Below are 56,002 nucleotides of genomic sequence, written 5' to 3'. Positions count from 1 at the left end.
ATCGCAGCGCTGCGGAAAGAGCGCGCTGCGCTCGACGCACAGGGCCGGCCGCGCTGCGGGAGGACTGCAGAAGTCAGCCTTCGGAAGCGAGCAACAGAAACACCAGCGCCGATACTCCCGGCGCGGGCCGCGGCTACATCAACGCGGCGGAGATCTCCGCCGTTGCCGCACACAGGGCCTGCAAGGCCGCGTGCGGGCCGATCAGCTCGGGGCGGCGCGCGATGAAGGGTACGGCGAGCGTATAGGTCGCACTGCCGCGTTGCAGGATCGGTGCGGTCAGGTCGACCACGCCTACCACTGCCTCGCTGGGTTGCATGGCGTAGCCATCGTTGCGCGCCTGCGCGGCGGCAGCGAGGAACTGCGCACGCTCGAACGGCACCTCGCTGGCGTCGAGCATGTCCAGCCAGCGCGCCTGCACCTCCGGCTGCTGGAACGCGAACAGCACCAGCCCGGAGCTGGAATGGGTCAGCGGGCGGCGGTGGCCCGGGCGCACCACCAGGCCCAGGTCGCTGGGCACGTCCATCTGCGCGATCACCACGATCTGGTCGCCGGACGGGGCCACCAGATGGCACGGCTGGTAGATCGCATCGGACAGGCGCCGCATCACTGGCAACGCGGCCTCGCTGATGCTCTGCACCTGCGGCTGTTGCATGCCGAGCATGAACAGGCGGTTGGTCAGCACGTAGTCGCCTTCGCCATCGCGGGTGAGGTAGCCGCGTTCCTCCAACACCTGCAGCATGCGGAAGATTTCCCCACGCGAGCGGCCGATGCCCTGCGAGAGCGCACCCATGCTCATCGGCTGCGCCTGGCGGGCGAGCAGCTCCAGGATGTCCAGCCCCTTGTCCAGGGCCGGCGCGCGGTACTTGGCGGGTTCGGTGCTCATCCGTTTGCGGGTTCCAGGCAAGGTGCGGCGCGCCAGGGTACAGGCAACGCGGGCAGGGGTAGCGGGAGACTGTGCGTCCAAATATAAACAAAGATTTTATATTTGCATGGCATGGACGCGCGCAGTACGCTCGCTCGATTGCAACGCAAGCGCCACAGCCTTGGGAGGGGAACGGTCGCATGCATCACAGTGACATTGCCGCGTCACCGCGCGGCAACCTGGCGCGTACCGCCATGGTTCCCCTGGTGTTGATCGTGAGTCTGTTCTTTCTATGGGGCATGGCCAACAACCTCAACGACATCCTGATCAAGCAATTCAAGAAGGCCTTCGAGCTGACCGACCTGCAGGCCGGGTTGGTGCAGAGCGCGTTTTATATGGGCTATTTCGTATTCGCGATGCCCGCGGCGATGTTCATGCGCCGCTACAGCTACAAGGCGGCCGTGGTGCTCGGCTTGCTGCTGTATGCGTGCGGCGCGTTCCTGTTCTATCCGGCTGCGCAGGTGCATACCTACTGGCTGTTTCTGCTGGCCTTGTTCGTCATCGCCAGCGGCCTGGCCTTCCTGGAAACCACCGCCAATCCGCTGGTGACCGTGCTCGGCCCCGCCGATGGCGCGGCGCGACGCTTGAACCTGGCCCAGGCCTTCAACCCGCTGGGCTCGATCACCGGCGTGCTGGTGGGCCAGCACTTCATCTTTTCCGGGGTGGAACACACGCCGGCCGAACTGGCGGCAATGGCGCCGGCCGCGCGCGAGGCGTTTTTTGCCGCCGAATCCTCAGCCGTGCAGGCGCCCTATCTGATCATCGGCGCAGTGGTGGTGCTGTGGGCGATCCTGATCGCGCTGGTGCGCTTTCCCACCGGCGCGCCGGAGAGCGAGAGCGGCGTGGCGCCCAGACGTGCACGCTTCGGCGAACTGCTGCGCAATCGGCGCTTCATGTTTTCGGTGGTGGCGCAGTTTTTCTACGTGGGCGCGCAGGTCGGCATCTGGAGCTATCTGATCCGTTACCTGCAGGACGCGGTGCCGGGCACGCCGGAAAAAACCGCCGCCACCTACCTGACCATCTCGCTGGTGCTGTTCATGGCCGGCCGCTTCATCGGTACCGCGCTGTTGCGTTACCTGGCGCCGGCCAGGTTGCTGGCGAGTTTTGCCACGATCAATCTGGTGTTGTGCGCCGTTGCTATCGCGTTGCCGGGTTGGACCGGCTTGTACGCGCTGGTGGCTGCAAGCGTGTTCATGTCGGTGATGTTCCCGACCATTTTCGCGCTGGGCCTGGATGGCATGCATGACGATGCGCGCAAGCTGGGCTCGTCGTTGCTGGTGATGTCGATCATCGGCGGGGCGCTGCTCACCGCGCTGATGGGCGCGGTGTCTGATATGGCCGGTATCCACTGGGCCATGGTGGTCCCGGGCGCGTGCTTTGCAGTGATCCTGGTGTTCGCCCTGCGCGCGCGTCACGCGGCGCCCGCCGTGGCAGGAGCCTGAGCATGCCGCGTCTTTGCTATGTGCTGGACCTGCACGACGATGCGGACCTGATCGCCGAGTACGAGCGTTGGCATCGGCCCAGCGAGGTCTGGTCGGAAGTGGTGGCCTCGCTGCAGCAGGCCGGCATCCAGGAACTGGAGATCTTTCGCAGCGGCGATCGGTTGGTGATGCTGATGGACGTCAGCGAACACTACGATCCTGCCGCCAAGGCCGCGCGCGATGCGGCCGATCCGCGCATCCAGGCATGGGAGCGGTTGATGTGGCGGTTCCAGAAGCCGCTGCCCGACAGTGGCCCAGACGAGAAGTGGCGGCAGGCCGGACGGATCTTTGCGCTGACTGAGGCGCTCGAGGCGCAGCGCTAGGTCGCGCCCTCATCCGCCCTGCGGGCACCTTCTCCCGCAGGCGGGAGAAGGGCGTGATCCGGTTTGGATCGGGCATGCTGGGGACGGCTGCGCCACGGACCACCGCCGGGCATCTGCAGTGCGCTGCGGTCAGCTGTTGGCATTCCGCGACGTCGGAGACCTGTGGCCCCGCCGTACCGGACGAACGACGACGCCTTCCTTCTCCCGCGCGCGGGAGAAGGTGCCCGAAGGGCGGATGAGGGAACGCGGGCTCAGGTCTTCGCGCTGGCCGCCAGATCCTCAACCCAGAACCGTCCGCCCGGATAGCTGAATTCCGCAATCGAGGCGGCATGTATTTCTGAGGAGAAACCAGCGGCTTCCGGGGCGAGATAGCGGCCGTGGCGGATACGCACCGGATCCAGGAAATGCTGGTGCAGGTGGTCGACGAATTCGATGGCGCGGTCTTCCATCTGGCCGGTGATGGCGACGAAGTCGGCCATGGCCAGGTGCTGCACCAGTTCGCACAGGCCCACGCCGCCGGCATGCGGGAACACGCGGACGTTGAACTTGGCGGCCAGCAGCAGGATGGCGAGGTTCTCGTTGACCCCGCCCACGCGCGCGGCATCGATCTGGATCAGGTCCACCGCGCCGGCCTGCAACAATTGCTTGAACACCACGCGGTTCTGGGTGTGCTCGCCAGTGGAGACCGGCACCGGGGTAATGCCCTGGCGGATGGCGGCGTGGCCGAGCACGTCGTCCGGGCTGGTGGGTTCCTCGATCCAGGCGATGTCGAATTCGGCCAGCTGACGCATCCAGTCGATCGCCGGGCCCACGTCCCAGCGCTGGTTGGCGTCCACCGCCATCGCGATGTCCGGGCCGATGGCGTCGCGCGCCAGCCGGCAGCGACGGATATCGTCCTGCACATTGGCGCCCACCTTGAGCTTGATGGTGCGGAAGCCATCGGCCACCGCTTCCTTGGCCAGGCGCACCAGCTTCTCGTCCGAGTAACCGAGCCAGCCGGGTGAGGTGGTGTAGGCCGGGTAGCCTTGCTCGATCAACTGCGCGATGCGTTGCGCACGCTGCGGCTGCGCATTGCGCAGGATCTCCAGCGCTTGGTCGCGGGTGAGCGCGTCGGTGAGGTAGCGGAAGTCGATGGTATCGACCAACTGCTCGGGCGTGAGCTCGGCGATATAGCGCCACAGCGGCTTGTTCGCCGCACGTGCGGCCAGGTCCCAGGCGGCGTTGATCACCGCGCCGATGGCCATGTGCATCACGCCCTTTTCCGGGCCCAGCCAGCGCAGCTGCGAGTCGTTGGTGAGCCGGCGCGCGAACGCACCGAGATCGGCGACGACCTCGTCCACCGACAGGCCGATCACATGCTCGGCCAGGGCAGCCAGCGCGGCGGTCTGCACGTCGTTGCCACGGCCGATGGTAAACACCAGGCCGTAACCGGCCAGGTCATCGGGTGCATCGGTGCGCAGCACCACATAGGCGGCCGAGTAATCCGGATCCGGGTTCATCGCGTCCGACCCATCGAGCTCGCGCGAGGTGGGGAAGCGGACGTCGTGGGTTTCGAGGGCGATGATGGTGCGCATGAAAATCCTGGGCGGTGAAGGGTGGAATAAGAACGGACCGACAAGAACGAAAACAGGGAATTGCTTTAGCCCCTCTCCCGACGGGAGAGGGGCTTAGGTTGCGTCGAACGAACGACTGCCGCTTGCCTTCACCGTACCTCGCTCTCGTGGCGAGCCGGGCCCCTGGGACGATGAGAGACTCAACCAGCATCGCGCCGATGCGCTACCACCGGCTGACGCTGACGACCCAGGCCTTCGATCTCCAGTTCCATCACATCGCCCGGCTTCAGATACACCGGCGGCTTCTGGCCCAGCCCCACGCCCGGCGGGGTACCGGTGCTGATCACATCGCCCGGCATCAGCGTCATGTAGCGGCTGATGTGGCTGACCAGTTCGGCCACGCCGAACACCATCGTGCGGGTGCTGCCGTTCTGGTAACGGTGGCCGTTGACCTCCAGCCACATCGACAGGTTCTGCGGGTCGGCGATGTCATCGCGGGTGACCAGCCAGGGGCCGATCGGGCCGAAGGTGTCGGCGCTCTTGCCCTTGACCCACTGGCCGCCGTGTTCGAGCTGGAACTCGCGCTCGGACAGGTCGTTGATCACCGCGTAGCCGGCCACATGGTTCAGCGCTTCGTCCACCGACACATCGCGCGCCACATCGCCGATCACCACGCCCAGTTCCACTTCCCAATCGCTCTTGACCGAGCCGCGCGGGATGATGACGGTGTCGTTGGGGCCGCACACGGCGGTGGTTGCCTTCATGAAAAGAATCGGCATCTTCGGCACTTCCATGCCCGATTCGGCGGCGTGGTCGGCGTAGTTGAGCCCAACGCAGATGAACTTGCCGACGCGGCCCACGGCGGCGCCGTAACGCTGCTCGCCTTCGATCACCGGCAGTGCGGAGACATCCAGCGCGCGCAGCTTGTCCAATCCGGCGTTGGTGAGATGCTCACCGGCGACATCGTCGATCACACCGCCAAGGTCGCGGATGCGGCCTTGGCTATCGATCAGACCAGGGCGTTCGTGGCCTTCGGCGCCAACACGTACGAGTTTCATGCAGTCTTCCTTTGCAGGGGAGGAGTGGAGCGGCCAATCACACGTCGCAGACCGGTGCGGAAGGTGCGCTCGGAACAGGAATGTGGATGATGCATGCTGCAAACAGCGGTGACGCCAAGTGGGAGAGATCGTTTGTTGTCAGCGCGCATCGAGCGTTAAAACCAGCAGTGTTCAGTTCGACCAGCCGCCATCGATGATGTGGGTCTGGCCGGTGGTGAACGCGGATTCGTCCGAGGCCAGGTACACCACCAGCTGCGCGATCTCGTGCGCCTCGCCCAGGCGGCCCATCGGCTGGCGATCAGTGAAGCTCTTCCACACCGCCTGTTCGTCGCCGCCCAGCGCCTTAACGCGCTGGCCCAGCGACGGCGTCTTGATGGTGCCGGGGCAGATCGCATTGCAGCGCACGCCCTGCGCCACGTAATCGGCGGCGATCGCCTTGCTCAGGCCGATCACCGCGGCCTTGGTCACGCCGTAGACGAAACGGTTCGGCACGCCCTTGATGCTGGAAGCTACCGAGGACATGTTGATGATGCTGCCGCGGCCGCGTTCGAGCATGCCCGGCAACACCGCCTTGCAGGTGTAGTACATCGCATCGACGTTGATCGAGAACGAGCGGCGCCAGGCTGGCTCGTCGCAATCGAGAATACTGCCCTGATGCACGAAGCCGGCGCAGTTGAACAGCACGTCGAACGGGCCGTGCTCGGCGACCAGTGCGGCAATTGCCGAGGCGTCGGTGACATCCAGCAGCCGGGTGGTGATCGCGTCGGAGTCGGCAGCCAGCGCCTGCAGCGCAGCGGCATCGATATCGGTGGCGACAACCTGTGCGCCGGCGCGCGCGCAGGCCAGCGCGCTTTCACGGCCGATGCCGGCGCCGGCGGCGGTGATCAGGCAGCGCTTGCCGCGCAGGCGCTCGTTGGGGGTCGAAGGGATCGAGACAGTCATACCGTTGAGGTTCCGTAGGTGGGGGCCGCCGGCCGTGGCAGACGATAGAACGTGCGTGCGTTGTCGCCGAACACCGCATCGGTGTGCCCGGGCGCATGGTGGGTGACCAGTTGCTGTGCGAGATCGAGCCACTGCGCGTAATCGGCGCGCAGCGTCAGTACCGGCCAGTCGCTGCCCCAGAGCAGGCGCTGCGCGCCGAAGCGTGCGAACAGATGCGCCACATACGGCGCCAGCGCATCGCGTCCGGCGCCAGCTGCCGCTTCGGTGAGCAGGCCGGAGAGTTTGCAATGCACGTTGGGGTGCTGCGCCAGCGTATCGACGCCGCTCGCCCAGGCGATGAATTCGCCGGCGGCGATGGCCGGTTTGCCTCCATGATCGACGACCACCCGCAGCGATGGATGGCGTTGCAGCCGTGCCTGCAACGCCGGCACGTGCACGGCGCGGATCAGCGCATCGAAGGCCAGGTCGTGCACCAGCATGGCGTCGAAGGCGGCATCGAGCGTGGGGCTTGCCAGCCACCGCACATCGGCGATGTCCTGCACCATCGGGCGCAGGCCCTTGAGCAGGCCGCCGCCGGCACGCGCCAGGGCGCCGATGCGTGCTGCGGCGTCGGGTGCGTCGAAATCCACCCAGCCCACCACGCCGGCAATGCGCGGCTCATCGCGTGCCAGTTCGAACAGGTAACAGGTTTCCGCCTCGGTGGCGGCTGCCTGCACGACGACCACGCTGCCAACGCCGGCGGCATCCAGGGCCTGGCTCACATCGTGCGGAGCGAAATCGCGGTACAGCGGCGCCAGCGCAGGCGTCAGCCAGTCGTAGTCGCCACGGGCCAACTGCCAGAAATGCAGATGCGCATCGAGGCGGCTCATGGCGTGGGCAGATCCGCATCGAGCAGGCCACCATCGCGCAGGCGCTGCCACAGCGCGGCCGGAATGGGCGCCTGCAGGCGGGTGGCAGCCGAGTGCACCTCGGCCACGCTGCGCATGCCGGCCACCACCGTGGTCACCGCCGGATGCGCCAGCGGGAACTGCAACGCCACCGCGCCGATGTCCACCTCGAACGCCGCGCACGCCGCATACAGGCGCTGGGCGTGCTGCAGGGTGGGGGTATCTACCGGAGCGTAGTTATAGGTGGCGCCGGGCCCACGCGCGTCGCTGAGCAGGCCGGAGCTATACGGCCCGGCCGACAGGATCGACACGCCGTGGTGCTGCGCCTGGTCGAGCAGCGCACGCGCGCCGTGCTGTTCCAACAGCGTGTAGCGGCCGGCCAGCATCACGCAGTCGAGCGGAAAGCGTGGCACCACCTCCAGTGCCACGTCCTGCTCGTTGACGCCCAGCCCGATCGCCCCGCACGCACCGGAGGCCTTCAACTCCGTCATGGCCGGCAAGGCCTCCTCCAAGGCCTGTCGCAGCACGTGGGCGTGGTTGTCGCCGTGGGTCAGCGCACCGATGTCGTGCAGCAGCAGTACGTCGATGTAGTCGGTGCCCAGGCGCTCCAGGCTGGAGGCGAACGCGCGGCGCACGCCATCGGCGCTGTAGTCGAACTCGGCGCGACGCCCGGCCACGGCAAAGCCGTCACGGCCGGCGACGGCGTGCGCATCGTCGTAGACGCAGCGGCCCACCTTGGTGGACAGCGTGTAGGCATCGCGCGGCACGCCGGCCAGGCCACGGCCCAGGCGCGCCTCGCTCAGGCCATAGCCGTAGTAGGGCGCGGTGTCGAAATGACGGATGCCGGCATCGATGGCCGCTGCCACCGCTGCCAGCGCATCGTCCTCGGCCACTTCGGCATACAGGTTGCCAATGGGCGCGGCGCCAAAGCCCAGCGACGACAGCTGCACGCGGGTGCTGCCGATCTGCTGCCGCAGCACACTCACGCGCAGCGCTCCCGAGATGCCGCCAGAGCGACGTGGGGCGGAGCAGGAAGCGGGGAGCAGCAGCTGGGCATCGCAACGTCCACCAGCCGGCGGGCGCCCGGCTGTTCGCATATGAATATGGCAATCATGAGTGAACAGATCACGCTGCAGTGCAGCATGTCGGGGGACGGGTGTTGGCGTGCGGCACTGCCGGTTGCAGCAAGGACGGGTACGACACGGGCAGTGCGTTCGCCGTGCATGGTGTTGCTGAGATCACCATGGTTGAGCCTTTGGCAAATGCTGGCCGCATCTTGCGTGCTTGACGCAGAGTTCCGGCCCTGCAAGCGGCCATCTGGAAGCGACTGTCGGCGGCGGCGATGCGCCTGCGACTCCTGCCGCGGTCCGCGCCGCACGGTCCCCGCGTTGGGACACCCTGCCGGAACCGCTGCGCGCGCGGCCTTCGCGCCTGCCGGCCCGACGCCGGTGGCGACCGGCCTTGCCTTGTCGGACGATTTTTCTGCCGACCGCCTCGGCACGCAATGGAGCTGCATGCGGCCAAGCCGGGCGAGCAGGCGCGGATGCGGCGCTCGAACAACGCGCTGACGCTGGCCTGCGCTGGCGTCGCCGATCAACAGCGCACCGCTGACCTGCGGCGTGCCCGATCGTGCCTATGCGGCCGAAGCCACCCTGGAGCTGGTCGGCAATGCCGAAGGCGGCATCCCGCTGTTTTATAACCGTAAGGCCTTTGTCGGCATCGGCTTCACCGCCGACACCACGAAGACCTAAGAGTACTCCGAAGAACTGGTGTGGGCGCGTGCGCCCAATACGCACCGGCGCATCCGCGTGCGGCTGACCAACGACCACCATGTCGTGAGCTTCGGATACTCCTTCGACGACGGCCGGCAATGGACGCGTCACCCCACCCGCATGGAAGTGTCCGGATTCCATCACAACGTGTTCGGCGGCTTCTTGAGCCTGCAGCTAGGCGTGCATGCCGCCCAGCAAGGCGAGGTGGTGTTGCGCGATTTCCGCTATCGCGCGCTGGGCCGAGTGGCGCGTTACGCCACGCACTGGCACCTTCAGACGCCGAGGCCCGGGGGGACCTCGCCGTCAGGCGGAACAGCGGCGATCAAGACGGTGCGTACAGTGTCAGCAGGAGGCGGGCGGTGCGCAGAAGCGGAAGATGCACGTGCAACACGCCGCTTCCGTCCACCGGCCGCTTCCGTTCGGCAGCGGTGCAGTCGCTTTGTCGCCGGCTGTTAACCGCAGCAGTAGCAGACGTTGCCCTGACCCAGGTCGCCGCCGAACTCCGGACACTCGGCTTTGCAGGCCAATGCACTACACGATTCCACTTTCGGCTGTGCGTTATCGACCGCCATCACCTGGAACGCACCGAAGCCGGTGCTGGCCAGAAACGTCGCTGCCATCAACGCACTGCGTAAGCTTACCCAAGACTTTTTCATGCATTACTCCCTCAACGTTGCAAAAGCCGCTGGCGCGTCCGTGCGGCGCAAGGCGGCGACCAGATCCTGCACCCGCTCCGTGGTGTCGAAAACGCCAAGATGGGAATGGCGCACACGCCCCTGCCCATCGATGGCCAATAGCAGTGGCACGTTGCGCGCGCGGAACAGCATCAGCGCGCGACGATCGGTCAAGGTCACCACCGGAAAATCGAAACCATGCACATGCGCGTAGCGCGCCGCCTGCACCGCATCGCAATGGCACACGCCGAGCAGCTGCGGCCGCCCCGGCAGATTGGCCTGCAGTTGCCGCGCCGCGCGCACCACCGTCGGTGCCGAACGCTGGCAATACGGACAGGTGGTGGTGAAGAAGAACAGCACCTGCGCCTGCCCTTGCGGCGCGCCCAGCAGATGCCGCCGGCCATCGGCATCGGTCGTCTCGATCTGCGGCACGTACATGCCTTCGTATGCCGTGCTGACGCGCGTCTGCAGCCACTGCTGCTGCACACGCAGCTGCCGGTTCTGCCACCCCAGCACCACGATCAGTCCGCAAGCCACCAGCAGGCCCATCCAGAGCCAGGGAAAACGTCGCGCCATGCCAGCTCCGAAAGCGTCCTTGATGCCCGAGCCTTGCCCAGGCATCAGCTCATGGTCAACGGTGATATCGACAACTGCGATGACGCGCGGTGCAGTGCTGTGGAGGCGATCACGTGGCAGCGCTTGGGCTTGCCAGTCTGGCCGCGTGCCGCAGGCGCTCGTTGCGCAGCGACGCGGGCCTGGCGCGCACAGTGCAATGGCCGCGCTCGTCTGCGCCAGTGCGCACGCCAACGACAGCAGTTTCGGCGACGACAACGGCACCATCGGCTTGCTTGCTGCACCAGCCCGACATCAGCATGGACAAGGAAGCCTTGTTCCTGAGCCAGGAGCGGGTGCACGTGGACTATGTGTTCACCAATGGGGGCGACCGCGACCTGGTCCGCGTAGCGGCCGCGTCCGCCTGACCGCTGTGCAGTAGTTGGGTTAGCCGCTCCAAGTGCGGCGTAGGAGCGCACCCGGGCGCGAGGAGGCGATACTGGTAATGCCTATCGCAGCGACACGCGCATGGCTGCGTCAATCTTCTTCTATGCGGCAAGGGCAGTGGATCGAGAATGCCCGTCGCGCGCAGGCACGCTCCTACAATCGCGCTCCTGCCATCACGCCCCTAACAGCACGGCGCGCGCGCGGCATAGCGAGTTGGTCGATTGCCAACCAACGACGACGGCAGAGGCCGCAGTATCGCCGGCGGGACGCACGCGGGCGCGACGACGCTTCCCTCGCAAACTCCAGCCCACGCAGACCGACGCCTGCGCGCGTCAGTCCTCTTCTGGCGGTGGCAGCACGATGCCGTCGGCGTCGATGGCGAGCTTGCCGGCCATCAGCACCGCCTGGGTGCGGTTGGTGACGCCGAGCTTGCGCAGGATTGCGGTGACATGCGCCTTGATGGTGGCCTCGGATACACCCAGGTCGTAGGCGATCTGCTTGTTGAGCCGTCCCGCACCCAGCATCTGCAGCACGCGGAACTGCTGCGGCGTGAGATCGCGCAGGCGCTGGCCCACTTCGCGTTCTTCGCTGTCGGTGGGGGGCAGTTTCTGCGCGTCGGCCGGGATCCAGCGCTCGCCATCGAGTACGGTGGCCAGGGCACGGCCGATGGTGTCCGAGTCGGCGGATTTGGGAATGAAGCCGAACGCGCCGTGATCGATCGCACGGCGCATCACCGTGGGCTCCTCGCGCGCGGACACCACCACCACCGGCAGCTGCGGATGCAGCGAGCGCATATGCACCAGCGCGCTGAAGCCCTGCGCGCCGGGCATGTTGAGATCCATCAGCAACAGGTCCGCATCCGGTTGTGCATCGGCCAGCGTGTACAGCGCATCCACGTTGTCGGCTTCGAACAGTTGCACCCCCGGCATCACGCGCTGCACCGCCCCGCGCAAGGCTTCACGGAACAGGGGATGGTCATCGGCAATCAGCAGGGTGGTCATTGAGGGGCCGGGATTGGGGATTGGAGATTGGGGATTCGTAAAAGCACAGGATTCGGGAGTCGGACGTTGGGATTCGTAAGAGCAGGGATTTCGAAAGCGAATCGCGATTCGCAATAGCCGATGCAAGAGACGGTGTCTCTCTGCATCGCAATTCAACGCTGCATGGTCGAGGAGAGGGATGACGAGGCAATGGGAATCCGCCTTTGCGAATCCCCAATCCCACATCGCTAATCCCCGCTCCTCAGCCAATCCCCAATCCCGAATGCCCAATCCCGGCCTTTCAGCGCGCTAGCCGCTCATTGACCAGCGAATCCACCACCGAGGGATCGGCCAGCGTGGAGGTGTCGCCCAGTTGGTCCGGCGCGTTCTCGGCGATCTTGCGCAGGATGCGGCGCATGATCTTGCCCGAGCGGGTCTTGGGCAGGCCGGGAGCCCACTGCAGGTGGTCGGGCGAGGCGATCGGCCCGATCTCCTTGCGCACCCAGCTCACCAGTTCCTTGTGCAGCTCGTCGCTGGGGGTCTCGCCGGCGATCAGGGTGACGTAGGCATAGATGCCCTGGCCCTTGACGTCGTGCGGGAAGCCGACGACGGCCGCTTCGGCCACCTTCGGGTGCGAGACCAGCGCGCTTTCCACTTCGGCGGTGCCGATGCGGTGGCCGGAGACGTTGATCACATCGTCCACGCGGCCGGTGATCCAGTAATAACCATCGGCATCGCGGCGGCAGCCATCGCCGGTGAAGTAGCTACCCGGATAGGTGCGGAAGTAAGTGTCGATGAAGCGCTGGTGGTCGCCGTAGACGCTGCGCATCTGACCCGGCCAGGAATCCAGCAGCACCAGGTTGCCTTCGGTGGCGCCTTCCAGGATCTTGCCTTCGGCATCCACCAGCGCCGGTTGCACACCAAAGAACGGTAGCGTGGCCGAGCCCGGCTTGAGGTCCACCGCGCCAGCCAGCGGCGAAATCAGGATGCCGCCGGTTTCGGTCTGCCACCAGGTATCCACGATCGGGCAGCGGCTGTCGCCGACCACATCAAAGTACCAGCGCCAGGCTTCCGGATTGATCGGCTCGCCGACGCTGCCGAGCAGGCGCAGACTCTTGCGCGAGGTCTTCTTGACCGGCGCCTCGCCGTCGCGCATCAGCGCGCGGATGGCGGTGGGCGCGGTGTAGAAGATGCTGACCTTGTGCTTGTCGATCACTTCCCAGAAGCGCGACACGCTGGGGTAATTGGGCACGCCCTCGAACATCAGCGCGGTGGCGCCGTTGGCGAGCGGGCCATACACGATGTAGCTGTGGCCGGTGACCCAGCCCACATCCGCAGTGCACCAATAGATGTCGTCCTCGCGCAGGTCGAACACCACTTCATGGGTGTAGCTGGCGAACAGCAGGTAGCCGGCGGTGGTGTGCAGCACGCCCTTGGGCTTGCCGGTGGAGCCGGAGGTGTAGAGGATGAACAGCGGGTCTTCCGCGTTCATGCGCTCGGGCGTGCACTCGGCCGGCTGGCCGTCGACCACGTCGTGGAACCAACGGTCGCGCGGGGCCTGCATCTCCACCGCACCGCCGGTATGGCGCACCACCAGCACGGTTTCCACCGTGGTGGTGCCGGGGATCTTCAGCGCCGCATCCACGTTGGCCTTGAGCGGAATCTTCTTGCCGCCGCGCAGGCCTTCGTCGGCGGTGATGATCAGCTTGCTCTGGCAATCGATCACGCGGTCGGCGATCGAGTTGGCGGCAAAGCCGCCGAACACCACCGAATGCACCGCACCGATGCGCGCGCAGGCGAGCATGGCCACCGCGGCATCGACGATCATCGGCAGATAGATGGTGACCCGGTCGCCCTTCTTGACGCCCAGGTTGCGCAGCGCATTGCCGAGCTTGCACACGCGCTCATAGAGCTCGCGATAGGTCACCGGGTAGGCGGCGGCATCCGGGCTGTCGGGCTCGAACAGCAGCGCGGTCTTGTCGCCGCGGGTAGCCAGCTGGCGGTCCAGGCAGTTGACGCTGGCGTTGAGCTCGCCATCGCCGAACCAGCGGATATGGAAGTCGTCCAGCGCGTAGCTGATGTCCTTGACCTGGGTGGGCTGCTTGAACCATTCCAGCCGCTGCGCGGCCTTGCCCCAGAACTGCTCGGGGTGCTCGATCGATTCGCGGTACAGCGCTGCGTATTGCTCGCGGGTCACGCGCGCATCGGCGGCGAATGCAGGATCGACGGGATAAACATCAGCCATGGCAGCCTCACTTGCGAAGAACGTGTCGGGAGAGGGCGCGGCAGCTGCCCTCGGTAGGCAATCAGTGTGCCGTATCCAATCTGTCCCGGCGGTCAACGCCGCCTTAGACCATGGTCGTAACCTGGTCAGTGCGGTAGCGCACATCCATTGCGGGGTATGGTGCGACCATCGGTCATCTGGCGGAATGCTGCGTTGCAGCTACGACCAAAGGCGAATAGGCTGCAAACCGCGGACTGCCTCACGCTCCGCACAGCATCGCCATCAAGCGCGAGGCCTTCATTGGGGAGAGGGTTCCATGAAACACCGTACTGCACCGTTGGTGCGCCATCCGTTGGCGGCTGCCTTGTTGGTGGCCACCCTCCTGCCGGGGGTTGCGTTCGCGCAGACGCCCAAGGAAAAGGCACTGGAAGCGCGCATCGCCGAGCTCGAGCGTCAGGTCCAGCTGCTGGTCACCGCTCAGCAACAACAGCAGGGCCAGATCGCCCAGACCCAGACGCAGGTGACCGAAGTGCGCACCCTGCAGGCGCAGACGCCGGCAGCCGCGCCCGCACCCGCGATCCCGGCCGGCAAGCGGCCGATCCAGGTCACCAGCATCACGCCGAACGCAGCGGCGGGGACAACGTTCCGCTACGGTGGTTTCATCAAGGCCGACTTCATGACCACGCGTACCAGCGATGGCGCGCTGCCCGAGGGTGCAGTGGGCCGTTACCTGTACATTCCGACCCAGACGCCTGTCGGGGGGCAGGCATCGAGCACCGATACCGACTTCCACGCCAAGTTCTCGCGCTTCAACCTGGGCGTGGATACGGTCACCGAGAACGGCGACAAGCTCACTGGCTTCATCGAACTGGACTTCTTCGGCAACGCGCTGGCCAACCAGGTCAACAATCTGTACGGCGGCACCCTGCGGCATGCCTACATGAGCTGGAACAACTGGCTGGCCGGCCAGACCTGGTCCAACTTCATCGATGCCACCATCCTGCCGGAGGCGGCCGACATCGTCGGGCCGACCGACGGTGCGCTGTTCAGCCGTCAGACCCAGATCCGCTATACCCGCGGGGCCTTCAGCGTGTCGGCCGAAAACACCGAAACCCTGACCACGCCCTACCAGGGCGGCAACACCATCCTGGCCTCGGACCATGGCGCGATGCCGGACCTGACCGCGCGCTACAACTGGAAGGGCACCTGGGGCACCTTCGGCCTGTCGGCAGTCGCGCGCCAGTACCGCACCCGCAGTGCGCTGACCAACGACACCGACTTCGGCGGCGCCATCGCCGGCGGCGGGCGCTGGATCATCAATTCCAACAACGATCTGCGCTACCAGCTGGCCTACGGTGAAGGCCTCGGCCGCTATCTGGGCCTGGGCAACGGCTCGGATGTGGAGATCGACATCGATGGCAACATCCAGACCGTCAGCACCGTGGCGGGCTGGGTGGCGTGGCGGCATGACTACAACGCCAAGTTGCGCAGCACCATCATGTATTCGCGGGTGAACTACGACCACGACATCGCCAATACCGGCGGGTTGGCCAGCAAGTCCCAGCAGAGCATCCGCGCCAACGTCTTTTATTCGCCGCTGCCCAAGGTCGATGTGGGTGCAGAGCTGATGTACGGCCGCCGCGAAGCCGAAAACGGCGACTCCGGCGACATCTCGCGCCTGCAGTTCACCACCAAGTACAGCTTCTAAGGTTCATCCCGCCGGCCGCCCGCCACGCATGTTGGCGGGCCGTGCCGCCCGCACTCCAGGAGACAGACCATGACCGTCTCGAATGACGCACTGATCGCCAAGATCGATGCCAATCCGACGTACCACACGCTCAAACGCCAACGCAATCGATTGGGTTGGACACTGACTGTGCTGATGTTGCTGGCCTATTATGGCTACATCGGCCTGATCGCATTCGACAAGGCGTTCCTGGCCACGCCGATCGGCGACGGCGTGACCACGATCGGCATTCCGATCGCGATCGGGGTGATGGTGTTCACCATCGTCATCACCGCCATCTACGTGCGCCGCGCCAACAACACCTACGACCAGCTGACCGCGCAGATCCTGGAGGACGCCCGCAAATGAGCAAGTACTCGCGTCTACTGCTGATTCTGGCCGGCCTGCTGCCCGCAGGCATGGCGCTGGCCGCCGGTGACATCGGCCAGGCCGACAAGCAGCCCACCAACTGGGTGGCGATCGGAATGTTCGGCTTCTTCGTGCTGGGCACCTTGTGGATCACCAAGTGGGCGGCCAAGAAAACCCGCTCGGCCTCGGACTTCTATACCGCCGGCGGTGGCATCACCGGATTCCAGAACGGCCTGGCCATTGCCGGCGACTACATGTCGGCGGCCTCGTTCCTGGGCATCACCGCGGCGGTGATGGCCAATGGCTACGACGGCCTGATCTATGCGATCGGCTTCCTGGTCGGTTGGCCCATCCTGACCTTCCTGATGGCCGAACGGCTGCGCAACCTGGGCAAGTACACCTTCGCCGACGTGGCCGGCTACCGCTTCGCGCCGACGGCCATTCGCAGCTTCGCCGCGTCCGGCACGCTGGTAGTGGTGCTGTTCTACCTGATCGCGCAGATGGTCGGTGCCGGTGCGCTGATCAAACTGCTGTTCGGCCTGGACTACTGGGTGGCCGTGACCCTGGTTGGCCTGCTGATGATGGTCTACGTGCTGTTCGGCGGCATGACCGCCACCACCTGGGTGCAGATCATCAAGGCGGTGTTGCTGCTGACCGGCGTGACCTTCATGGCCGTGGCCATCATGTGGCACTTCAACTTCAGCTTCGAGGCGCTGTTCGCCGAGGGCGTGCGGGTGAAGACGGCCGTCGCCGAAAATGGCGGTGCGTCGCCGACCGACGCAGCCAAGGCCGGCCTGTCGATCATGGGGCCGGGCGGCTTCGTCAAGGATCCGATCTCGGCGATTTCGTTCGGCATGGCGCTGATGTTCGGTACCGCCGGCCTGCCGCACATCCTGATGCGCTTCTTCACCGTTCCCGATGCCAAGCAGGCACGCAAGTCGGTGTTGTGGGCCACCACCTGGATCGGCTACTTCTACATCCTGATCTTCATCATCGGCTTCGGTGCGATCGCGCTGGTGCTGACCAACCCGCAGTTCGCCGATGTCGCCACCGGCACCATCCACGGCGGCAAGGGCGCGGCCAACATGGCAGCGGTGCTGGTCGGCAATGCGGTGGGCGGCAACGTGTTCATGGGCTTCATCTCGGCGGTGGCCTTCGCCATCATCCTGGCGGTGGTCGCGGGCCTGACCCTGTCCGGCGCCTCGGCGGTGTCGCATGACCTGTACGCCACGGTGATCAAGAAGGGCAACCCGGCGCCGGGCTCGGAGCTGAAGGTCTCGCGGGCCACCACCCTGGTGCTGGGCGCAGTCGCGGTGCTGCTGGGCATCGTGTTCGAGAAGCAGAACGTGGCCTTCATGGTGTCGCTGGCGTTCGCCATTGCCGCCTCGGCGAACTTCCCGGTGCTGATCCTGTCGTTGCTGTGGAAGGACTGCACCACCCGCGGCGCGGTGATCGGCGGTTTCCTGGGCCTGATCTCCTCGCTGGTGCTCACGGTGCTGTCGCCGTCGGTGTGGGTGGATACGCTGGGCAATGCGGCCGGCTCGGCGCCGTTCCCGTACACCTCGCCGGCGCTGTTCTCGGTGACGATTGGTTTTGTCGGCATCTGGCTGTTCTCGATCCTGGATCGCAGCCCGCAGGCGGCCAACGAACGCAGTGCGTTCAAGGCCCAGCAGATCCGCGCCGAAACCGGCCTGGGTGCCAGTGGTGCCTCCGGTCACTGATCGACCAGATCATCGTTGTTGTGATCGCAGACGCCGGCCTTGTGCCGGCGTTTTGCGTCAAGGCGCTACACGTGGTGGCTGCGGCCGTGGGACCCGGGACATGCGCGGTACCATTGGTGGTTTGAACCACGGTCCGCGCCATGAAGATTGCCTCCTGGAACGTCAACTCGCTCAACGTGCGCCTGCCGCACCTGCAACAGTGGCTCACCGACTTCGCGCCGGACGTGGTGGGGATCCAGGAAACCAAGCTGGAAGACCACAAGTTCCCGGACGCGGCACTGGCCGCGCTCGGCTATCGCAGCGTGTTCTGCGGGCAGAAGACCTACAACGGTGTGGCGATCCTGTCGCGCTCGCCGGCGCTGGAGGTGCAGATGGGCATTCCCGGCTTCGACGATGCGCAGCAGCGCGTCATCGCCGCCACCGTGGATGGCGTGCGCATCATCAATCTGTACGTGGTCAACGGCCAGGACGTGGGCACCGAGAAATATGCCTACAAGCTGCGCTGGCTGCAGGCCGCGCGGGAGTGGATCGCGCAGGAGCTGCGGCGGCATCCGCAGCTGGTGGTGCTGGGCGACTTCAACATCGCCCCGGATGCACGCGACGTGCACGACCCGGCGGTGTGGAACGAACACCACATCCTGACCTCGGCCGCTGAGCGCGCTGCCCTGGCCCAGCTGTTGGGGCTGGGGTTGCACGACGCATTCCGGCTGCACCACGAAGACGCCGGGCAGTTCACCTGGTGGGATTACCGCCAGGCCGGCTTCCGCCGCAACCTGGGGCTGCGCATCGACCTGACCCTGGTGTCGGAGGCGCTGCGCGCACGCGCAACGGAATCGGGCATCGACCGCGAACCGCGTATCTGGGAACGTCCCAGCGACCACGCACCGGCGTGGGTGCGGCTGGCGGAGGCTGGCGCATGAGCGAACGGCATCTGCGGCGCAGCACCCACAAGATCGGCGAGGTCACGCTGGAGCCGGTGCATCGGCTGAGTTGCCATTGCGGTGCGGTACAGATCGACCTGGACCTGCCTTACGGCCTGCTGGATCCACGCCGCTGCGATTGCTCGATGTGCCGCCGGCGCGGCGCGGTGGTCGCCTCGGTCACGCTGGATGGTCTGCACGTGCGCCAGGGCGAGGAGGTGTTGCGCCTGTATCAGTTCAACACGCAGACCGCCGCGCATTATTTCTGCGGCGTGTGCGGGATCTATACCCATCATCGGCGCCGCTCCGGTCCCAACGAATTCGGCTACAACGTTGGCTGCCTGGACGGGGTCAACCCGTACGCGTTGACCATTGCGGTGCCGGTGGAAGATGGCGTCAACCATCCGGTCGATCGTGCAGCGGCGCACGATTGAAGGGCCAGGCTGAAACGGCAACGCCCGGGCAGGCCCGGGCGTTGCACATAACAGGGGGGATGCGGTTAGCTCAGCGCACCCGGCCGCGGGTAAACAGGTTGACGATGGCCAGCAGGATCACCGCACCCACCAGCGACCAGACGAAGGTCCACAGCGTGATGGTCTGGTTGATGCCGCCGCCAAACAACCAGCCGGCAATCATCGCGCCGACGATGCCGACCACGACATTGAGAATGATGCCCTGTTGCGCATCGCGTCGCATGATGAGGCTGGCCAACCAGCCCACGATGCCGCCGATGATCAACCAGATGATGATGCCCATGGTGCCGCTCTCCTCCTTCAGTCGCACCGGACGCGGTGCATGGGCGCAATTGGACGCAGCCGGCCGTGAAGCAGCCGTCGAGCGCGCTGCATCCCATGGCCGTCCGTTCGGTTTGGTGTGCGCCAGGTGACGATGCAGCCAACCTGGCAGTATGGCCCGGTGCAGCTGTGGCTGCGGCCGCACCAACCCGGCGAACGGGGCGAGCCGCAGGCGCGGCAGTTGCTCGGTCACGCGCTGGGGCTGGATCCGGCGCAGGTGCCCGTGCTGCGCGATGCGCGCGGGCGCCCGACGCTGCAGCCGGCCCTGCCCGCCTGGGATACCGGGTGGAGCCATAGCGGCGAGCATCTGTTGGTGGGCCTGGGCCAGGGCGTGCGGCTGGGCGTGGACCTGGAACGCATCCGCGCGCGCGCGCGCCTGCCGGAGATCGCGCAGCGCTTCTTCCATCCCGATGAACTTGCGTTGCTGGGCCGCCTGGCGCCGGATGCGCAGCAGGCGCTGTTCTTTCGCCTGTGGTGCGCCAAGGAAGCCTTGCTCAAGGCGCACGGGCATGGCCTGTCGTTCGGACTGCATCGGCTGGCGTACACGCTGGCGCCGGATGGCGCCCTGCGCCTGCACTGGTGCGATCCTGCACTCGGCGAGGCGGTGCGCTGGCAACTGCACGAATGGTGGGCCGCACCGGACTGCCGCGCGGCACTGGCGTGCTATCCGCTGACGGGCGCGTAACCTGGCCGCTGCATGAGGCTACGCCGCACCGTGCGGCAGAATCGGCTGACGGAACTGCGCCACGCCGTCCAGGTCGCGCAGGGTCACCGTGAGCACGCCGCTGCGACCATCGATCTCCACTTCGCCGAAGAACTGGTAACCGGCCAACGGTGAGGAGTTGGGGCGCAGGTGGCGCCTTCTGGAACACCACCGTGGGGCCGAAGGTGGCATCCAGCGCATTCGGCCCGAAGCTGCCGGCGTTGAGCGGGCCGCCGACGAAATCCCAGAACGGCTCGAATTGCTGAAACGCGGCGCGGTCCGGATGGTAGTCTGGATATCGCGCACCTGGTAGCGCGCATCCAGCTGCTTGCCCGGCGACCAGGTGTTGGTGGTTTCGTGGTCGTCCCACTGCCACAGCCGCGGCACCTGCGTATTGAAGCGGCGCACATTGTCGTCGAGCAGGTTGTAGCGGTAGTTGCCGCGGAATTCGTCCAGCGTTTCGGCCACCTTCGCCCTTGGCCGCGGTGGTGAGGTTGCGCCAGCGCTTGCCATATTCGACGGTGAGCTCGGCCGGGACGGGGCCGTCGGCATAGATGGTTCGTTGATGGTTGGTCGCCCCGACGGCGCGGCTAGGCTGCGCGCAGACCAACCGGCAGTGGCCGGCAGCAACACACCGGCAGCCAAGCCTCGCAGGATGCGGCGACGGGCATGGCAATCTCGAACGCTTGGCAGCGACCCCTAGATATAGCGCCGCTGTCTTACCGGCGCGTGTCGATGGCCCTGCCCGAACACGGCAACGATGGCCGGCACAATGTTCGCAATCGCGCGCCGCCGGCAGGCCCGCGCGTAGCGACATTTGCCGATGCACAAGCGTTGCCGCTGCGGGAGCGGCTCAGGCCTCCACTGCGCCGGGTCTGCCGTCCACCACCACGAAGCGCTTGGTCGTCGACACCGTGGCATTGCGGTCGCGCCGATCGGAGATGCCCTGCAAGCGCGTTTCCATCTGGCCCGGCGTCACCGTTACCGAAACATAGCCACGCGTTTCGCCATCCACGTAATGTACGTGCGGGTTGAGAGCCATGGTCTGCTGCAGTTCGACGTTGCTCTGGCCGTTGGAGGTGACCGAGGTGCCGACGAATTCGGTGGCCAGTGTCGGTGAGGCGTCGTCGGCCGGATCGGCCTTCAGATCGGTGACCCAGTACGAGTGGATGTCGCCGCCCCAGAACACCGGGTTGCGCAGCCGGGTCTTGGTAATTGCATCGAGCATGCGGGTGCGCGTGGCCGGGTAGCCGTCCCAGCCGTCGGTCCAGTGCCCCAGCACGCCGTCGCGGCCGTGCTGCTGCATCGGCGCCACCAGCAGATCCTGCGCAATCACGTTCCAGCGCGCGGCCGAGTGTGCGAAGGCGCCATGCAGCCAGCGCTCCTGTTCCCAGCCGAGCATGCTGCGGCGTGGGTCGGTGCGTTCGTGGCAACTGTCGTCCACCACATGCCCGCCGCGCCAGCCGTTGGCCTGCGGGCAGGGTTGTTCGCTGCGGTACTGGCGCCCATCGAGCACGTAGAAGCGCGCCAGCTGGCCGTAGTCCAGCAAGCGGTAGATGCGCATATCGGCGCCATGCGGGCGACTGCGTGCGCGCAGCGGGAAGTGTTCGTAGAAGGCACGGTAGGCGGCCGCGCGCCGGGCCAGGAAGGTGTCGACCGCAATCGACGGGTCCTGCGACCAGCGGTTGGCGTAGTCGTTCTGCACCTCGTGGTCGTCCCAGGTCGCCACGCAGGCGCTGCCGGCATGCAGCGCCTGCAGGTCCGGGTCGGTGCGATACAGCGCATAGCGGTTGCGGTAGCCGGCCAGATCCAGGCATTCGCCGTTGCCATGCGGGCGCACGATCTTGTTCGCTGCCTCGCCGTGGTTGCTGTATTCGTAGATGTAATCGCCGAGGAAGAACACCAGGTCCGGCTGTTCGGCGGCCAGGTGGCGGTAGGCGCTGAAATAGCCCAGCTCCCAGTGCGAGCAGGACACGAATCCAAAGCGCGCCGTTTCCGGCATCTGATGCGTTTCCGGCAAGGTGCGCGCGCTACCGATCGGGCTACGCGCGCCCAACGCCTGGAAGCAGTACCAGTACGGCCGATCGGCGGCCAGGCCGGCCAGCTCCACATGCACGGCGTGGCCCCAGGCGGGGCTGGCGATGGTCTCGCCCTGGCGGACGATGGTACGCATGCCCGGGTCGCTGGCCACCTGCCAGCGCACCGGCACCGTGGCGCGCAGGCCGCCGCGTCCGTCCGGGTCCAGGGGACGCGGGGCCAGCCGGGTCCAAATCACGAAGCCGTCGGCCAGCGGGTCGCCGGCGGCTACGCCCAGGGTGAAAGGGTCGGCACTGCCGCTGGCACGGGCGAACGGGCTGAGCAGCCCTGCGCCCGCCAGGCTGGCGCCGACGATGAGCAGGCGCCGGCGGCTGCGATCCACGGCGGCAAGTGCGTTGTCGGGGGCGGGCACAGGCGACGGGTCGATCAAGGACATGGGCACACAGGCGATCTGGCGAACGCGACCATAGTGCGACGGGCCGATGTCCGTTCAATGGCAGCGCACGGCTACCGCTGCCGGTGCAGGCTTGCCCGCACCATCGATAGCGGGGCGGCGGATACGAGAAGTGCCACGGCAGCGGATGATCCTGCCCACAGCGATGCGCATGAGCCGGTGCAGCCGGGGGCATCGTGGCTGCAGGTCCTGTGCCATCGCCCCGCCTGACGTTTGTGCTGGCAAGTTCGCGCACGCCAGCTTCCTGTCCAAGCGCCCGGCATCGCCAACGGCACCCGGCACGCCCGCACCTGCACCTCATCCAGCTGCGATAATCGCGGCATGAACGATGCCGCACTCGCCCCCGATGTCTCCGCCGCGCTCGAGCGCGGCCTGCAGGCCCAATCCCTGGATGCGGCCTTCGCCGCACCGCTGCTGTGCTACCTGGCCCTGCTGGTGCGCTGGAACAAGACCTACAACCTCACTGCCGTGCGCGACCCGCGCGAGATGGTCACCCGCCATCTGCTCGATTCGCTGACCATGCAACCCTACATCGCCAGCGGCACCCTGGCCGACCTGGGCACCGGCCCCGGCCTGCCCGGCATCCCACTCGCCATCACCCGCCCGCAGCTGCAGGTGACCCTGGTGGAAAGCAACGGCAAGAAGGCGCGCTTCATGCGCGAGGCGCTGCGCCATCTGGAGCTGCGCAACGCCCGCGTGGCCGAATCGCGCGCCGAAGCCCTCGATGAGCCGGCCGCCTACGACCACCTCACCGCGCGCGCGCTGGATACGTTGGCCGGCATCATCGACGTCGGCGGCCATCTACTGCGCCCGGGCGGCAGTCTGTTGGCGATGAAGGGCGTGTACCCGCACGAGGAAATCGCCGCATTGCCCGCCGGCTGGACGATGAGCGAGGTACACCCGTTGCAGGTGCCCGGCCTGGATGGCGAGCGGCACCTGGTGGTAGTGCGCAAGGCCTGAGCCAATCGGTCTCAAGCGCCCTCGCCCCAACCCTCTCCCGCAGGCGGGAGAGGGGGCAAGAGCGGCTCCCGCACGTCCGGCAAGCCTGTGGGGGGAAGGTGCCCGCAGGGCGGATGGGGGCAGCACCGACACTTCAGCCATGCCCCGGCACCAGCCCGCGTTGGGACTTCCGGCCCATGGCAGCTCACGCGTGGGCTGCCATGATCGGGCGTTCGCTCCAGATCAGGCTGTCCGCACGTGACCTCTTCGCTCGCCACCGCCCTCGCGCTTGCCCTGTTGGGCACCTCGCTCGCCGCCACGACCCAGGCTGCCACACCGCCGGCTCCGGCCACGCTGACCGCCGAAGCACCGGCCGATGCACGCTTCCGCGCGGTCTACGAGAAAGAATGGGCGTGGCGGCAGGCCGAGACCGGCCAGGCCGATGAAGACACCGACACCACCGGTGACAACACCCATCTGCCCGACGTCGGGCAGGCCGCGCAGCAGGCGCGTCTGGCGGTGTGGGACGGCGTGCTCAAGCAGCTCGACGGCATCGACCCCAAGCAGCTCTCGCCGGCCAACCAGATCAACTTCGCCATCTACCGCCCGCAGGTGGAGAACCTGGCGGCCGAAGTGCGCCTGCGCGCCTACGAGATGCCATTCAATTCGGATAGTTCGTTCTGGTCCAACCTCGGCTTCATGGCGCAGCGGCCGATGAAGAGCGCGACCGAGTACCGTGCCTACATCGCGCGCCTGAACGATGTGCCGCGTTACTTCGACCAGCAGATCGCCAACATGCGCAGCGGCCTGGCGCGCGGCTTCAGCGTACCGCGTGCGGTGCTGGCCGGGCGCGATGTCTCCATCGCCACCGTGGCCGAGGTCAAGGATCCCACCGCGTCCAGCTTCTACGCGCCGTTCAAGCAGTTGCCGGCGCAGATCCCCGCTGCCGAACAGGCGCAGCTGCGCGAACAGGCCAAGGCCGCGCTGAGCAATGCAGTGCTGCCGGCCTACAGCAAGTTGCTGAGCTTTTTCCGCAACGACTACATGCCCAAGGCGCGCACCACGCTGGCGGCCGAAGCGCTGCCCGATGGCAAGGCGTTCTACCGCCAGCAGATCCGCGAATACACCACGCTGGAATTGACGCCCGAGCAGATTCACCAGATCGGCCTGGAGGAGGTGGCGCGTATCCAGACCCAGATGAACGCGATCATCCAGCAGGTCGGTTTCAAGGGCAGCTTCGCGCAATTTTTGACCTTCCTGCGCACCGATCCGCAGTTCTACGCCCAGACCCCGCAGGAGTTGCTCGATCGCGCCGCGTGGATTTCCAAGCGCGTGGACGGGCAGGTGGGCAAGTTCATCGGCACGCTGCCGCGCGGGCGCTTCACCATCAAGCCGGTGCCCGACGACATCGCCCCGTTCTGGACCGCCGGCCGCGGCGGCGCGACGACCTATTGGGTCAACACCTACAATCTGCCATCGCGGCCGCTGTACAACCTGCCAGCGCTGACCCTGCACGAGTCCTCGCCCGGTCATTCGCTGCAGGGCTCGCTGGCGCTGGAGCAGGGCGAGCAGCCGGCGTTCCGCCGCGAGAACTACATCTCCGCCTATGGCGAAGGCTGGGCGCTGTACACCGAAAAACTCGGCCAGGAGATGGGCATCTACGAGACCCCGTACGAAGAGTTCGGCCGGCTCACCTACGAGATGTGGCGCGCCTGCCGGCTGGTGATCGACACCGGCGTGCATCACGACGGCTGGAGCCGCGAACAGGCGCTGGCCTATCTGCGCGACCGCACCGCGCTCAGCGAACACGAGGTCGCCACCGAAGTGGACCGCTACATCTCCTGGCCGGGCCAGGCGCTGAGCTACAAGCTGGGCGAGATCAGCATCGTCAAGCTGCGCGCCGAGGCCGAACAGGAGCTGGGCGACCGCTTCGACATCAAGGCCTTCCACGACGCGGTGCTGAAGCAGGGTTCGGTCACCTTGCCGGTGCTGGAGCAGCAGGTGCGCGCCTTCATCGCCGACAGCAAGGCGCGCCCGGCAACGTCCAAGCCCAGCGCTGCCGCGCCCTGACCCTGGCCAACGGTCCGCTCCTACGACGCTGCGCGGCAGGCATGCGATTGTGTAACTGCCCTGGCCCCGATAGGCATGCGCCCATGCTGCTGCGTCGCGCCCGCCTGTTGCACCCCTTGCTGCGCCTGATGGCGCTGGCGGTGCTGGCCATGGGCGTACTGGTCGCACCGGTGGCCTGCGCGCTGGGCGATGTGCATGCGCTGGCGCACGACCAGATGCATCTGGAAGACACCGCGCCGCACGGCCATGACGGCGCCGACGAGGGCGATGCCGGCGAGCGCGATGGGGCCGGCCTGATGCACGCCCTGATGCATAGCGGCTACTGCCACGGCCAGAATCCGGCCGTCTTGCCGGCGCTGGCCTGGCTGCCGTTGTCCACGCACACGCAGGCCCAGCCCGTGGCCGTGCTCGCGTACTACCGCTCGCACCTGAGCGAGACCGGATTGCGTCCCCCGATCGCGGCCTGATGCATCGCCGGCGGCTGCCGGCTGACCATCGATCCCGATTCCGGAGACACCCTCATGTGGTTGCGACTGACGGCGCTTGCCGTCTTCGCGGTCGTGCCGTGCGCCATGGCGCAGGACGCACCGCCCAAGCCCGTGCTGACCCTGGACGACGCCATCGCGCGCGTCGCCCGACAGCACCCCGACATGCGCCTGGCAGATGGCCAGCGCGCGGTCCTCACCGCCGACGCCGCGCGCGACGCGCTGCGCCCGCCGTTGCGCATCGGCGCCGAACTGGAAAACGTGTTCGGCAGCGGCCCGACCCGCGCGCTGGACCAGGCCGAACTCACCGTCACCCTGGCCGGCGTGCTGGAACGTGGCGGCAAGCTGGACGCGCGCCGCACCCTGGCCCAGGCACGCATCGATGCACTGGCGCCGCAGCGGGCGCTGGCGCGGCTGGACGTGCTGGCCGAAGTCGCCCGGCGCTATCTGGCCATCGGCATGGCCGCGCAGCGGCATGCGGCCGCGCTGGAAATCCTGGCCCAGCGCCAACGCACCGTCAGTGCCGCGCGCCAGCGGCTGCAGGCCGGCGCATCGCCCGAATCGGTGCTGCTGACCGCCCAGGCCCTGCAGGCGCGCGCGGAACTGGAGCGCGATCGCGCGCAGCAGGAACTGCTGGCAGCACGCCGCCAGCTGGCGGTGTTGTGGGGCCAGCGCACGCCGGACTTTGGCGATGTCACCGGCGACCCATTGCAGCTGCCGGCGGTTCCCGAGTTCGAGGTGCTGGCGCAGCTGCTCGATGCCACCCCCGAACTGGCGCGCTTGAACGGCGAGCAGCGCGTGCGCGAGGCGCGGGTGCGGCTGGCACGCAGCCAGGCGCGCCCGGACCTGGACTGGCAGGTGGGCGTGCGCCGGCTCGAAGCCAACGACGCCACCGCACTGCTGGGCAGCGTTTCGCTGGCGCTGGGCAGCGCCGCGCGTGCGCAGCCGGAGATCCGCGCCGCCGAAGTGGAGCTGTCGTTGCTGGACATCGAACGCCAATCGCAGGCACTGGCGCTTTACGCCACGCTGGCCGACGCGCATGGCCGCTACCGCGCCGCGCAGCTGGAAGTGGCGCGCATGCGCAGCGATGTGTTGCCCGCACTTGCGCGCGCCGATGCCGCCGCCGAGCGCGCCTACCGCGCCGGCGCCACCAGTTATCTGGACTGGGCGCAGCTACAGGCGCAGCGCAGCGATGCACGCCAGCAGCAACTGGCCGCCGCGTTGGACGCGCAGACCGCCTTGATCGAAATCCAGCGCCTGACCGGCCAACCATTTGTCGTCACCGCGCAGGCAACGCCATGAGCGCGCGCACGGTGATGCCCACGCATGGAGATGCGCTGGGTGAGTCCCTGCTGCCCACCGGGTGGTCGGCAAGCACGCGGCAATCGTATTGCGCACGCGGGGTGACCGCCATGGGTGCTCGGCCGCCAACGCGCGCTGTGCGCCCTCTCCATTCGCTGCACTGGCCGGCGCACTGCGCCGGCCTTCCAAAGGAGTTCCATCGATGACGCACTCCATTGTTGCGCCGCTGCTGCTGGCGCTGCTGCTCGGCGGTTGCGGCCGCACCCAAGAAGACGGCCATGCCCACGCGGGAGGCGAGGCAGGACACAGCGACGAGGGCGGCAGCGATCATGCCGACGAGGCGGCCAAGGGCGCGCACGGCGGCCGCCTGCTCAGCCAGGACGGCGACAGCGTGGAGCTTGCGATCGCCGAAGACGGCGGCCCGCCGACATTCCAGGCCTGGCTGTATCGCGATGGCAAACCCTTGCCGGCCAGCGCCGGCAGCGTGGAGATCAAGACCACGCGGCTGGGCGGCAAGGTCGACACCTATCCATTGCGCGCGCACACCGACGGCAGCCTGCTGGCCGCCAGCGAAGTGGGCGAGCCGCATTCGTTCGATGTGGAAGTGCGCACCAGCGTGCAGGGCAAGACGCATCGCTGGAGCCATTCCAGCTACGAAGGCCGCACCACGATTGCTGCCCAGATTGCGCAGGACGCCGGCATCCGTGTGGCGCCGGTGGGTGCCGGCAGCATCGCCGATCAGCACGAAGTGCAAGGCCTGCTGACGCCGGCAGAAGGAGCGCAGGCGCAGGCGACCGCGCGCTTTCCCGGGCCGGTGCGCAGCCTGCGCGCCAACGTCGGCGACCAGGTGCGTGCCGGCCAGGTGCTGGCCACGGTGGAAAGCAATCTGAGCCTGACCACCTACGCGGTCAGCGCACCGATCAGCGGCACCGTGCTGGCGCGTAATGCCAGCCAGGGCAGCAATGCCAGCGAAGGCCAGGCCCTGTTCGAGATCGCCGATCTGTCGCGCCTGTGGGTGGATCTGCACATCTTTGGCGCCGACGCCGGGCATATCACCGCCGGCGCACCGGTCACGGTGACCCGCATCAGCGATGGCGTGGTGGCGCAGACAGCGCTGGAACGCGTGTTGCCGGGCACGGCCACGGCCAGCCAGAGCACGGTGGCGCGCGCGGTGCTGCGCAATACCGACGGGTCGTGGCGGCCAGGGTCGGCGGTGAAGACGCGGGTGACGGTGGCGCAGCAGCCGGCGGCGATGGTGGTGCCGGTGGGGGCGTTGCAGCAGTTTCGCGACTGGGAGGTGGTGTTCGTGCGGGTGGGCGAGGTGTACGAGGCGCGGCCGGTGACGTTGGGCGCGCGCGATGCGCAGCAGGTGGAAGTGGTGTCGGGTGTGGCGCCGGGCGATACGGTGGTGGTGGAGCAGAGTTATCTGGTGAAGGCCGACATCGAGAAGTCGGGGGCGTCGCATGATCATTGAGCGCGTTGGTTTGGGGGGCATTGCGTTGTCGAGTGGGGGCGTTTGTTGGGTGCAGGGGGATGCGCCACGTCCAAGGCCTTCGCGCCCTTCCGGCCTAGAGCAAAGGCTTTCGCGCCCTGTCGGGCTAGAGCAAAGGCTTTCGCGCCCTGTCGGGCTAGAGCAAAGGCTTTCGCGCCCTGTCGGGCTAGAGCAAAGGCTTTCGCGCCCTGTCGGGCACGAGTTACTTTTCTTTGCTTGTGCAAAGAAGCGCTCTACGGCAGCCGAAGGCTGACCAAAGTAACCAAAAGAAAGCACACCCCGTCCTCGCGCCCTCCGCGCCTGCGGCGCTGCGGGTGCGCAAGTCCGGCAGAAATTTTTGTAAGGGACATCCCTGTCCCTTACAAAAACGTCGCGCATCCATGCGCGCCGCCCTGCGGGTTGTATCTGCCGGCCTTGCCGCTGCGGTATGGGGCCCCGAAAGCAGACAGCAACAACAACAACAGCAACAACAGCAACAACAGCAACAACAGCAACAACGAGAACGACAACCACGACAGCGCTGGTGGGCGGGTGGGTGCTTGTTTGGCGTGTGGCGGCGTGTCGCGATAGGACGGCGGCACTATCTGTCCGTGTCACGACGAGGGGGGCGGCCGGCGCACTGTATTGCCGCGTGTGCACGGGGGAGCGTGTCATGCTGACCAATATCATTCGCTTTGCGATCGCGCAGCGGTGGTTGATGCTGGCGTTGACGGGCGTGTTGGTGGCGATCGGGGCGTGGAGTTTTTCGCGCCTGCCGATCGATGCGACGCCGGACATCACCAATGTGCAGGTGCAGGTCAATACGGCCGCGCCGGGATACTCGCCGTTGGAGTCGGAGCAGCGGGTGACGTTTCCGCTGGAGACGGTATTGGCGGGCTTGCCCGGCCTGGAATCCACGCGCTCGTTGTCGCGCTATGGCTTGTCGCAGGTGACGGCGGTCTTTGCCGATGGCACGGACCTGTATTTTGCGCGGCAGCAGGTGGCCGAGCGGCTGCAGCAGGTCAAGTCGCAGCTGCCGGCCGAGTTGGAGCCGCAGCTGGGGCCGATCGCGACCGGCCTGGGCGAGATCTTCATGTACACGGTCGAAGCCAAAGCGAATGCGCGCAAGCCCGATGGCAGTGCGTGGACAGCCACCGATCTACGCACCCTCCAGGACTGGGTGGTGCGCCCGCAGTTGCGCAATGTGCCCGGCGTCACCGAGGTCAATACCATCGGCGGCTACGCGCGGCAGATCCACATCACCCCGGACCCGGCACGCCTGGTCGCCCTGGGTTTCACGCTGGACGATGTCGCGCGCGCGGTGGAGGCGAACAACCGCAACATCGGTGCCGGTTATATCGAACGCAACGGGCAGCAGTTTCTGGTGCGCGTACCCGGGCAGGTGGACGACATCGCGCAGATCGGCGCGATCGTGCTGGATCGCCGCGAAGGCGTGCCGATCCGCGTGCGCGATGTGGCGCAGGTGGGCGAGGGCCGCGAACTGCGCACCGGCGCGGCCACCCAGGACGGCACCGAGGTGGTGCTCGGCACGGTGTTCATGCTGGTCGGCGCCAATAGCCGCACCGTGGCGCAGGCCGCAGCGCAGCGGCTGGAAGTGGCCAATGCCAGCTTGCCGGCCGGCGTGCAGGCGGTGCCGGTCTACGACCGCACTGCCTTGGTGGACCGCACCATCGTCACCGTCGCCAAGAACCTGATCGAAGGCGCGTTACTGGTGATCGTGGTGCTGTTCCTGCTGCTGGGCAATGTGCGTGCGGCCTTGATCACCGCGGCGGTGATTCCGTTGGCGATGCTGTTCACCCTCACCGGCATGGTGCGCGGTGGCGTGTCCGGCAACCTGATGAGCCTGGGTGCGCTGGATTTCGGCCTGATCGTCGATGGTGCGGTGATCATCGTGGAGAACTGCCTGCGCCGCTTCGGCGAAGCGCAACTGCGGGTGGGGCGCATGCTCGAGCGCGATGAGCGTTTCGAACTGACTGCCGACGCCACTGCCGAAGTGATCCGTCCCAGCCTGTTCGGCCTGGGCATCATCACCGCGGTGTATCTGCCGGTGTTCGCGCTCACCGGTATCGAAGGCAAGATGTTCCACCCGATGGCCATTACGGTGGTGCTGGCGCTGAGCGGCGCGATGCTGCTGGCGCTGACCTTCGTGCCGGCGGCGATTGCGTTGTTGCTCGGCGGCAAGGTGGCCGAGCACGAAAACCGTGCGATGCGCTGGGCGCGGGGCGTGTATGCGCCCTTGCTCGATCGCGCGCTGCGCCACGGCCGCTGGATCGGCATTGCGGCCCTTGCGACGGTGGCGTTATGCACCGTGCTGGCCACGCGCCTGGGCAGCGAGTTCATCCCCAACCTGGATGAGGGCGATATTGCGCTGCACGCCTTGCGCATTCCCGGCACCAGTCTGGAACAGGCCATCACCATGCAATCCACCCTGGAAAAACGCATCAAGCAGTTTCCGGAAGTGGCACATGTGTTCGGCAAGCTCGGCACCGCCGAGGTCGCCACCGATCTGATGCCGCCGTCGGTGGCCGATACGTTCCTGATCATGCATCCGCGCGACCGATGGCCGGATCCGCGCAAGCCCAAGGCACAACTGGTGGCCGAGATCGAGCAGGCGGTGAAGCAGTTGCCCGGCAACAACTACGAGTTCACCCAGCCGATCCAGATGCGCATGAACGAGCTGATTTCCGGCGTGCGTGCGGACGTGGCGATCAAGGTCTACGGCGATGACCTGGACACGCTGGTCAAGCTGGGGCAGCGCGTGCAGGAAGTCGCCAGCACGGTGCCGGGTGCGGCCGACGTGAGCCTGGAGCAGGCCACCGGCCTGCCGATGCTGGCGGTGGTGCCCGATCGCGTCGCACTGGCCGGGTACGGGCTCAATCCCGGCGTGGTGCAGGACACGGTGTCGGCGGCGGTGGGTGGGCAGGCGGCCGGGCAGTTGTTCGAAGGCGACCGCCGGTTCGACATCGTGGTGCGCCTGCCCGAAGGCCTGCGGCAGGACCCGACGGCGTTGGCCGATCTGCCGATCCCGCTGCGTGGCGATGGCGAGCGCGCCGATGTCGACGAGTCCAGCCGCGCGGCCGGCTGGCGCAGTGGCGAACCGACCACGGTGCCGCTGCGCGAGGTCGCAAAGGTACAAACCGTGCTCGGGCCCAACCAGATCAATCGCGAAGACGGCAAACGCCGCATCGTCATCACCGCCAACGTCCGCGACCGCGATCTGGTCAGCTTCGTGACGGAGGTGCAGCAGCGCGTGCGCGCGGAGGTCGCATTGCCCACCGGTTGCTGGATCGGTTACGGCGGCGCGTTCGAGCAACTGATCTCTGCCGGCCAGCGCCTGGCCTGGGTCGTACCAGGCACCTTGTTGCTGATCTTCGCGCTGCTGTACTGGTCGTTCGGTTCGTTGCGCGATGCGGTAGTGGTGTTCAGCGGCGTACCGTTGGCGCTGACCGGTGGCGTGGTGGCGCTGGCGCTGCGTGGCCTGGCGTTGTCGATCTCCGCGGGTGTCGGCTTCATCGCGTTGTCGGGCGTGGCGGTGCTCAACAGCCTGGTGATGATCGCCTTCGTGCGCAGCCTGCGGGCCGGGGGCATGTCGCTGGAGCAGGCCTTGCGCGAAGGCGCGCTGAGCCGCCTGCGCCCCGTGTTGATGACCGCGTTGGTGGCCGCACTGGGCTTTGTGCCGATGGCCTTCAATGTCGGCGCCGGGGCCGAGGTGCAGCGCCCACTGGCCAGGGTGGTGATCGGCGGCATCGTCTCATCGACCTTGCTGACCCTGCTGGTGCTGCCGGTGCTGTATCGCTGGCTGCACCGCGAGCGGGCGGGAAGTGCAGGCTAAGTGCTTGCGGTACATAGGAAAGCCGTGCATAATGCCCGGATCGCTCCGGATGGCGGCACCCAGCGCGATGGGGTTGCCGGCTTGTTCCAGCGTAAGTTCTTGATTCCCAACGTTGCGTGGCAGCTTGATGCTGTCGGGGCCGCCGCTCCCCAGGCTATGGGTGGCAATTCATTGATCGAGGTGCGTAATGTCCCGCGTATGCCAAGTGTCCGGCAAGCGTGTGCAGACGGGTAACAACGTCTCCCACGCAAACAACAGAACCCGTCGTCGCTTCCTGCCCAACCTGCACGAGCGCCGTTTCTGGGTCGCCAGCGAAAACCGCTGGGTGAAGCTCCGTGTCTCCGCGCATGCATTGCGCACCATCGACAAGAACGGGATCGATGCCGTTCTGAAAGAGCTGCGTGCGCGCGGCGAAAAGGTCTGAGGAGTAAGCAGTCATGGCAAAAGGCAAGCGTGACAAGATTCGTATGATTTCCTCGGCCGCTACCGGCCACTTCTACACCACGGACAAGAACAAGAAGAACACTCCGGGGAAGATGGAAATGATGAAGTACGACCCGGTCGTGCGTAAGCACGTGATGTACAAGGAAGGCAAGATCAAGTAATCCATCGATTCCCCGATCTGCATCCAGGCAAACACCCGCCGCAAGGCGGGTGTTTGCGTTTAGGGAGCGTTGCGGGGGGCGCAACAATGGTTTAAATCCGCACACGTCCTGGGCCACTCCACCTCGGCGGACCGTATCCCCTCTCCTATGGGAGAGGGGTAGGGGTAAGGGTACGGGGCGAAGCCACTCGCAGTGGTTGGAGTACCAGAGGCTTCGCACGTACCCTCATCCGCCCCTGCGGGGCACCTTCTCCCCCATAAAGGAGGACAATGTCCCGATGGGAGAAGGGAACACCGCTACAACCCACGCGCACGCAATTGCGCGTCCAGGCGCGGGTACACCCGCCGCGCATTGCCTTCGAACACCTTGCGCTTGTCGGCGTCGGAGATCGCCAGTGCATCGATGTAGCGCTTGGTGTCGTCGAAGTAGTGCCCGGTCTGCGGGTCGATGCCGCGCACCGCGCCGACCATCTCCGAGCCGAACAGGATGTTGTCGATGTCGATGACTTCGAACAACAGGTCGATGCCGGGCTGGTGATAGACGCAGGTGTCGAAGAACACATTGCGCATCACATGCGTGGCCAACGGCGGCTTGCCCAGCATGTCGGCCAGGCCGCGAAAGCGGCCCCAGTGGTACGGCACCGCGCCACCGCCGTGCGGGATGATGAAGCGCAACGCGGGAAAGTCGGTAAACAGCTCGCCCTCCAGGAACTGCATGAAAGCGGTGGTGTCGGCGTTGAGGTAGTGCGCGCCGGTGGCGTGGAAATTGGCATTGCAGCTGCCCGAGACATGCACCATCGCCGGCACATCCAGCTCGACCATTTTTTCGAAGAACGGGTACCAGGCGCGATCGGTCAATGGCAGGCCAGTCCAGTGGCCGCCGGACGGGTCGGGATTGAGGTTGCAGCCGACAAACCCGAGCTCGCTGACGCAGCGTTCCAGCTCGGCGATCGAGTGTGCGATCGACACGCCCGGCGATTGCGGCAACTGGCAGACGCCGATAAAGGTGTGCGGATACAACTGCACCACCCGCGTGATCAGATCGTTGCAGTGACGCGTCCACACCTGGCTCACGGCGTCATTGCCGATGTGATGGGCCATGGTGCTGGCGCGTGGCGAAAAGATGGTCATGTCGGCGCCGCGCTCGCGCAGCAGGCGCAATTGGTGCTGCTCCACACTTTCGCGCAGCTGGTCGTCGGAGATCTGCGGATACACCGGCGTTGCCAGCCTTGAGTCGTTGTAGTGCGCAATCTGCGCCTTACGAAACGCATCGTGCGCGGCAGGCGCGGTGGTGTAGTGGCCGTGGCAGTCGATGATCATGGCAAGGCCCGTCGCGATGCGGAGAGAGGTGATGCTGCGCAGTCAAACGCCGGCGCACAGGGCTGGGTGGCGACGCTCACGCAAACAACTCACCATCGAACAGTTTGCGTGCGGTCCTGATGACCGCGGCGCGCACCACCGCGCCGTGTGCGTCGCACGCGATAAGGCAGCTGCTGATGCCGCTGGGGTGCTCCACCTCCACCTGCTGGGCGCTGCCGCCGGGCAACTGCGCCAGGGCATGTGCGGGCGAGCCGGGCAGCAGGCAGGCGGTGGCGACGCTGACTGCGCCCAGTACGCCGATGGACGCGTGGCAGCGGTGCGGAATGAACGAGCGCACGCTGATCGCACCACCGTTGCGCGGTGCGGCCACCAGCATCATCTTCGGCACCGTCGCAGCGCTGACATTGCCCAGTTGCATCAAGGGGCCCGCCTGCAACCGAATGGATTCCAGCCGCGCCTTGAGCGAGTCGTCCGCATCCAGCGTAGAGCGGTCCTCATAGCCGCTGATTCCCATGTCGCTGGCGCGCAGCACCACGCAGGGCATGCCATTGTCGATCAGGGTGAGCAGCACGCCATCGAGCGTGTCCACCGCGCGCCCGGTGGGCAGCAACGCGCCACAGGAGGAGCCGGCGATGTCGGCAAAGGCCAGTGCGACCGGGGCGGCGGTACCCGGTACGCCATCGATGCGGGTGTCGCCGCTGTAGCGCACCTGGCCGCCAGGCGTGCGCACGCTGGCGGTGGCCAGCGTGCCGGTGTTGCGCATGAAGATGCGCACGTCGGTGATGCCATCGCGCGCCGGCAGCAGGCCGCGCTCCAGCGCGAAGGGGCCAACACCGGCCAGCATGTTGCCGCAGTTCTGCGCATCGCTGACCTGTGCCCGGTCCACGGCCACCTGCAGGAACAGGTACTCCACGTCGGCATCGGCGCGCGTCGAACGCGACACCACTGCCACCTTGGAGGTCAGCGGGTCGGCGCCGCCCATGCCGTCGATCTGGCGCAGGTCCGGCGAGCCATAGGCGCGCAGCAGGAAGGCATCGCGCGCGGCGGCATCGCCGGGCAGATCCTCGGCCAGGAAGAAGCCGCCCTTGGAGGTGCCGCCGCGCATCCACATCGCGCGGACGCGTTCAGACATAGCGCAGGCCCTTGGCCGCCAGCCGCGCGCGCATGGCGTAGATGTCCAGGCCCAGTTCGCCGCGTGCCAGCCGCTCGCGCTTGAGCACCTCGCGCGCCTCGCGCGCCTGCGCTTCGGCCAGCACCTCGATGGCGCTGGTACGCGGCACCACGCACACGCCGTCGTCGTCGGCCACCACCACATCGCCGGGCTGGACCAGCTGCCCGGCGCAGACCAGTGGCACGTTGACCGAACCCAGCGTCTCCTTGATGGTTCCCTGTGCGCAGATGGCGCGGCTCCAGGCCGGGAACTGCATGGCGGTGAGGTCGCGCACATCGCGCACGCCGGCATCGATGATCAGCCCGCGGCAGCCACGTGCCTGCGCCGAGGTGGCGAGCAGATCGCCGAAGTAGCCGTCGCAGCAGTCGCTGGTGGGCGCCACCACCAGCACGTCGCCGGGCTGCAGCTGTTCGATGGCTACGTGCATCATCCAGTTGTCGCCGGGCGGTACCGACACCGTGACCGCGGTGCCGGCCACGCGGCAGCCGGCATAGATCGGGCGCAGCCGGTGGTGCAACAGTCCCGTGCGGCCCTGCGCCTCGTGCACCGTGGCCACGCCAGCCTGCGCCAGCCCGTCGACGATGGCGATGGGGGTGCGCGCGACCTGGGTGACGACCTGGCTCATCCATCCATCCTCGTTAGTGGTGCGCCGAGTCTGCGCGGCGAGAGTCAACGTACTCAAGATTCATTTGAGGTATGCGTATTGGTTTTGCTTATAGTTAGAGCATGCCGCCGCTACCGGAACCGAACCTTCGCCATCTTCACGCCCTGGCCGTCGTGCAGCGGCTGGGCAGCATCAGCGCGGCCGCGCCGCAGGTAAACCTGTCGCAGCCGGCCCTCACCCAGGCGGTGGCGCGTCTGGAACAGCAGCTGGGCGTGCGCCTGTTCGACCGGCAGCCGGGCGGGATGCTGGCCACCGAGGCCACTGGCCTGGTGGTGCCGCGAATCGAGCGCGCGCTGGCGCATCTTGGCCGCGGCATCCGGGTGGCGCGGCGCGCGTTGCGGTTGCCGATGCGCCCGGGTCTGGAGCGGCGGGTGTCGCTGGGGCAGTTGCATTCGCTGGTGGCGGTGGATGCGGCGGGCAGCTATTCGCTGGCGGCGGTGCAGCTGGGCGTGTCGCAGCCGGCGGTCTACCGCGCGGTGCAGTCCCTGGCCGATGTGATCGAAGTGCCGCTGACGGTGCGCCGCGGCAAGGCGGTGCAGCCCACGCCGATGGCCGAACGGCTGCTGCGGCAGGTGCGGCTGGCGCTGGCCGAGGTGCGCGCTGCGCTCGATGAAGTGGCAGCTCTGCGCTCGCAGCATGCCGGACGGGTGGTGGTGGGGGTGATGCCGCTGGCCCGCGCGATCCTGCTGCCGCAGGTGCTGGCACGCTTTGCGCGCGCGCACCCGGCCGCCAGCATCAGCGTGGTCGAAGGGCCGTATGCGGAATTGCTGGCGCATCTGCGCGACGGCGGGCTGGACCTGCTGATCGGCGCGCTGCGCGAGCGCCTGCCGGTGCGCGATGTGCTGCAGGAACCGCTGTTCGACGACGAACCGGTGATCGTGGCGCGCAGCGCCCACCCGCTGGCCGGGCAGCCGCACGGATTCGCGCAGTTGCTCGACTACCCGTGGGTGATCGCCGCTGCCGGCACGCCGGTGCGCGAGCGCTGGGAGCGCATGTTCCGCAACCGCCAGCTGGAGCCGCCGCCGCTGCGCATCGAATGCGGGGCCGAGCTCACCGTGCGCGGGCTGTTGCTGGAAGGCGACTGGCTGACCCTGATGTCGCGCGACCAGTTCCTGTTCGAACGCCGCGCCGGGCTGCTGTGCGAGATCGGCCGTGCCGGGCCGCAGTTGCGCCGACAGATCGGCATCACCTTGCGCAGCGACTGGCATCCCACCCGCGCGCAGAGCGCGTTCGTGCAAACGCTGCGGCAGGTCTGCGCCGAGCGTGTGCAACCGGCCGATGCGTACGGCGGTCCGTTTCGCCACTGCATCGTGCCGGCTGCAGAAGCATCTTTGCCTTCACGCCCGGCCGGGTCAGAATCGGCTTCCTCATGAGCACGGAGCGCCGATGCTGCCCGATGTGGTGACAGGCACCTGGCTGCTGGCGCTGGACTGGGCGATCCGCCTGGCCGCGCTGCTGTGGATTCCCACCCGCACCACGCCCGGGGCGGCGCGCAGCTGGCTGTTGCTGATCGGGTTCGTGCCGGTGGTGGGCTTGCCGCTGTACCTGCTGTTCGGCCACCCGTGGCTGTCGCGCCTGCGCGTGGAGCGCCAGGCCACCGCCTCGCAGGTGATCCGCGAACAACAGCTGCCGTTGCATGCATTGCGCTGGCCGCCGCCGGCCGACACCAGCAGTGCCGAAGTGGTGCCGTTGATCGAGCGGCAGGGCGACTTCATGCCGACCCTGGGCAATGCAGTGGAACTGCTCGACGACTACGCACACTCGCTGCAGGCCTTGATCACGGCAATCGACGCGGCGGAAAAACGCGTGCACCTGCTGTACTACCTGATGTTCGACGATGCCGTGGGCGATGCGGTGGTGGCAGCGCTGGAGCGTGCGCAGGCGCGCGGCGTGCGCTGCCGGGTGCTGCTGGATGCGGTGGGCGCCAAGCGCGGCCTGCGCCGCTATCGCAAGCGTCTGCTGGCCGGCGGCATCGAGGTGCTTTCGGTATTGCCCGGTGGCCTGCGCTGGCGCCGCAGCGGGCGCATGGACCTTCGCAATCACCGCAAGATCGCGGTGATCGACAATCAGGTGGGCTTTGTCGGGTCGCAGAATCTGGCCGAGGCCGGCTTCATCGATGGGGTGCCCAACCGCGAACTGGTGGCGCGCGTGCGCGGGCCGGTGGTCAATCACCTGGAAGCGGTGTTCGCCAGCGACTGGTTCACCGAAACCGGGCAGCGCCTGGATGTGTGGCCGGACGCACCGGTGTGCGAGGCCAATATCGCGACCCAGTTGCTGCCCAGCGGGCCGGCGTATCCGTTCGAGAACGCGCGCGATGCGATCAATGCGGTGATCCATCTGGCGCGGCGCAAGGTAGTGCTGGTCACGCCGTACTTCGTGCCAGACGAAGCCTTGCTCAGCGCGTTGCGCATCGCCGCGGTCTCGGGCGTGGATGTGCAGCTGATCCTGTCGGAGAGCAATAACCAGCGGCTGGCAGCCTGGGCGCAGGAGGCCTACTTCGACGAGCTGCTGCGCTACGGGGTGAAAATTGCGCTGTACCGCCCGCATTTTTTGCATGCCAAGCACCTGAGCATGGACGAGGACATCGCGCTGGTGGGCTCGATCAACCTGGATATCCGCTCGTTCGCACTCAATGCCGAGATCGGCATGCTCTGCTACGACCGTGGCGTGGTGCAGCGGCTGCGCCAGATCGAACAGGACTATCTGGCCAATGCACGCCAACTGCAGCTGGAGCAATGGCGCCGCCGCCCGCCCTGGCGGCGCAGCCGCGAGGGCATCGCGCGGCTGGCCGATGCGTTGATGTAGTGACGGCGCTTCAATCCAGGCGCATGACCTGGAAGACGTTTCCCTCGGGGTCGTGGCCGTCGTACAACTGGTGGGCAGAACCGGCGTAGCGTTCGAGTTCGCCTACCTGCACGCCGGCGCGCCGCAGGTGTTGCCGATGCGCGGACAGGTCCGAGACGATGGCGAACACGAACTTGAGGGATGGAGCCGGTTGCCGGTGCAGGCGACGCCGGCAGCTGCCGATAGGCTTCGCCCGCCATGTGCAGTGCCAGCTCGATCTGTCCCGCTGCGAGCACAACCCATTGGCCGGCGATCTGCTCGATGACCGGAAGTGCAAGTGGGTCTGATAGAACGCCTCGAGCGCAGCGACATCGCGGGCATAGACGATGAGCCGGACCAGGGCGGTGGACATCTGTGAACCTTCCGTAGTGCCATTCGATACGGCGATCGTACGCCTGCGATCCGGTGCAGGCATGCAGCGGGTCGGCAAGGCCTGCCCCGAGCGCATCGGAGGCCGGTGCTGCCATCGCCTACAATGCGCGCATGACTGAACTGCGTGAACCGGGCGAAGCGCTGATCGCCATCGTCGGCGGTGGCGCCTGCGGGGTGCTGGTGGCGCTGCACCTGCTGCGGCAGGCACGCACGCCGGTGCGGATCGAGCTGATCGAACCGCATCCGGTGCTGGGCGAGGGCGTGGCGTATTCCACCGCGCGCGCCGAGCACCTGCTCAACGTGCCGGCGGCGCGCATGAGTGCGCTGGTCGATGCGCCGCAGGACTTCGTTGCCTATCTGCGCGCGCATGCGTGTTACCCGGAGCTGGACGATGCGCCGCTGGCGCAGCACTTCGTGGGGCGGCGGCATTACGCGCCTTACCTGCGTGAGCGCCTGCAGGCTGCAGTTGCCGCCAGCCCGGCCAGCCTGCACGTGCGCAGCGCACGCGTGCAGCGGCTGCAGCCCACGGCGCAGGGCGCGCAGTTACAGCTGGACGATGGGCACACGCTGCAAGCCGATGCCGTGGTGCTGGCGGTGGGCAATGCGTTGCGGCCGCTACCGGTGCGCGGCGCCACCGGCCTGTCGCCAACCCAGCGCATGGAGGCCTGGGACACCGAGGCAGTGGCTGCGCTGGCGCCGGAGGCGGCGGTGTGCATCGTCGGTTCCGGCCTGAGCATGGCCGACACCGTGGTGACACTGGCTGCGCAGGCGCATCGCGGCGCGGTGCATGTGGTCTCGCGGCACGGTCTGTTGCCGTTGCCGCACGCGCATGGCGGCAGCGCCGACTTCGATCCGCACCCGCTGCTGGCACTGTCGCTACGCGCGCGCCTGCGCCGCCTGCGCCAGCTCGCGCGGGACGCGCTGGCACAGGGGCGGCCGTGGCAAAGCGTGATGGAACGGATCCGCCCGTTGAGCCAGGCGCTGTGGCAGACGCTGTCGGTGGACGATCAGCGCCGCTTTCTGCGTCATGTGGTGCGCTACTGGGACGTACATCGCCATCGCATTGCCGCGCCGGTGCATGCGCAGCTGCAGGCGATGCAGGCGCGCGGGCAACTGCAGCTGCACCGTGCGCGGCTGGATGTGGCGTTCGAGGTGGGCGCCTGCGTGCGGGTCGGTGCCGGGGCCGCCAGTGCCGGGCACGCGCTGCAGCTGGATGTGCAGACGCTGATCAATGCCACCGGCGTGGAGATGCGCGTGCAGGCGATGTGCAACCCCTTGTTGCAGCAGTTGCTGGGCCAGGGCATTGCGGTGGCCGGACCGCATGGCATCGGAGTGGACACTGCTCCCGACGGCCGCCTGATCGATGCCGATGGCCATGCCAACCCACGCGTGCGGGTGATCGGCAGCCTGCGCGTCGGCTCGCTGTGGGAGAGCCTGGCGGTGCCGGAACTGCGCGAGCAGGCTGCGGCGATTGCGCGGGATGTGTGTTGTTCTCTTCTCCCTCCGGGAGAAGGTGCCCCGTAGGGGCGGATGAGGGGTGCCGTAAAGAGTCACCAGTCTCTGCACTGATAAACGCGTCGCCACGCGCCTGCAGAGGTGACGCGACGACTGCTTTGCCCCGTACCCTCACCCCAACCCCCGCTCCGCGCCCCTGCCCGCGCTAGCAGCGCGGGCGCTCCAAGGGACGCGCGCCAATGGCGCGCAAGCGGTAGCGTCTCGCCCCGACGGGAGAGGGGCTTTAGGATCGCCGCGGCCTTCTTCCCAAACCCTTCATCGCAATCTCCGCCGCAGCGACGCCACAACCGGTAAAATACGCCGGTGGATGTCTCTCATTTGCTCGATCATCTGAACCCCGCCCAGCGCGAGGCCGTTTCCGCGCCGCCGGGGCATTACCTCGTGCTGGCCGGCGCCGGCTCCGGCAAGACGCGCGTGCTGATCCATCGCATCGCCTGGCTCAACGAAGTCCAGGGCGTGCCCAACCACGGCATCTTCGCGGTGACCTTCACCAACAAGGCCGCCGGCGAAATGCGCCACCGCACCGATCTGCAGCTGCGCAACGGCAGCCGCGGGATGTGGATCGGCACCTTCCATGGGTTGGCCCATCGCCTGCTGCGTCTGCATTGGCAGGACGCGCGGCTGCCGGAAGGTTTCCAGGTCATGGACAGCGACGACCAGCTGCGGCTGGTCAAACGCGTGGTGCAGTCGCTGGAGCTGGACGAAGGCAAGTACCCGCCCAAGCAACTGAGCTGGTGGATCAACGAACAGAAGGACGAAGGCCGCCGTCCGCGACATATCCAGCCCGAGCCCAACGACGACTGGACCGAAGTGCGCCGGCAGGTGTACGCCGCCTACCAGGAACGCTGCGACCGCTCCGGCCTGCTGGATTTCGCCGAGTTGCTGTTGCGCGCGCATGAGTTGCTGCGCGATACGCCAGCTTTGCTGGCGCACTACCGCGCGCGCTTCCGCGAAATTCTGGTGGACGAGTTCCAGGACACCAATGCCATCCAGTACGCCTTCGTGCGCGTGCTGGCCGGCGAATCGGGCAATGTGTTCGTGGTGGGCGACGACGACCAGGCCATCTACGGCTGGCGCGGCGCCAAGGTCGAGAACGTGCAGCGCTTCTTGAAGGATTTCCCCGGCGCGCAGACCGTGCGGCTGGAGCAGAACTATCGTTCCAGCGCCAATATCCTGGGCGCGGCCAATGCGGTGATCGCGCACAACCCGGACCGGATCGGCAAGCAGCTGTGGACCGACTCGGGCGATGGCGACCCGATCGATCTGTATGCGGCCTATAATGAAGTGGACGAAGCGCGCTATGTGGTCGAGCGCGCGCGCCAGTGGGTGCGCGATGGCGGCAGCTATGGCGAAGTGGCGGTGCTCTACCGCAGTAATGCGCAGTCGCGCGCGTTGGAAGAGGCGCTGATCTCCGAGCAGTTGCCGTACCGCGTGTATGGCGGCATGCGCTTTTTCGAGCGCGCCGAAATCAAGGACGCGCTGGCCTACCTGCGCCTGCTCACCAACCGCAGCGACGACGCCGCGTTCGAACGCGCGGTCAATACGCCCACCCGTGGTATCGGCGACCGCACGCTGGACGAAGTGCGCCGGCTGGCGCGCGCCAATGCGCTGTCGTTGTGGGAAGCGGCGATGCTGGCCACGCAGGAAAACAGCCTGGCCGCGCGCGCGCGCAACGCCCTGGCCGGCTTCCTGAGCCTGGTCGGCCAGCTGCATGCCGAAACCGGGCAGATGGAACTGGCCGAACGCATCGATCACGTATTGATGCGCTCGGGCCTGCGCGATCACTGGGCGAAAGAGAGCCGTGGTGGGCTGGATTCGGAATCGCGCACCGAGAACCTGGACGAACTGGTCTCGGTGGCCTCACGCTTCACCCGGCCGGACGATGAAGACAGCCAGGGCATGACCGAGCTGGTCGCGTTCCTGGCCTATGCCTCGCTGGAAGCCGGCGAAGGCCAGGCGCAGGCCGGCGAGGAGGGCGTGCAGCTGATGACGCTGCATTCGGCCAAGGGCCTGGAGTTCCCGATCGTGTTCCTGGTCGGGCTGGAAGATGGCCTGTTCCCGAGTGCGCGCTCGCTGGAAGAAACCGGCCGGCTGGAAGAAGAGCGCCGCCTGGCCTACGTGGGCATCACCCGCGCTCGGCAGAAACTGGTGCTGTGCTACGCCGAATCGCGGCGCATCCACGGCCAGGACAACTACAACGTGCCCTCGCGCTTCCTGCGCGAGATCCCGCGCGATCTGCTCAACGAAGTGCGCCCGAAGGTGCAGGTCTCGCGCACTGCATCGCTGGGCGCGGCACGTGGTGGCCCGGTGCACGGCATCGTGGAGACGGCGCCGATCAAGCTTGGCGCCAATGTCGAGCACCCAAAATTTGGAGGCGGCGTGGTCGTGGACTACGAAGGTGCCGGCGCGCATGCGCGGGTGCAGGTGCAGTTCGACGAAGTCGGTGCCAAGTGGCTGGTGATGGCCTATGCGAACCTGACGGTGGTGTAGTAGGCGGGCGGCTTCCAGTGGTGTGGTGCTGTCTTGAACGATGGCAATTGGTTGCGCTGGAACAGCCGCAGCGGTCCTCGCACTGGAGCGGGTAACGGTCCCATGGTGACGTGCTGCCAGCCGGCCGCTGAGAGCTCATGCCCTCCTCGTGCCCTCACCCCATCCCCTCTCCCGCAGGCGGGAGAGGGGATGGGGTGTGCGCCGGCGTGAGTTCCCATGCCGTTGAGACATCCGGGCTGGCAAACGCCCCGCTTGGCTCCCTTCCCCCGCCTGCGGGGGAAGGTGGCTGGCGGGCGGATGGGGGTAGTCGATCAGCTCATCCAGCACCTTTCGGCCATCGCCCGCGTTGCGGGGCACGAAGGCCGCCCGCGCGTGCTTGTGCCTCGATGACACCACTGCGACGCGACTGCAAGACCTGGACATTGGCTGTTGGTGGCATGCCAACCTGCCCAGACCCATTGGTGCATCGCTCGATGCATTCGCCGCTGCATCCGTGACACCCTGCAAGCAGACTTCACTACACGTAGGACGGGGAGCCATGCGGACGGAAAAGCAGAAGATGCTGGCAGGCGAACTGTACAGCGCCACCGACACGCAGCTGCAGGCCGATCAAGCCGCCGCGACCGAATGGATGCTGCGCTACAACGCGGCTGTGCTGCAAACGGCAGCACAGCGACATGCATTGTTGCAGGAGCGCCTGGCGGAGGTGGGCGACGGTGCGGTGATTCGTGCGCCGTTCCATTGCGATTATGGTTACAACATCCACCTGGCTGCCGGGGTGTTCCTCAACTTCAACTGCGTGATCCTGGATGTCTGCGAGGTGAGCATTGGCGACGGCACGCAGATCGGCCCCGGCGTGCAGATCTACGCTGCCGATCACCCGCGCGATGCCGCCGGGCGCGCCAGCGGCCTGGAATTCGGGCGGCCGATCCGCATCGGGCGCAATGTGTGGATCGGCGGCGGGGCGATCATCCTGCCGGGCGTGACCATCGGCGACGATGCGTTGATCGGCGCCGGTGCGGTTGTCACCCGCGATGTACCGGCAGGGGCGACCGCAGTCGGCAATCCGGCACGCCTGCGCGAGATGCGCCCGGACCCGGATGCGGTTGCCACCGATTGAGCGCCACGCGTTGCGAGTCGCGGTCTTCGTCGTCGGTCGCAGATGCGCTGCGCGGCGTGCATCATGGAAACAGTGACAGCGGGGAATGCGCTGGCAGCATCAACAACACCAACAGCCGCAGCGCAACTGCAACCTCTCCAGCATCCAGCCAGCACCAGCAACACAATCAAATCGGCAACATCGGCACCTTCACACCACCGCGCTCCCAACACAGCCAGCAACATCGCCGCACTGATCCGCATCAAGGCCCACTCCACCCGCACATGCCACCGTGCGTTCAAGTCCACCGGCGGCAATGCCATCCTTGCAGGAGGTCACCATGTACAAACGTATTCTCATCGCCATCGATGCATCCGAGCTGTCGCATCGAGGCCTGTTTCAAGGCCTGGAACTGGCCAAGGCCACCGGCGCCAAGGTCGATATCGTCACCGTGTCCGAGCCGTGGGCGATGGGCATGTACGATACGATGGGCTGGAGCGTCGGCTACGAGGCCAGCCCGGAATACCGCACCGAGCGCGAAGCGGCCGCTGAGAAAATCCTGCGCCCGGCGCTGGAACTGGCGGCAGCCGCCAACATCAAGGCGACCTCGCGACACGTGCTGGACCGTTTCGCGGCCGAAGGCATCGTGCAGACCGCCGAGGAATGCAAAAGCGACCTGATCATCATGACCTCGCATGGCCGCCGCGGCATGCGCCGCATGCTGCTCGGCAGCCAGACGGTGGAAGTGCTCACCCATAGCTCAATCCCGGTGCTGGTGATCCGCTGACACAGTGATCCTGCGGTGCCGCCGCGCGCGTCGCTTCGACGCGACCCACGCAGTCACCCAGGATCGCTCATCACCGGTGCGCACCCGGCGCGCGGTGGGATCTGCCGGCGTGGGCCATCGCATGTGCAGGCGCGCTTCAACGGAGCACACCCCGGCCGGCGCTCAGGCGTCCATCGGCTCCAGCTGCACCGCCGTGCTCTGCGCCGACCGTGCCAGGCGGCGCAGCGCTTCGGTATGTACCAGCGGCGCGCTATAGGTGCCCGGTACGCCACTGCGTAAAACGCTGGGCGCTGATTGCGGCACGTCCTGGCTCAGCTCGCGCATGAAACGCCACATCGGCATGTAATGGCCACGACGCGGTGTCGGTGCGTGCGGCTTGGCGCGGCACTGGCGGCGCCACTGCATCGGCGGCATGCCGAAACGCTGCTGGAAGGCGCGCTGGAACTGCCGCTCGGAGGCAAAGCCCATTTCATACAGCAGCCAGGTCAGGCTGCAGTCCGGGTAGGCCTGCAGATAGCGGTGCGCGGTGCACAGCCGCTGCTCGCGGATGTAGCTGGCCACGCCGCCACGCGACTGGAACAGCCGGTACAACGAGGCACGCGAGAGTGCGAATGCCTGTTGCAATGAGTCGGTGCCAAGCTCGGCCTCGCCAATGTGCTGCTCGATATAGGCCAGCAGATCGATCATCAACGGCGTCTGCGCGTCCACGGTCGCGCACGCCTGCGGAACGATGGCGCTGTAGTAACTGATGCTCATGCGGTGCTGCCTGCGGCCCACTCCCCGGGGCCTGTCCCTGGATCAACCGAAAAAAGCAGCGGCAACCCATCACGTGCCTTTCACGAGGTCGGCGATGCATCACGCATCGGAGCGATTGAGACGATTTGTCGGGTGGGCATTGAGTGCCATTCCTAGACTCGCCGCAGCGCTGAGAAAGCGTCATCGCGGGGCCTGCCGCTTCGGTCCGCGTGATGCGCGGCAGTTGCGGGATGGCCCGCAGCACCGGCGTCGCACGCAGGCTGCAGGCCATCCGCCGGGCCGGCGACATCCAAGCCACACGGTAGCCCCCGTGCCGAGCACGGGGGCGCAACGGGCAAGCTCAATCGGAGATCAGGCATGGCCAGCAGTCAGAAGTTCATCGCCCGTAACAGGGCGCCACGCGTGCAGATCGAATACGACGTGGAAGTCTACGGCGCGCAGAAGAAGGTGCAGATTCCGTTCGTGATGGGCGTGATGTCGGACCTGTCCGGCGCCAATGCCGGCGAGCTGCCGTCGCTGGACGAGCGCAAGGCGTTGGAGATCGATGTCGACAACTTCGACAGCCGGCTGCAGTCGATGCGCCCGCGTGCGCAATTCAAGGTGCCCAACACGCTCACCGGTGAAGGCGAGCTGGCGGTAGACATCACCTTCGAGAGCATGGACGACTTCTCGCCGGCCGCCATCGCGCGCAAGGTCGCGCCGTTGGCCAAGTTGCTGGAAGCGCGCACGCAACTGGCCAACCTGGACACCTATATGGATGGCAAGGCTGGCGCCGAGCAACTGATCGCCGACGCGATCCGTGACCCGGCCTTGCTGCAGTCGCTGGTGTCGGCGGCCAAGCCCGCTTCCGAGCCGGAAGGAGCCTGAGGCCATGTCCGCAACCGAAGCCGCACTGGCCAGCAGCAGCGCCGAAACGGCCGAGCAAGGCGATTTTGCCGCCCTGCTCACTCGCGAGTTCCGCCCCAAGAGCGAGCGCGCCAAGGAAGAAGTGGAAGCAGCGGTCCGCACGCTGGCCGAGCAGGTGCTCGCGCGCAGCGACGTGGTCGGCGAAGACGTCTCGCAGACCATCAAGGCCTACATCGCCGAGATCGACCGCACGCTCACCGAACAGCTCAACCAGATCCTGCATCACGCCGATCTGCAGCAGCTGGAAGGCGCCTGGCGCGGCCTGCATTACCTGGTCAATAACACCGAGACCGACCAGCAGCTCAAGATCCGCGTGCTGAACATCAGCAAGAAGGAACTGGGCAAGGTACTCAAGCGCTACAAGGGCACCGCCTGGGATCAGAGCCCGATCTTCAAGAAGGTCTACGAGCAGGAATACGGCCAGCTCGGTGGCGAACCGTATGGCTGCCTGGTCGGCGACTATTACTTCGACCAGAGCCCGCCGGATGTGGAGCTGCTCAATGGCATCGCGCAGGTGGCGGCCGCCGCGCATGCGCCCTTCATTGCCGCCGCCGCGCCCAAGCTGATGGGCATGGACAACTGGAACGAGCTGTCCAACCCGCGCGATCTGGCCAAGATCTTCTCCACGCCCGATTACGCGGCATGGCGCTCGCTGCGCGAATCGGAAGACTCCAAGTACATCGGCCTGGCGATGCCACGCACGCTCTCACGTCTGCCCTACGGCGCAGCCACCAGCCCGGTGGAAGAATTCGATTTCGAAGAAGAAACCACCGGCGCTGACTCGTCCAAGTACACCTGGCAGAACGCCGCCTACGCGATGGCGGTGAACATCAATCGCTCGTTCAAGCAGTACGGATGGTGCTCGCGCATTCGCGGCATTGAATCCGGCGGTGCGGTTGAAGGCCTGCCTGCGCATACCTTCCCCACCGACGACGGTGGCGTGGACATGAAGTGCCCTACCGAAGTGGCGATCACCGACCGCCGCTCGGCCGAGCTGGACAAGATGGGCCTGATGCCGTTGGTACATCGCAAGAACTCGGACATGGCCGCCTTCATCAGCGCGCAGTCCTTGAACAAGCCCGACGAATACGACGACCCGGATGCCACCGCCAACGCAGCGTTGGGTGCACGCCTGCCGTACATGTTCGCGTGCTGCCGGTTTGCGCATTACCTCAAGTGCATCGTGCGCGACAAGATCGGCAGCTTCAGTAGTCGCGAGCAAATGCAGAGTTGGCTAGGCAAATGGATCTTGAACTACGTGGACGGCGATCCAGCCAATTCAAGCGAGGAATACAAGGCCAGCCACCCGTTGGCTGCGGCCGAAGTGGTGGTGGATGAAGTGGAGGGAGCTCCGGGCTACTACACCTCCAAGTTCTTCCTGAAGCCGCATTACCAACTGGAAGGCTTGACCGTCTCTCTGCGGTTGGTTTCCCGGTTGCCATCTCAGGCCAAGGCCTGATTCCTGACACGATCCGTTAATTCTGCCCGGATCGTCCGACTTAATCCGTTCTTGTTGAGGAGTAATTCCATGGCGTTCGATATGCATATCAAGTTTAAGGGTGGTGGCGTGGCTATCGAAGGTAGCTCTGGCCACGCCAAGCACAAGGGTGAAATTCCCGTTCTCGCTTGGTCTTGGGGTGCTAGGGAAACTCTGAACAACTCCCCCTGATCCTGCGACAATCGCACAGAGGCACCAGGACGATGACGATGCAACTAACCTTCGGCGACGCGGAGTACAACAGCAAGCGCAAGCGGACGCGGCGTGAGGTGTTCTTGGCCGAGATGGACCAGGTCGTGCCGTGGAAGGGCCNCAATACCCCGAAAACATGCCGAAAACGGCAAAAAACCGGGGGGTTGAGCGCCCTCAGCGCGGCGGATGTGGCGTGTTTCGTTTTCCGGCTGCGTTGATCAGACCATCCCTAGCAATTCTGGCGATCTCCACAGCGTTGGCGGAACATCCGGTGGTGGCAAGGCACATGTGCAGGATATTTCGCTCACGAAATACGTGGACAAGAGTTCGAATGCGTTGCTGCAGGCCGCCTGTACCGGTGCGCGTCTGGAGGAAGCATGGCTTTACGTCACGAACGCCACTGGTGAGCAGACCGATTATGTGACGTTGCATTTATCCAATGGCGTGCTTGTTACCTCCGTATCGACAGGTGGATCAGGTGGTGAGGATTGGTTGACCGAGAACATCACCCTGCACTTTGGCAAGTTCCAATACAGCTTCCAGCCGCAAAAGCCTGACGGCTCCGCCGACGGCGCTCCCAAGCCGTTTGTTTACGACATGCAGCAGGTTGCCAAGGGTGGCTAACTGATGCACCACACAGCGAGCACGCCTGCAGCTTAGCCGTGCGCTGCTGTGTACGTGTTCTTGCGGTGCCGTGAACCGGCACCGCCCCCTTCTTCGATGAGGACACGCGCGATGGATGCCACCGCACACAGCCTGCTCGCCCGTGGCGAGCCGGCGCAGGCATTGCAGCAGCTGGTACAGCAGGTCCGCCGGCAACCGGCCGATGCCATGCAGCGCGTGTTCCTGTTCCAGCTGCTGGCGGTGCTGGGCCAATGGTCGCGCGCGGCAGATCAGTTGCGTGCCTGCGCTGAGCTGGACAGTGCCACCCAACCGCTGGTGCTCACCTACTTGAGCGTGCTGCAGGGCGAGCAGACGCGCGCACAGGTCTTCGCCGGCACCCAACTGCCGCACGTGATCGGCGAGCCGGTCGAGTGGTTGGCGCTGCATCTGCAGGCGCTGCGTCTGTCTGCGCAAGGCCATGGCGAGCAGGCCAATGCGCTGCGTGCGCAGGCCTTCGCGCTGGCTCCGGCCAGCGCAGGCGTGCTCGATGGCGAGCGTTTCGAATGGTTGGCGGATGCCGATGCGCGTTTCGGGCCGTGTATCGAACTCATGCTCGACAGCGGCTACGCCTGGGCACCGTTGCAGCAGATCCAGCAGCTGCGCTTCCAAGCGCCGGTGGACCTGCGCGATACCGTGTGGGCGCCGGTGAGCGTGCTGTGGCGCAACGGCGGGCAGGCGTTTGCGTACATGCCGGTGCGTTACCCGGGCAGCGAGCACCTGGATGCCGGCGAGCTGCAACTGGCACGCCGCACCGAATGGACGCAAGGCGCGCAAGGCGAGATCGGCCTGGGCCAGCGCATGTGGAGTACCGAATCGCGTGAGCTGGCGTTGCTGGACGTGCGCCACCTGCAGTTGGACCTGGGCTGAGCCACCATGGCCGAGCTCACCACCACCGAACGCCTGCAGCCTTCGCTGCTGGACCGGCTCACCGACACCGTGCCCAGTCAGCGCGAAGAGAGCCGCGAGCAACGCGTGATCTCGGCCACGCGCCTGCGCGAATGCGTGATCCGCGATCTGTCGTGGTTGTTGAATGCGGTGAACCTGGACACCAGCCGTCCGCTGGGCGCGTATCCGCAGGTGCAGTGTTCGGTGCTGAACTTCGGCATCCCCGACCTGGCCGGCGTGGCCGTCACCGGCATCGATGCGATGGCGCTGCAGCAGCGCATTCGCGAGGCCATCCTGGCCTTCGAACCACGGCTGATTCCCGACACATTGCGGGTGAGCGTGCATGCCGATGCCACGCACATGGACCGGCGCTCGCTGCTGTTCACCATCGAATCGGAGATGTGGGCGCAGCCGCTGCCGTTGAACCTGTATCTGAAGACCGCGCTGGATCTGGAAACCGGCCGGCTCGACGTCGTCCAAGGACATGGCTGACATGGACCCGCGCCTGCTCCCGTACTACAGCCGTGAATTACAGCACGTGCGCGACATGGGCGCCGAGTTTGCGCGCGAGTATCCCAAGATCGCCGGGCGGCTGGGGCTGGACGCGTTCGAATGCGCCGACCCGTACGTAGAGCGCCTGCTCGAAGGCTTCGCCTTCCTGGCCGCGCGCGTCCAGCTCAAGCTGGACGCGCAGTACCCGGTATTCACCCAGCACTTGCTGGAAATGGTCTACCCACATTACCTGGCGCCGCTGCCGTCGATGGCGGTGGTGCAGCTGCAGCCGGACTTGAAAGACAGTGGCCTGGCCGCCGGGGTGACGGTGCCGCGCCACAGCGCCTTGCGCAGCCTGATCGGCGCGGGCGACCGTACCGCCTGCGAGTTCCGTACGGCGCATGCAGTGACGCTGTGGCCGCTGCAAGTGGCCGAGGCCAAGTACCTGGACTCCCCGGCCGCGCTGGCAGCCGCCGGTATCGGCTTGCCGGCAGGGCGCACCGTGCGTGCAGGCATCCGCTTGCGCCTGGAGCTGGTGGGGGGCGCACAGGTGCAGGCGCTGGCGCTCGATCGCCTGCCGATCTTCCTCGCCGGTGCCGACGGCCTGCCCAAGCGGCTGTACGAACAACTGCATGCCGACACCAGCGCGGTGGTGGTGCGTGGCAACGCTTCCGGCGGAGGCAGCGTGGAGACCACGCTGGCCGCGCACACGCTGCGGATGTGCGGCTTCGATGACGCCGATGCGCTGATTCCCTACGATGGCCGTTCGTTCAGTGGCTATCGGCTGCTGCAGGAATACTTCGCCTGCCCAGAGCGCCTCCTGTTCGCCGAGTTCACCGGACTGCGCCCCGCGCTGCGCCGCCTACACGGCAGCAGTGTCGAGCTGGTAGTGCTGCTGGAGCGCAGCGTGCCCAGCCTGGCGGTAACGCTGAGCGCCGAACACATCAAGTTGTTCTGCACGCCGGCGATCAACCTGTTTCCGCGCCGCGCCGACCGCATCCATCTGCAGCCCGGTGCGCACGAGTACCACGTGCTGGCCGACCGCACCCGGCCGATGGATTTCGAGATTCATCACCTGGGCGAGGTGGAAGGCTTCGGCGACCGCCAGGAGCCGGAGCAGCGCTTTACCCCGTTCTACGGCGGCGACGCACGCAGCTGGCACGCGCGGCATGGCGCGTTCTACACCGTGCGCCGCGAACCGCGCGTGTTGTCGGCCCGGCAACGCCGCGATGGGGCGCGTTCCAGTTACGTGGGCAGCGAGGTGTTCGTCAGCCTGGTCGACGCCAATGACCAGACGCAGGCCAGCAGCCTGCGCCAACTTGGCTTGCAACTGTGGTGCAGCAACCGCGATCTGCCGTTGCATATGCCGGTGGGCAAGGGCGCAACCGACTTCACCATGGACAGCGGCTTACCGGTGCGCAGCGTGCGTTGCGTGGCCGGACCGACCAAGCCGCGTCCGGCGTTGTCCGATGGGCAGACCGCGTGGCGCCTGCTCAGCCAATTGCAGCTTAATTACCTGTCGCTGTTCGAAGATGGCCCCAATGGCGCGGCGGCGCTGCGCGAGATCCTCACGCTGTACTGCGACCCGTTCGATGCGTCCGCGCAGCGGCAGATCGAAGGCGTCAAACAGGTGACCGGTACGCCGATCGTGCGGCGCATTCCGGTACCCGGCCCGATCACCTTCGGCCGCGGCCTGGAGATCACGCTCACCTGCGAGGACGCGGCGTTCGAAGGTACCGGTGCATTTCTGCTGGCCTCGGTCCTGCGGCACTTCTTTGCGCGCTATGTCTCGGTGAACTCCTTCACCGAAACGGTCCTGCGCACCACCGAACGCAACGAGGTGGCCCGATGGCCAGCCCAGCCCGGCACGCGCCCGCGCCTGTGAGCGCGGCGGCTGCGGCGCTGGCCCAGGCGCTGCAGACCCGGCCACAGGATTTCAGCCCGTTCGCGGCCTTGCGCGCGATCGAGCGCTGCCATCCGCAGCATCCACGCCTCGGTGAATCCGCCCGCGCCGTGGACGATGCGGTGCGCCTGCGCCATACGCCGTCGCTGGCGTTCGCACCGCATGCACTGGACCGCTATACGCCAGCAAACGACGAGCAGCCCGCTGCGTTGTATGGAGTGTTTCTGGGCCTGTTCGGTCCCAATGCGCCATTGCCCTTGCATTTGACCGAGTACGCCATCGAGCGTGCGCAGCAAGCCAAGGACGGCACCTTTGCCGCGTTTGCCGATGTGTTCCATCACCGCATGCTCAGCCTGTTCTACCGCGCGTGGGCACAGGCGCAGCCCACCGTGCAGGCCGAGCGCGCAGCCTGCGATCAGTTCCGCGGCTGGCTGGATGCGCTGGTCGGCATCGCCAGCCCGCACCTGCGCGAGCGCGATGCATTGCCGGACGATGCGCGTCGGTACTACGCCGGTCGTCTGGGCGCATCCACGCGCACGCCCGAGGGCCTGCGCGCGCTGCTGCAGCAGTTGTTCGAGTGGCCGGTGCAGGTGCAGGAATTCATTGCCGAATGGATGCGGCTACCTGCCGACGCGCAGTTGAAGCTGGGCCTGGGCCCGCGCAACGCGCAGCTCGGCGTGGACAGCGTGGTCGGTGCACAGGTTCGCGGTGCGCAACAGCGCGTGCGTATCCGGCTGGGGCCATTGCCACGCATCGCGTTTCAACGCTTCCTGCCGGGCGGCCAAGCGCTGCGCCAGCTGACCGCCGCGGTGCGCAGCTATCTGGGCGACGAGTTCGGCTGGGAACTGCAGCTAGTGCTCAAGGCCGACCAGGTGCCCACCCCGCAGCTGGCGCGCAACAGCCGGCTGGGCCTGGATACCTGGATCGGCCGCCGCGCCTGGAGCATCGCCGACGCCGACGAGGTGCTGCTGCGCCCATCGGGCTGACGCGCACCGCTCTCCCTTTCGCTCACACGCAACGTACCGACTTCGAAGGACGCATCATGGCCGAGATCTCCCGCAGTGCCCTGTTCGGCAAGCTCAACCCGCTGGCGTATCGCGGCATCGAAAGCGCCACCGTGTTCTGCAAGCTGCGCGGCAACCCGTACGTGGAGCTGGTGCACTGGCTGCATCAGTTGCTGCAGCTGCAGGACTCGGACCTGCACCGCATCATCAAACACTTCCAGCTCAATCCCTCCACGCTGGCACGCGATGTCACCGCCGCACTGGATGGCCTGCCGCGTGGCTCTACCGCCGTCACCGATCTGTCGGCCAACGTCGAAGAAGCGGTGGAGCGCGGCTGGGTGTATGCCTCGCTCAGTTTTGGGCAGGCGCAGGTGCGCACCGGCTATCTGGTGGTCGGCATTCTGAGTGTGCGTGGTCTACGCAATGCATTGCTGGCGATTTCCAAGGAATTCGAAAAGCTAAAGCCTGCTGCGCTCAATGAGCACTTTGCGCAGATCGTGGCCGGTTCGCCGGAAGATGGCTTGTTGCCCAGCGATGGTTTCTCGCTCGGTCAAAGTGCTGCGCCTGGGGAGGCCAGCGGCGCCATTGCGCCCGCCGCACTCGGTAAGCAGGAGGCACTGAAGAAATTCACCACCGACCTCACCGCACAAGCGCGCGAGGGCAGGCTCGACCCCATCATCGGCCGCGATGACGAGATCCGCCAGGTGGTCGACATCCTGATGCGCCGCCGCCAGAACAACCCGATCCTGGTCGGCGAGGCCGGCGTCGGCAAGACCGCGGTGGTGGAAGGCTTCGCGCAGCGCATCGCCCGCGGCGATGTGCCACCCGCATTGAAGGACGTGCAGCTGCGCACGCTGGATGTGGGCCTGCTGCAGGCCGACGCCAGCATGAAGGGCGAGTTCGAACAGCGCCTGCGCGCAGTCATCGATGAAGTGCAGGCCAGCCCCAAGCCGATCATCTTGTTTGTGGATGAAACCCACACCCTGGTCGGCGCCGGTGGCGCGGCCGGCACCGGCGATGCCGCCAACCTGCTCAAGCCGGCACTGGCACGCGGCACGCTGCGCACCGTGGGTGCGACCACGTTTGCCGAGTACAAGAAGTACATCGAGAAAGATCCCGCGCTGACCCGCCGTTTCCAGGCCGTGCAGGTAGATGAGCCGGACGAGGCCAAGGCGGTGCGCATGATGCGCGGCGTCGCCTCGACGATGGAGCAGCACCACAGTGTGCAGATCCTGGACGAGGCGCTGGAAGCGGCAGTCAAGCTCAGCCACCGCTATATCCCCGCGCGCCAGCTGCCGGATAAATCGGTGAGCCTGCTCGACACCGCCTGCGCGCGCGTAGCGGTCAGCCTGCACGCCACCCCGGCCGAAGTGGACGACAGCCGCCGCCGGATCGAAGCGCTGGACACCGAACGCGCCATCATCGAACGCGAGCGGGCGATTGGCATCGTGGTGGAGGAGCGTGCTGCTGCGTGTGCCGGCTTGCTGGAAAGCGAGCACGGCCGCTTGCGTGATCTGGAGCAGCGCTGGGTTGGCGAGAAAGCATTGGTCGATGAACTGTTGTCGCTGCGCGCGCAACTGCGTAGCGGTAATGCACCGGTGGAAGGCACTGGCAGTGCGTTGGAAGCAGAGGCCGATGCCGACGCCGCACAGGCGGCGTCTGGCGACACCGCCGTGCTCGACGCACCGGTGCGGGTGGATCGCGACACGCTGCTGGCACGCCTGCAACTGGTGCAGGCCGAACTGGGCGCCCTCCAGGGCGAATCGCCCCTGATCCTGCCCACGGTCGACTATCAGGCGGTGGCCGCCGTGGTCGCCGACTGGACCGGCATCCCGGTCGGGCGCATGGCGCGCAACGAGATCGACACCGTCCTGCGCCTGCCCGAACTGCTGGCCAAGCGCGTGATCGGCCAGGACCACGCCATGGAGATGATTGCCAAGCGCATCCAGACCAGCCGCGCCGGCCTGGACAACCCGGACAAACCGATCGGCGTGTTCCTGCTCGCCGGCACTTCCGGCGTCGGCAAGACCGAAACCGCGCTCGCCCTGGCCGAAACTTTGTACGGCGGCGAGCAAAATCTGACCTGATTAGCCCTGACCATCAGCCGCCTGTCGCAGGATCTGCGCCGCGCTGGGTGGATGCTGCTGTCACCTGAAGCCAACGAGGTGGCGTGATGAG

At 66.7% G+C, this 56,002-nt stretch carries 44 protein-coding genes and 8 pseudogenes; 33 read left to right on the top strand and 19 right to left on the bottom strand.

All coding sequences use genetic code 11. The features are described from left to right. Window positions 1-133: 133 nt before the first annotated feature. Window positions 134-883, bottom strand: coding sequence for an IclR family transcriptional regulator (locus XCSCFBP4642_RS0100405; protein WP_029218049.1), 750 nt, complete (start codon window positions 881-883; stop codon window positions 134-136). A gap of 179 nt (window positions 884-1,062) precedes the next feature. On the opposite strand from XCSCFBP4642_RS0100405, the gene fucP reads away from it, so the two are divergent. Next, a complete protein-coding gene (gene fucP / locus XCSCFBP4642_RS0100400) occupies window positions 1,063-2,364 on the top strand; it encodes an L-fucose:H+ symporter permease (RefSeq protein ID WP_029218048.1) in 1,302 nt (433 codons plus the stop codon). Window positions 2,365-2,366: 2 nt separating this feature from the next. Further along, window positions 2,367-2,726, top strand: a complete 360-nt coding sequence (locus tag XCSCFBP4642_RS0100395; protein ID WP_029218047.1) for an L-fucose mutarotase — start codon at window positions 2,367-2,369, stop codon at window positions 2,724-2,726. A 251-nt stretch (window positions 2,727-2,977) separates the two neighbouring features. On the opposite strand, the gene XCSCFBP4642_RS0100390 is transcribed toward XCSCFBP4642_RS0100395, so the two are convergent. From XCSCFBP4642_RS0100390 to XCSCFBP4642_RS0100370, 5 genes are all read right to left on the bottom strand, one after another. Then, window positions 2,978-4,300 (bottom strand): L-fuconate dehydratase, encoded by a 1,323-nt coding sequence (locus XCSCFBP4642_RS0100390; RefSeq protein ID WP_029218046.1) that lies wholly within the window; start codon window positions 4,298-4,300, stop codon window positions 2,978-2,980. A gap of 179 nt (window positions 4,301-4,479) precedes the next feature. After that, window positions 4,480-5,337, bottom strand: coding sequence for a fumarylacetoacetate hydrolase family protein (locus XCSCFBP4642_RS0100385; RefSeq protein ID WP_029218045.1), 858 nt, complete (start codon window positions 5,335-5,337; stop codon window positions 4,480-4,482). Between the two features lie 171 nt (window positions 5,338-5,508). Continuing rightward, window positions 5,509-6,279 (bottom strand): SDR family oxidoreductase, encoded by a 771-nt coding sequence (locus tag XCSCFBP4642_RS0100380; RefSeq protein ID WP_029218044.1) that lies wholly within the window; start codon window positions 6,277-6,279, stop codon window positions 5,509-5,511. Further along, the gene (locus XCSCFBP4642_RS0100375) at window positions 6,276-7,148 is read right to left on the bottom strand and encodes an amidohydrolase family protein (RefSeq protein WP_029218043.1); all 873 of its coding nucleotides are present in this window, start codon (window positions 7,146-7,148) and stop codon (window positions 6,276-6,278) included. The genes XCSCFBP4642_RS0100380 and XCSCFBP4642_RS0100375 overlap by 4 nt, the downstream gene beginning before the upstream one ends. Then, window positions 7,145-8,146 (bottom strand): aldo/keto reductase, encoded by a 1,002-nt coding sequence (locus XCSCFBP4642_RS0100370; protein WP_053329616.1) that lies wholly within the window; start codon window positions 8,144-8,146, stop codon window positions 7,145-7,147. The genes XCSCFBP4642_RS0100375 and XCSCFBP4642_RS0100370 overlap by 4 nt, the downstream gene beginning before the upstream one ends. Window positions 8,147-8,593: 447 nt before the next feature. On the opposite strand from XCSCFBP4642_RS0100370, the pseudogene XCSCFBP4642_RS23595 reads away from it, so the two are divergent. Then, window positions 8,594-9,175 (top strand): annotated as a pseudogene (locus tag XCSCFBP4642_RS23595) (beta-xylosidase family glycoside hydrolase); the annotation flags it as partial. Window positions 9,176-9,390: 215 nt separating this feature from the next. On the opposite strand, the gene XCSCFBP4642_RS0100360 reads toward XCSCFBP4642_RS23595, so the two are convergent. After that, a complete protein-coding gene (locus tag XCSCFBP4642_RS0100360) occupies window positions 9,391-9,594 on the bottom strand; it encodes a hypothetical protein (RefSeq protein ID WP_029218041.1) in 204 nt (67 codons plus the stop codon). 3 nt (window positions 9,595-9,597) lie between these two features. After that, window positions 9,598-10,161: a peroxiredoxin family protein gene (locus XCSCFBP4642_RS0100355; protein WP_029218040.1), complete on the bottom strand. Its 564-nt coding sequence runs from the start codon at window positions 10,159-10,161 to the stop codon at window positions 9,598-9,600. A gap of 223 nt (window positions 10,162-10,384) precedes the next feature. Between XCSCFBP4642_RS0100355 and XCSCFBP4642_RS26060 the strand changes: the two are divergent. Beyond that, a pseudogene (locus tag XCSCFBP4642_RS26060) lies at window positions 10,385-10,565 on the top strand (DUF4424 family protein); the annotation flags it as partial. Between the two features lie 378 nt (window positions 10,566-10,943). Here XCSCFBP4642_RS26060 and XCSCFBP4642_RS0100345 read toward each other — a convergent pair. After that, window positions 10,944-11,612 (bottom strand): response regulator transcription factor, encoded by a 669-nt coding sequence (locus XCSCFBP4642_RS0100345; RefSeq protein ID WP_029218039.1) that lies wholly within the window; start codon window positions 11,610-11,612, stop codon window positions 10,944-10,946. Between the two features lie 280 nt (window positions 11,613-11,892). Further along, window positions 11,893-13,836 (bottom strand): acetate--CoA ligase, encoded by a 1,944-nt coding sequence (gene acs / locus XCSCFBP4642_RS0100340; RefSeq protein ID WP_033897823.1) that lies wholly within the window; start codon window positions 13,834-13,836, stop codon window positions 11,893-11,895. A gap of 295 nt (window positions 13,837-14,131) precedes the next feature. Between acs and XCSCFBP4642_RS0100335 the strand changes: the two genes are divergently transcribed. From XCSCFBP4642_RS0100335 to XCSCFBP4642_RS0100315, 5 genes are all read left to right on the top strand, one after another. Then, on the top strand, window positions 14,132-15,523 hold the full coding sequence (locus tag XCSCFBP4642_RS0100335) for a DcaP family trimeric outer membrane transporter (protein WP_029218037.1): 1,392 nt from the start codon (window positions 14,132-14,134) through the stop codon (window positions 15,521-15,523). Between the two features lie 69 nt (window positions 15,524-15,592). Further along, window positions 15,593-15,910, top strand: a complete 318-nt coding sequence (locus XCSCFBP4642_RS0100330; RefSeq protein ID WP_029218036.1) for a DUF485 domain-containing protein — start codon at window positions 15,593-15,595, stop codon at window positions 15,908-15,910. After that, the gene (locus XCSCFBP4642_RS0100325; protein ID WP_029218035.1) at window positions 15,907-17,631 is read left to right on the top strand and encodes a cation acetate symporter; all 1,725 of its coding nucleotides are present in this window, start codon (window positions 15,907-15,909) and stop codon (window positions 17,629-17,631) included. Before XCSCFBP4642_RS0100330 ends, XCSCFBP4642_RS0100325 begins: the two co-directional genes overlap by 4 nt. A gap of 140 nt (window positions 17,632-17,771) precedes the next feature. Next, a complete protein-coding gene (xth, locus tag XCSCFBP4642_RS0100320) occupies window positions 17,772-18,551 on the top strand; it encodes an exodeoxyribonuclease III (protein ID WP_029218034.1) in 780 nt (259 codons plus the stop codon). Beyond that, window positions 18,548-18,985, top strand: coding sequence for a GFA family protein (locus tag XCSCFBP4642_RS0100315; protein WP_029218033.1), 438 nt, complete (start codon window positions 18,548-18,550; stop codon window positions 18,983-18,985). The genes xth and XCSCFBP4642_RS0100315 overlap by 4 nt, the downstream gene beginning before the upstream one ends. Window positions 18,986-19,055: 70 nt before the next feature. Here the strand turns inward: XCSCFBP4642_RS0100315 and XCSCFBP4642_RS0100310 are convergent, their stop codons facing one another. Next, window positions 19,056-19,307: a GlsB/YeaQ/YmgE family stress response membrane protein gene (locus tag XCSCFBP4642_RS0100310; protein WP_029218032.1), complete on the bottom strand. Its 252-nt coding sequence runs from the start codon at window positions 19,305-19,307 to the stop codon at window positions 19,056-19,058. Between the two features lie 132 nt (window positions 19,308-19,439). Between XCSCFBP4642_RS0100310 and XCSCFBP4642_RS0100305 the strand changes: the two genes are divergently transcribed. After that, the gene (locus XCSCFBP4642_RS0100305; RefSeq protein WP_084624649.1) at window positions 19,440-20,030 is read left to right on the top strand and encodes a 4'-phosphopantetheinyl transferase family protein; all 591 of its coding nucleotides are present in this window, start codon (window positions 19,440-19,442) and stop codon (window positions 20,028-20,030) included. Between the two features lie 18 nt (window positions 20,031-20,048). Here XCSCFBP4642_RS0100305 and XCSCFBP4642_RS0100300 read toward each other — a convergent pair. Both XCSCFBP4642_RS0100300 and XCSCFBP4642_RS0100295 read right to left on the bottom strand, forming a co-directional pair. After that, a pseudogene (locus XCSCFBP4642_RS0100300) lies at window positions 20,049-20,607 on the bottom strand (alkaline phosphatase D family protein); the annotation flags it as partial. Window positions 20,608-20,901: 294 nt separating this feature from the next. Next, the gene (locus tag XCSCFBP4642_RS0100295; protein WP_029218029.1) at window positions 20,902-22,521 is read right to left on the bottom strand and encodes an alkaline phosphatase D family protein; all 1,620 of its coding nucleotides are present in this window, start codon (window positions 22,519-22,521) and stop codon (window positions 20,902-20,904) included. 339 nt (window positions 22,522-22,860) lie between these two features. On the opposite strand from XCSCFBP4642_RS0100295, the gene rsmG reads away from it, so the two are divergent. From rsmG to XCSCFBP4642_RS0100270, 5 genes are all read left to right on the top strand, one after another. Beyond that, window positions 22,861-23,499 carry a 16S rRNA (guanine(527)-N(7))-methyltransferase RsmG gene (gene rsmG, locus XCSCFBP4642_RS0100290; RefSeq protein ID WP_029218028.1) on the top strand — a complete coding sequence of 213 codons (639 nt, stop codon included), beginning with the start codon at window positions 22,861-22,863 and terminating at the stop codon, window positions 23,497-23,499. Window positions 23,500-23,736: 237 nt separating this feature from the next. Next, on the top strand, window positions 23,737-25,548 hold the full coding sequence (locus XCSCFBP4642_RS0100285) for a DUF885 domain-containing protein (protein ID WP_029218027.1): 1,812 nt from the start codon (window positions 23,737-23,739) through the stop codon (window positions 25,546-25,548). 83 nt (window positions 25,549-25,631) lie between these two features. Continuing rightward, window positions 25,632-26,015 (top strand): hypothetical protein, encoded by a 384-nt coding sequence (locus XCSCFBP4642_RS0100280; RefSeq protein ID WP_016902720.1) that lies wholly within the window; start codon window positions 25,632-25,634, stop codon window positions 26,013-26,015. Between the two features lie 54 nt (window positions 26,016-26,069). Further along, window positions 26,070-27,335 carry a TolC family protein gene (locus XCSCFBP4642_RS0100275; RefSeq protein WP_029218026.1) on the top strand — a complete coding sequence of 422 codons (1,266 nt, stop codon included), beginning with the start codon at window positions 26,070-26,072 and terminating at the stop codon, window positions 27,333-27,335. 202 nt (window positions 27,336-27,537) lie between these two features. Next, the gene (locus tag XCSCFBP4642_RS0100270; protein ID WP_029218025.1) at window positions 27,538-28,809 is read left to right on the top strand and encodes an efflux RND transporter periplasmic adaptor subunit; all 1,272 of its coding nucleotides are present in this window, start codon (window positions 27,538-27,540) and stop codon (window positions 28,807-28,809) included. 377 nt (window positions 28,810-29,186) lie between these two features. Here XCSCFBP4642_RS0100270 and XCSCFBP4642_RS27980 read toward each other — a convergent pair whose 3' ends face one another. Next, window positions 29,187-29,408 (bottom strand): hypothetical protein, encoded by a 222-nt coding sequence (locus XCSCFBP4642_RS27980; RefSeq protein WP_152527181.1) that lies wholly within the window; start codon window positions 29,406-29,408, stop codon window positions 29,187-29,189. A gap of 71 nt (window positions 29,409-29,479) precedes the next feature. Here XCSCFBP4642_RS27980 and XCSCFBP4642_RS0100260 point away from each other — a divergent pair, with 71 nt between their 5' ends. From XCSCFBP4642_RS0100260 to rpmG, 3 genes are all read left to right on the top strand, one after another. Continuing rightward, complete coding sequence (locus XCSCFBP4642_RS0100260) at window positions 29,480-32,659, top strand: efflux RND transporter permease subunit (RefSeq protein ID WP_029218024.1); 3,180 nt, start codon at window positions 29,480-29,482, stop codon at window positions 32,657-32,659. A gap of 187 nt (window positions 32,660-32,846) precedes the next feature. Next, window positions 32,847-33,083: a 50S ribosomal protein L28 gene (gene rpmB / locus XCSCFBP4642_RS0100255; RefSeq protein WP_002809459.1), complete on the top strand. Its 237-nt coding sequence runs from the start codon at window positions 32,847-32,849 to the stop codon at window positions 33,081-33,083. 13 nt (window positions 33,084-33,096) lie between these two features. Next, on the top strand, window positions 33,097-33,264 hold the full coding sequence (gene rpmG / locus XCSCFBP4642_RS0100250; protein ID WP_002809462.1) for a 50S ribosomal protein L33: 168 nt from the start codon (window positions 33,097-33,099) through the stop codon (window positions 33,262-33,264). A 296-nt stretch (window positions 33,265-33,560) separates the two neighbouring features. On the opposite strand, the gene XCSCFBP4642_RS0100245 is transcribed toward rpmG, so the two are convergent. The 3 genes from XCSCFBP4642_RS0100245 to XCSCFBP4642_RS0100235 form a co-directional block, all read right to left on the bottom strand. After that, window positions 33,561-34,583, bottom strand: coding sequence for an amidohydrolase family protein (locus tag XCSCFBP4642_RS0100245; RefSeq protein WP_029218023.1), 1,023 nt, complete (start codon window positions 34,581-34,583; stop codon window positions 33,561-33,563). 76 nt (window positions 34,584-34,659) lie between these two features. Beyond that, window positions 34,660-35,715: a 4-oxalomesaconate tautomerase gene (locus XCSCFBP4642_RS0100240; RefSeq protein ID WP_029218022.1), complete on the bottom strand. Its 1,056-nt coding sequence runs from the start codon at window positions 35,713-35,715 to the stop codon at window positions 34,660-34,662. Then, window positions 35,708-36,379: a 4-carboxy-4-hydroxy-2-oxoadipate aldolase/oxaloacetate decarboxylase gene (locus XCSCFBP4642_RS0100235; protein WP_029218021.1), complete on the bottom strand. Its 672-nt coding sequence runs from the start codon at window positions 36,377-36,379 to the stop codon at window positions 35,708-35,710. The genes XCSCFBP4642_RS0100240 and XCSCFBP4642_RS0100235 overlap by 8 nt, the downstream gene beginning before the upstream one ends. A gap of 101 nt (window positions 36,380-36,480) precedes the next feature. Between XCSCFBP4642_RS0100235 and XCSCFBP4642_RS0100230 the strand changes: the two genes are divergently transcribed. Together XCSCFBP4642_RS0100230 and cls are read left to right on the top strand one after the other, a co-directional pair. Beyond that, on the top strand, window positions 36,481-37,791 hold the full coding sequence (locus XCSCFBP4642_RS0100230) for a LysR family transcriptional regulator (RefSeq protein ID WP_029218020.1): 1,311 nt from the start codon (window positions 36,481-36,483) through the stop codon (window positions 37,789-37,791). Between the two features lie 13 nt (window positions 37,792-37,804). Then, window positions 37,805-39,223, top strand: a complete 1,419-nt coding sequence (cls, locus tag XCSCFBP4642_RS0100225) for a cardiolipin synthase (protein ID WP_029218019.1) — start codon at window positions 37,805-37,807, stop codon at window positions 39,221-39,223. A gap of 10 nt (window positions 39,224-39,233) precedes the next feature. Here cls and XCSCFBP4642_RS23590 read toward each other — a convergent pair. Beyond that, window positions 39,234-39,614 (bottom strand): annotated as a pseudogene (locus tag XCSCFBP4642_RS23590) (VOC family protein). 131 nt (window positions 39,615-39,745) lie between these two features. On the opposite strand from XCSCFBP4642_RS23590, the gene XCSCFBP4642_RS0100215 reads away from it, so the two are divergent. The 4 genes from XCSCFBP4642_RS0100215 to XCSCFBP4642_RS0100200 all read left to right on the top strand — a co-directional run bounded on the left by XCSCFBP4642_RS0100215 (window position 39,746) and on the right by XCSCFBP4642_RS0100200 (window position 45,525). Next, window positions 39,746-41,158 carry an FAD/NAD(P)-binding protein gene (locus XCSCFBP4642_RS0100215; protein WP_029218018.1) on the top strand — a complete coding sequence of 471 codons (1,413 nt, stop codon included), beginning with the start codon at window positions 39,746-39,748 and terminating at the stop codon, window positions 41,156-41,158. A gap of 294 nt (window positions 41,159-41,452) precedes the next feature. Next, window positions 41,453-43,639 carry a DNA helicase II gene (uvrD, locus tag XCSCFBP4642_RS0100210; RefSeq protein ID WP_029218017.1) on the top strand — a complete coding sequence of 729 codons (2,187 nt, stop codon included), beginning with the start codon at window positions 41,453-41,455 and terminating at the stop codon, window positions 43,637-43,639. Between the two features lie 538 nt (window positions 43,640-44,177). Then, on the top strand, window positions 44,178-44,759 hold the full coding sequence (locus tag XCSCFBP4642_RS0100205) for a sugar O-acetyltransferase (RefSeq protein ID WP_029218016.1): 582 nt from the start codon (window positions 44,178-44,180) through the stop codon (window positions 44,757-44,759). Window positions 44,760-45,078: 319 nt separating this feature from the next. Next, entirely contained in the window at window positions 45,079-45,525 is a 447-nt protein-coding gene (locus tag XCSCFBP4642_RS0100200) for a universal stress protein (protein WP_029218015.1), read from the top strand. 162 nt (window positions 45,526-45,687) lie between these two features. Here the strand turns inward: XCSCFBP4642_RS0100200 and tagK are convergent. Then, window positions 45,688-46,346, bottom strand: a pseudogene (gene tagK, locus XCSCFBP4642_RS23585) (transcriptional regulator TagK). A 292-nt stretch (window positions 46,347-46,638) separates the two neighbouring features. Here tagK and tssB point away from each other — a divergent pair. From tssB to XCSCFBP4642_RS23570, 9 genes and pseudogenes are all read left to right on the top strand, one after another. Beyond that, window positions 46,639-47,148, top strand: coding sequence for a type VI secretion system contractile sheath small subunit (gene tssB, locus XCSCFBP4642_RS0100185; protein ID WP_029218014.1), 510 nt, complete (start codon window positions 46,639-46,641; stop codon window positions 47,146-47,148). Between the two features lie 4 nt (window positions 47,149-47,152). Then, entirely contained in the window at window positions 47,153-48,646 is a 1,494-nt protein-coding gene (tssC, locus tag XCSCFBP4642_RS0100180) for a type VI secretion system contractile sheath large subunit (RefSeq protein WP_029218013.1), read from the top strand. 248 nt (window positions 48,647-48,894) lie between these two features. After that, window positions 48,895-48,996: pseudogene (locus XCSCFBP4642_RS27970) on the top strand (IS5/IS1182 family transposase); the annotation flags it as partial. A 112-nt stretch (window positions 48,997-49,108) separates the two neighbouring features. After that, window positions 49,109-49,501 (top strand): annotated as a pseudogene (locus XCSCFBP4642_RS23575) (Hcp family type VI secretion system effector); the annotation flags it as partial. 111 nt (window positions 49,502-49,612) lie between these two features. Further along, the gene (locus XCSCFBP4642_RS0100170; RefSeq protein ID WP_029218012.1) at window positions 49,613-50,407 is read left to right on the top strand and encodes a type VI secretion system accessory protein TagJ; all 795 of its coding nucleotides are present in this window, start codon (window positions 49,613-49,615) and stop codon (window positions 50,405-50,407) included. A 6-nt stretch (window positions 50,408-50,413) separates the two neighbouring features. After that, window positions 50,414-50,917 carry a type VI secretion system baseplate subunit TssE gene (gene tssE, locus XCSCFBP4642_RS0100165; protein ID WP_029218011.1) on the top strand — a complete coding sequence of 168 codons (504 nt, stop codon included), beginning with the start codon at window positions 50,414-50,416 and terminating at the stop codon, window positions 50,915-50,917. A 1-nt stretch (window position 50,918) separates the two neighbouring features. Then, window positions 50,919-52,802: a type VI secretion system baseplate subunit TssF gene (gene tssF / locus XCSCFBP4642_RS0100160; protein ID WP_029218010.1), complete on the top strand. Its 1,884-nt coding sequence runs from the start codon at window positions 50,919-50,921 to the stop codon at window positions 52,800-52,802. Next, window positions 52,766-53,806 (top strand): type VI secretion system baseplate subunit TssG, encoded by a 1,041-nt coding sequence (gene tssG / locus XCSCFBP4642_RS0100155; RefSeq protein ID WP_029218009.1) that lies wholly within the window; start codon window positions 52,766-52,768, stop codon window positions 53,804-53,806. The genes tssF and tssG overlap by 37 nt, the downstream gene beginning before the upstream one ends. A gap of 56 nt (window positions 53,807-53,862) precedes the next feature. Next, window positions 53,863-55,905: pseudogene (locus tag XCSCFBP4642_RS23570) on the top strand (AAA family ATPase); the annotation flags it as partial. Window positions 55,906-56,002: the final 97 nt, after the last annotated feature.

This window comes from Xanthomonas cassavae CFBP 4642 (genome assembly GCF_000454545.1).
GTDB classification, from domain to species: Bacteria; Pseudomonadota; Gammaproteobacteria; order Xanthomonadales; family Xanthomonadaceae; genus Xanthomonas; species Xanthomonas cassavae.
The sequence above is the reverse complement of the archived record's forward strand: the minus strand, read 5'-3'. Positions and strand labels throughout refer to the sequence as shown.

Excerpts from the sequence above, each read along its gene's own strand:
- XCSCFBP4642_RS0100235 (WP_029218021.1), bottom strand. The coding sequence starts at position 36,379 with ATGAGCCAGGTCGTCACCCAGGTCGCGCGCACCCCCATCGCCATCGTC.
- rpmG (WP_002809462.1), top strand. The coding sequence starts at position 33,097 with ATGGCAAAAGGCAAGCGTGACAAGATTCGTATGATTTCCTCGGCCGCT.
- XCSCFBP4642_RS0100240 (WP_029218022.1), bottom strand. The coding sequence starts at position 35,715 with ATGTCTGAACGCGTCCGCGCGATGTGGATGCGCGGCGGCACCTCCAAG.
- XCSCFBP4642_RS0100330 (WP_029218036.1), top strand. The coding sequence starts at position 15,593 with ATGACCGTCTCGAATGACGCACTGATCGCCAAGATCGATGCCAATCCG.
- XCSCFBP4642_RS0100280 (WP_016902720.1), top strand. The coding sequence starts at position 25,632 with ATGCTGCTGCGTCGCGCCCGCCTGTTGCACCCCTTGCTGCGCCTGATG.
- XCSCFBP4642_RS0100245 (WP_029218023.1), bottom strand. The coding sequence starts at position 34,583 with ATGATCATCGACTGCCACGGCCACTACACCACCGCGCCTGCCGCGCAC.
- XCSCFBP4642_RS0100305 (WP_084624649.1), top strand. The coding sequence starts at position 19,440 with ATGCAGCCAACCTGGCAGTATGGCCCGGTGCAGCTGTGGCTGCGGCCG.
- XCSCFBP4642_RS0100345 (WP_029218039.1), bottom strand. The coding sequence starts at position 11,612 with ATGACCACCCTGCTGATTGCCGATGACCATCCCCTGTTCCGTGAAGCC.
- fucP (WP_029218048.1), top strand. The coding sequence starts at position 1,063 with ATGCATCACAGTGACATTGCCGCGTCACCGCGCGGCAACCTGGCGCGT.
- XCSCFBP4642_RS0100395 (WP_029218047.1), top strand. The coding sequence starts at position 2,367 with ATGCCGCGTCTTTGCTATGTGCTGGACCTGCACGACGATGCGGACCTG.
- XCSCFBP4642_RS0100205 (WP_029218016.1), top strand. The coding sequence starts at position 44,178 with ATGCGGACGGAAAAGCAGAAGATGCTGGCAGGCGAACTGTACAGCGCC.
- tssF (WP_029218010.1), top strand. The coding sequence starts at position 50,919 with ATGGACCCGCGCCTGCTCCCGTACTACAGCCGTGAATTACAGCACGTG.
- XCSCFBP4642_RS0100230 (WP_029218020.1), top strand. The coding sequence starts at position 36,481 with ATGCCGCCGCTACCGGAACCGAACCTTCGCCATCTTCACGCCCTGGCC.
- tssC (WP_029218013.1), top strand. The coding sequence starts at position 47,153 with ATGTCCGCAACCGAAGCCGCACTGGCCAGCAGCAGCGCCGAAACGGCC.
- XCSCFBP4642_RS0100335 (WP_029218037.1), top strand. The coding sequence starts at position 14,132 with ATGAAACACCGTACTGCACCGTTGGTGCGCCATCCGTTGGCGGCTGCC.
- XCSCFBP4642_RS0100355 (WP_029218040.1), bottom strand. The coding sequence starts at position 10,161 with ATGGGCCTGCTGGTGGCTTGCGGACTGATCGTGGTGCTGGGGTGGCAG.
- xth (WP_029218034.1), top strand. The coding sequence starts at position 17,772 with ATGAAGATTGCCTCCTGGAACGTCAACTCGCTCAACGTGCGCCTGCCG.
- XCSCFBP4642_RS0100390 (WP_029218046.1), bottom strand. The coding sequence starts at position 4,300 with ATGCGCACCATCATCGCCCTCGAAACCCACGACGTCCGCTTCCCCACC.
- rpmB (WP_002809459.1), top strand. The coding sequence starts at position 32,847 with ATGTCCCGCGTATGCCAAGTGTCCGGCAAGCGTGTGCAGACGGGTAAC.
- XCSCFBP4642_RS0100260 (WP_029218024.1), top strand. The coding sequence starts at position 29,480 with ATGCTGACCAATATCATTCGCTTTGCGATCGCGCAGCGGTGGTTGATG.
- XCSCFBP4642_RS0100405 (WP_029218049.1), bottom strand. The coding sequence starts at position 883 with ATGAGCACCGAACCCGCCAAGTACCGCGCGCCGGCCCTGGACAAGGGG.
- acs (WP_033897823.1), bottom strand. The coding sequence starts at position 13,836 with ATGGCTGATGTTTATCCCGTCGATCCTGCATTCGCCGCCGATGCGCGC.
- tssE (WP_029218011.1), top strand. The coding sequence starts at position 50,414 with ATGGCCGAGCTCACCACCACCGAACGCCTGCAGCCTTCGCTGCTGGAC.
- XCSCFBP4642_RS0100170 (WP_029218012.1), top strand. The coding sequence starts at position 49,613 with ATGGATGCCACCGCACACAGCCTGCTCGCCCGTGGCGAGCCGGCGCAG.
- XCSCFBP4642_RS0100215 (WP_029218018.1), top strand. The coding sequence starts at position 39,746 with ATGACTGAACTGCGTGAACCGGGCGAAGCGCTGATCGCCATCGTCGGC.
- XCSCFBP4642_RS0100380 (WP_029218044.1), bottom strand. The coding sequence starts at position 6,279 with ATGACTGTCTCGATCCCTTCGACCCCCAACGAGCGCCTGCGCGGCAAG.
- XCSCFBP4642_RS0100375 (WP_029218043.1), bottom strand. The coding sequence starts at position 7,148 with ATGAGCCGCCTCGATGCGCATCTGCATTTCTGGCAGTTGGCCCGTGGC.
- XCSCFBP4642_RS0100325 (WP_029218035.1), top strand. The coding sequence starts at position 15,907 with ATGAGCAAGTACTCGCGTCTACTGCTGATTCTGGCCGGCCTGCTGCCC.
- rsmG (WP_029218028.1), top strand. The coding sequence starts at position 22,861 with ATGAACGATGCCGCACTCGCCCCCGATGTCTCCGCCGCGCTCGAGCGC.
- tssG (WP_029218009.1), top strand. The coding sequence starts at position 52,766 with ATGGCCAGCCCAGCCCGGCACGCGCCCGCGCCTGTGAGCGCGGCGGCT.
- XCSCFBP4642_RS0100360 (WP_029218041.1), bottom strand. The coding sequence starts at position 9,594 with ATGAAAAAGTCTTGGGTAAGCTTACGCAGTGCGTTGATGGCAGCGACG.
- XCSCFBP4642_RS0100295 (WP_029218029.1), bottom strand. The coding sequence starts at position 22,521 with ATGTCCTTGATCGACCCGTCGCCTGTGCCCGCCCCCGACAACGCACTT.
- XCSCFBP4642_RS0100315 (WP_029218033.1), top strand. The coding sequence starts at position 18,548 with ATGAGCGAACGGCATCTGCGGCGCAGCACCCACAAGATCGGCGAGGTC.
- tssB (WP_029218014.1), top strand. The coding sequence starts at position 46,639 with ATGGCCAGCAGTCAGAAGTTCATCGCCCGTAACAGGGCGCCACGCGTG.
- XCSCFBP4642_RS0100200 (WP_029218015.1), top strand. The coding sequence starts at position 45,079 with ATGTACAAACGTATTCTCATCGCCATCGATGCATCCGAGCTGTCGCAT.
- XCSCFBP4642_RS0100385 (WP_029218045.1), bottom strand. The coding sequence starts at position 5,337 with ATGAAACTCGTACGTGTTGGCGCCGAAGGCCACGAACGCCCTGGTCTG.
- XCSCFBP4642_RS0100275 (WP_029218026.1), top strand. The coding sequence starts at position 26,070 with ATGTGGTTGCGACTGACGGCGCTTGCCGTCTTCGCGGTCGTGCCGTGC.
- XCSCFBP4642_RS0100310 (WP_029218032.1), bottom strand. The coding sequence starts at position 19,307 with ATGGGCATCATCATCTGGTTGATCATCGGCGGCATCGTGGGCTGGTTG.
- XCSCFBP4642_RS0100270 (WP_029218025.1), top strand. The coding sequence starts at position 27,538 with ATGACGCACTCCATTGTTGCGCCGCTGCTGCTGGCGCTGCTGCTCGGC.
- cls (WP_029218019.1), top strand. The coding sequence starts at position 37,805 with ATGCTGCCCGATGTGGTGACAGGCACCTGGCTGCTGGCGCTGGACTGG.